This window comes from Cupriavidus sp. 2KB_3, from assembly GCF_052115685.1.
GTDB classification, from domain to species: Bacteria; Pseudomonadota; Gammaproteobacteria; order Burkholderiales; family Burkholderiaceae; genus Cupriavidus; species Cupriavidus campinensis.
Genome location: NZ_JBFRHD010000028.1, coordinates 1 through 56,883, shown reverse-complemented (window position 1 = coordinate 56,883; position 56,883 = coordinate 1). Strand labels below are relative to the sequence as shown.

General features: G+C 66.7%; 51 protein-coding genes (1 of these 51 only partly in view). 28 read left to right on the top strand and 23 right to left on the bottom strand.

Annotated elements, in window-relative coordinates; all coding sequences use genetic code 11:
• From eutC to AB4120_RS24860, 13 genes are all read left to right on the top strand, one after another.
• Window positions 1–45: the 3' end of an ethanolamine ammonia-lyase subunit EutC gene (eutC, locus tag AB4120_RS24920; protein WP_149138601.1), read on the top strand. Its footprint begins 720 nt before the window's first position; the window shows 45 of its 765 coding nt (coding positions 721–765); its start codon lies off the left edge, out of view; its stop codon occupies window positions 43–45.
• 122 nt (window positions 46–167) lie between these two features.
• On the top strand, window positions 168–2,513 hold the full coding sequence (locus AB4120_RS24915; RefSeq protein WP_441642980.1) for a type VI secretion system Vgr family protein: 2,346 nt from the start codon (window positions 168–170) through the stop codon (window positions 2,511–2,513).
• A gap of 12 nt (window positions 2,514–2,525) precedes the next feature.
• Window positions 2,526–3,314 (top strand): DUF4123 domain-containing protein, encoded by a 789-nt coding sequence (locus AB4120_RS24910; RefSeq protein WP_149138605.1) that lies wholly within the window; start codon window positions 2,526–2,528, stop codon window positions 3,312–3,314.
• The gene (locus tag AB4120_RS24905; protein ID WP_441642979.1) at window positions 3,311–3,763 is read left to right on the top strand and encodes a DUF3304 domain-containing protein; all 453 of its coding nucleotides are present in this window, start codon (window positions 3,311–3,313) and stop codon (window positions 3,761–3,763) included. The genes AB4120_RS24910 and AB4120_RS24905 overlap by 4 nt, the downstream gene beginning before the upstream one ends.
• Window positions 3,764–3,785: 22 nt before the next feature.
• On the top strand, window positions 3,786–4,226 hold the full coding sequence (locus AB4120_RS24900) for a DUF3304 domain-containing protein (RefSeq protein ID WP_149138607.1): 441 nt from the start codon (window positions 3,786–3,788) through the stop codon (window positions 4,224–4,226).
• A gap of 23 nt (window positions 4,227–4,249) precedes the next feature.
• Window positions 4,250–4,729: a DUF3304 domain-containing protein gene (locus AB4120_RS24895; protein WP_246119052.1), complete on the top strand. Its 480-nt coding sequence runs from the start codon at window positions 4,250–4,252 to the stop codon at window positions 4,727–4,729.
• Window positions 4,730–4,853: 124 nt separating this feature from the next.
• Window positions 4,854–5,192, top strand: a complete 339-nt coding sequence (locus tag AB4120_RS24890; RefSeq protein ID WP_441642985.1) for a DUF3304 domain-containing protein — start codon at window positions 4,854–4,856, stop codon at window positions 5,190–5,192.
• 22 nt (window positions 5,193–5,214) lie between these two features.
• Window positions 5,215–5,655: a DUF3304 domain-containing protein gene (locus AB4120_RS24885; protein WP_149138609.1), complete on the top strand. Its 441-nt coding sequence runs from the start codon at window positions 5,215–5,217 to the stop codon at window positions 5,653–5,655.
• A 23-nt stretch (window positions 5,656–5,678) separates the two neighbouring features.
• Window positions 5,679–5,909 carry a hypothetical protein gene (locus tag AB4120_RS24880; RefSeq protein WP_441642978.1) on the top strand — a complete coding sequence of 77 codons (231 nt, stop codon included), beginning with the start codon at window positions 5,679–5,681 and terminating at the stop codon, window positions 5,907–5,909.
• Window positions 5,910–6,201: 292 nt separating this feature from the next.
• Window positions 6,202–7,341 (top strand): T6SS phospholipase effector Tle1-like catalytic domain-containing protein, encoded by a 1,140-nt coding sequence (locus AB4120_RS24875; RefSeq protein ID WP_441642977.1) that lies wholly within the window; start codon window positions 6,202–6,204, stop codon window positions 7,339–7,341.
• A 15-nt stretch (window positions 7,342–7,356) separates the two neighbouring features.
• Entirely contained in the window at window positions 7,357–7,608 is a 252-nt protein-coding gene (locus AB4120_RS24870) for a PAAR domain-containing protein (protein ID WP_149138611.1), read from the top strand.
• Window positions 7,609–7,618: 10 nt separating this feature from the next.
• Window positions 7,619–8,851: a hypothetical protein gene (locus AB4120_RS24865; RefSeq protein ID WP_149138612.1), complete on the top strand. Its 1,233-nt coding sequence runs from the start codon at window positions 7,619–7,621 to the stop codon at window positions 8,849–8,851.
• A complete protein-coding gene (locus AB4120_RS24860) occupies window positions 8,851–12,249 on the top strand; it encodes an ImcF-related family protein (RefSeq protein WP_441642976.1) in 3,399 nt (1,132 codons plus the stop codon). Before AB4120_RS24865 ends, AB4120_RS24860 begins: the two co-directional genes overlap by 1 nt.
• A gap of 10 nt (window positions 12,250–12,259) precedes the next feature.
• Here the strand turns inward: AB4120_RS24860 and AB4120_RS24855 are convergent, their stop codons facing one another.
• The 3 genes from AB4120_RS24855 to AB4120_RS24845 form a co-directional block, all read right to left on the bottom strand.
• The gene (locus tag AB4120_RS24855) at window positions 12,260–12,733 is read right to left on the bottom strand and encodes an aminoacyl-tRNA deacylase (protein ID WP_144203239.1); all 474 of its coding nucleotides are present in this window, start codon (window positions 12,731–12,733) and stop codon (window positions 12,260–12,262) included.
• 37 nt (window positions 12,734–12,770) lie between these two features.
• Complete coding sequence (locus tag AB4120_RS24850; protein ID WP_149138613.1) at window positions 12,771–13,709, bottom strand: LysR family transcriptional regulator; 939 nt, start codon at window positions 13,707–13,709, stop codon at window positions 12,771–12,773.
• A 107-nt stretch (window positions 13,710–13,816) separates the two neighbouring features.
• On the bottom strand, window positions 13,817–15,130 hold the full coding sequence (locus AB4120_RS24845) for an MFS family transporter (protein ID WP_149138614.1): 1,314 nt from the start codon (window positions 15,128–15,130) through the stop codon (window positions 13,817–13,819).
• A 415-nt stretch (window positions 15,131–15,545) separates the two neighbouring features.
• On the opposite strand from AB4120_RS24845, the gene AB4120_RS24840 reads away from it, so the two are divergent.
• Together AB4120_RS24840 and AB4120_RS24835 are read left to right on the top strand one after the other, a co-directional pair.
• Window positions 15,546–16,703, top strand: coding sequence for an acyl-CoA dehydrogenase family protein (locus AB4120_RS24840; RefSeq protein ID WP_144203245.1), 1,158 nt, complete (start codon window positions 15,546–15,548; stop codon window positions 16,701–16,703).
• Between the two features lie 78 nt (window positions 16,704–16,781).
• Window positions 16,782–17,360: a hypothetical protein gene (locus AB4120_RS24835; protein WP_392388524.1), complete on the top strand. Its 579-nt coding sequence runs from the start codon at window positions 16,782–16,784 to the stop codon at window positions 17,358–17,360.
• Between the two features lie 99 nt (window positions 17,361–17,459).
• On the opposite strand, the gene AB4120_RS24830 is transcribed toward AB4120_RS24835, so the two are convergent.
• Window positions 17,460–17,831 carry a PHA-granule associated protein 4 gene (locus AB4120_RS24830; protein WP_149138615.1) on the bottom strand — a complete coding sequence of 124 codons (372 nt, stop codon included), beginning with the start codon at window positions 17,829–17,831 and terminating at the stop codon, window positions 17,460–17,462.
• A 153-nt stretch (window positions 17,832–17,984) separates the two neighbouring features.
• Entirely contained in the window at window positions 17,985–20,912 is a 2,928-nt protein-coding gene (locus tag AB4120_RS24825) for a M16 family metallopeptidase (RefSeq protein ID WP_441642975.1), read from the bottom strand.
• 154 nt (window positions 20,913–21,066) lie between these two features.
• Here AB4120_RS24825 and AB4120_RS24820 point away from each other — a divergent pair, with 154 nt between their 5' ends.
• The 3 genes from AB4120_RS24820 to thpR are packed head-to-tail and all read left to right on the top strand — an operon-like array spanning window position 21,067 to window position 23,720.
• The gene (locus AB4120_RS24820; RefSeq protein ID WP_149138616.1) at window positions 21,067–22,605 is read left to right on the top strand and encodes a DNA-3-methyladenine glycosylase 2 family protein; all 1,539 of its coding nucleotides are present in this window, start codon (window positions 21,067–21,069) and stop codon (window positions 22,603–22,605) included.
• Complete coding sequence (locus tag AB4120_RS24815; protein ID WP_149138617.1) at window positions 22,602–23,153, top strand: methylated-DNA--[protein]-cysteine S-methyltransferase; 552 nt, start codon at window positions 22,602–22,604, stop codon at window positions 23,151–23,153. Before AB4120_RS24820 ends, AB4120_RS24815 begins: the two co-directional genes overlap by 4 nt.
• A 21-nt stretch (window positions 23,154–23,174) precedes the next feature.
• On the top strand, window positions 23,175–23,720 hold the full coding sequence (thpR, locus tag AB4120_RS24810; protein WP_441642974.1) for an RNA 2',3'-cyclic phosphodiesterase: 546 nt from the start codon (window positions 23,175–23,177) through the stop codon (window positions 23,718–23,720).
• Window positions 23,721–23,744: 24 nt separating this feature from the next.
• On the opposite strand, the gene AB4120_RS24805 is transcribed toward thpR, so the two are convergent.
• A complete protein-coding gene (locus AB4120_RS24805) occupies window positions 23,745–24,371 on the bottom strand; it encodes a LysE family translocator (protein ID WP_149138619.1) in 627 nt (208 codons plus the stop codon).
• Window positions 24,372–24,501: 130 nt separating this feature from the next.
• Between AB4120_RS24805 and AB4120_RS24800 the strand changes: the two genes are divergently transcribed.
• Window positions 24,502–25,371, top strand: coding sequence for a LysR substrate-binding domain-containing protein (locus AB4120_RS24800; RefSeq protein WP_149139353.1), 870 nt, complete (start codon window positions 24,502–24,504; stop codon window positions 25,369–25,371).
• A 193-nt stretch (window positions 25,372–25,564) separates the two neighbouring features.
• Entirely contained in the window at window positions 25,565–26,359 is a 795-nt protein-coding gene (locus AB4120_RS24795; protein WP_144203261.1) for a flagellar brake protein, read from the top strand.
• Window positions 26,360–26,403: 44 nt separating this feature from the next.
• Here AB4120_RS24795 and AB4120_RS24790 read toward each other — a convergent pair whose 3' ends face one another.
• Both AB4120_RS24790 and AB4120_RS24785 read right to left on the bottom strand, forming a co-directional pair.
• The gene (locus AB4120_RS24790) at window positions 26,404–27,252 is read right to left on the bottom strand and encodes an IclR family transcriptional regulator domain-containing protein (protein WP_144203263.1); all 849 of its coding nucleotides are present in this window, start codon (window positions 27,250–27,252) and stop codon (window positions 26,404–26,406) included.
• A 273-nt stretch (window positions 27,253–27,525) separates the two neighbouring features.
• Entirely contained in the window at window positions 27,526–29,898 is a 2,373-nt protein-coding gene (locus AB4120_RS24785) for a patatin-like phospholipase family protein (protein WP_262389719.1), read from the bottom strand.
• A gap of 238 nt (window positions 29,899–30,136) precedes the next feature.
• On the opposite strand from AB4120_RS24785, the gene AB4120_RS24780 reads away from it, so the two are divergent.
• Window positions 30,137–30,343: an oxidoreductase-like domain-containing protein gene (locus AB4120_RS24780; protein ID WP_149138620.1), complete on the top strand. Its 207-nt coding sequence runs from the start codon at window positions 30,137–30,139 to the stop codon at window positions 30,341–30,343.
• Window positions 30,344–30,353: 10 nt separating this feature from the next.
• The gene (locus tag AB4120_RS24775) at window positions 30,354–31,184 is read left to right on the top strand and encodes an NAD-dependent protein deacetylase (protein WP_441642973.1); all 831 of its coding nucleotides are present in this window, start codon (window positions 30,354–30,356) and stop codon (window positions 31,182–31,184) included.
• A 6-nt stretch (window positions 31,185–31,190) separates the two neighbouring features.
• Here the strand turns inward: AB4120_RS24775 and AB4120_RS24770 are convergent, their stop codons facing one another.
• The 3 genes from AB4120_RS24770 to AB4120_RS24760 form a co-directional block, all read right to left on the bottom strand.
• On the bottom strand, window positions 31,191–31,787 hold the full coding sequence (locus AB4120_RS24770) for a DUF1439 domain-containing protein (protein ID WP_441642972.1): 597 nt from the start codon (window positions 31,785–31,787) through the stop codon (window positions 31,191–31,193).
• A gap of 91 nt (window positions 31,788–31,878) precedes the next feature.
• Entirely contained in the window at window positions 31,879–32,082 is a 204-nt protein-coding gene (locus tag AB4120_RS24765) for a SlyX family protein (RefSeq protein ID WP_144203271.1), read from the bottom strand.
• Between the two features lie 63 nt (window positions 32,083–32,145).
• The gene (locus AB4120_RS24760; protein WP_149138622.1) at window positions 32,146–32,577 is read right to left on the bottom strand and encodes a VOC family protein; all 432 of its coding nucleotides are present in this window, start codon (window positions 32,575–32,577) and stop codon (window positions 32,146–32,148) included.
• Window positions 32,578–33,042: 465 nt separating this feature from the next.
• Here AB4120_RS24760 and argG point away from each other — a divergent pair, with 465 nt between their 5' ends.
• Window positions 33,043–34,368, top strand: coding sequence for an argininosuccinate synthase (argG, locus tag AB4120_RS24755; protein ID WP_144203275.1), 1,326 nt, complete (start codon window positions 33,043–33,045; stop codon window positions 34,366–34,368).
• Between the two features lie 53 nt (window positions 34,369–34,421).
• On the opposite strand, the gene AB4120_RS24750 is transcribed toward argG, so the two are convergent.
• A complete protein-coding gene (locus AB4120_RS24750; protein WP_149138623.1) occupies window positions 34,422–35,684 on the bottom strand; it encodes an SGNH/GDSL hydrolase family protein in 1,263 nt (420 codons plus the stop codon).
• Window positions 35,685–35,786: 102 nt separating this feature from the next.
• On the opposite strand from AB4120_RS24750, the gene AB4120_RS24745 reads away from it, so the two are divergent.
• The 3 genes from AB4120_RS24745 to AB4120_RS24735 all read left to right on the top strand — a co-directional run bounded on the left by AB4120_RS24745 (window position 35,787) and on the right by AB4120_RS24735 (window position 41,274).
• Window positions 35,787–36,701 (top strand): LysR family transcriptional regulator, encoded by a 915-nt coding sequence (locus AB4120_RS24745; RefSeq protein WP_149138624.1) that lies wholly within the window; start codon window positions 35,787–35,789, stop codon window positions 36,699–36,701.
• Between the two features lie 160 nt (window positions 36,702–36,861).
• On the top strand, window positions 36,862–37,887 hold the full coding sequence (locus AB4120_RS24740) for an aldo/keto reductase (protein WP_149138625.1): 1,026 nt from the start codon (window positions 36,862–36,864) through the stop codon (window positions 37,885–37,887).
• 288 nt (window positions 37,888–38,175) lie between these two features.
• The gene (locus tag AB4120_RS24735) at window positions 38,176–41,274 is read left to right on the top strand and encodes a transglycosylase domain-containing protein (protein WP_149138626.1); all 3,099 of its coding nucleotides are present in this window, start codon (window positions 38,176–38,178) and stop codon (window positions 41,272–41,274) included.
• Here the strand turns inward: AB4120_RS24735 and AB4120_RS24730 are convergent.
• The 3 genes from AB4120_RS24730 to AB4120_RS24720 all read right to left on the bottom strand — a co-directional run bounded on the left by AB4120_RS24730 (window position 41,236) and on the right by AB4120_RS24720 (window position 44,755).
• Window positions 41,236–41,487 carry a GlsB/YeaQ/YmgE family stress response membrane protein gene (locus tag AB4120_RS24730; protein ID WP_149138627.1) on the bottom strand — a complete coding sequence of 84 codons (252 nt, stop codon included), beginning with the start codon at window positions 41,485–41,487 and terminating at the stop codon, window positions 41,236–41,238. The genes AB4120_RS24735 and AB4120_RS24730 overlap by 39 nt on opposite strands.
• 179 nt (window positions 41,488–41,666) lie before the next feature.
• Window positions 41,667–43,772, bottom strand: coding sequence for an elongation factor G (gene fusA, locus AB4120_RS24725; RefSeq protein ID WP_149138628.1), 2,106 nt, complete (start codon window positions 43,770–43,772; stop codon window positions 41,667–41,669).
• 104 nt (window positions 43,773–43,876) lie between these two features.
• Entirely contained in the window at window positions 43,877–44,755 is an 879-nt protein-coding gene (locus AB4120_RS24720; RefSeq protein ID WP_262389720.1) for a polysaccharide deacetylase family protein, read from the bottom strand.
• A 396-nt stretch (window positions 44,756–45,151) separates the two neighbouring features.
• On the opposite strand from AB4120_RS24720, the gene AB4120_RS24715 reads away from it, so the two are divergent.
• Window positions 45,152–45,862, top strand: a complete 711-nt coding sequence (locus AB4120_RS24715) for a DUF3047 domain-containing protein (RefSeq protein WP_262389721.1) — start codon at window positions 45,152–45,154, stop codon at window positions 45,860–45,862.
• Here AB4120_RS24715 and AB4120_RS24710 read toward each other — a convergent pair.
• Window positions 45,859–46,638, bottom strand: coding sequence for a lipoyl protein ligase domain-containing protein (locus AB4120_RS24710; RefSeq protein ID WP_441642971.1), 780 nt, complete (start codon window positions 46,636–46,638; stop codon window positions 45,859–45,861). The two genes, AB4120_RS24715 and AB4120_RS24710, sit on opposite strands and share 4 nt — an antisense overlap.
• A 136-nt stretch (window positions 46,639–46,774) precedes the next feature.
• Here AB4120_RS24710 and AB4120_RS24705 point away from each other — a divergent pair, with 136 nt between their 5' ends.
• Window positions 46,775–48,337: a methyl-accepting chemotaxis protein gene (locus AB4120_RS24705; RefSeq protein WP_149138630.1), complete on the top strand. Its 1,563-nt coding sequence runs from the start codon at window positions 46,775–46,777 to the stop codon at window positions 48,335–48,337.
• A gap of 69 nt (window positions 48,338–48,406) precedes the next feature.
• Here AB4120_RS24705 and AB4120_RS24700 read toward each other — a convergent pair whose 3' ends face one another.
• The 7 genes from AB4120_RS24700 to AB4120_RS24670 all read right to left on the bottom strand — a co-directional run bounded on the left by AB4120_RS24700 (window position 48,407) and on the right by AB4120_RS24670 (window position 56,561).
• Complete coding sequence (locus tag AB4120_RS24700; RefSeq protein WP_149138631.1) at window positions 48,407–49,423, bottom strand: LLM class flavin-dependent oxidoreductase; 1,017 nt, start codon at window positions 49,421–49,423, stop codon at window positions 48,407–48,409.
• 159 nt (window positions 49,424–49,582) lie between these two features.
• Window positions 49,583–52,318 carry a hypothetical protein gene (locus AB4120_RS24695; protein WP_149138632.1) on the bottom strand — a complete coding sequence of 912 codons (2,736 nt, stop codon included), beginning with the start codon at window positions 52,316–52,318 and terminating at the stop codon, window positions 49,583–49,585.
• A 72-nt stretch (window positions 52,319–52,390) separates the two neighbouring features.
• Window positions 52,391–53,368, bottom strand: coding sequence for a DedA family protein/thiosulfate sulfurtransferase GlpE (locus AB4120_RS24690; protein WP_149138633.1), 978 nt, complete (start codon window positions 53,366–53,368; stop codon window positions 52,391–52,393).
• A gap of 115 nt (window positions 53,369–53,483) precedes the next feature.
• Complete coding sequence (locus AB4120_RS24685) at window positions 53,484–53,951, bottom strand: Hpt domain-containing protein (RefSeq protein WP_262389722.1); 468 nt, start codon at window positions 53,949–53,951, stop codon at window positions 53,484–53,486.
• Entirely contained in the window at window positions 53,948–54,607 is a 660-nt protein-coding gene (locus tag AB4120_RS24680) for a response regulator transcription factor (RefSeq protein ID WP_149138634.1), read from the bottom strand. Before AB4120_RS24680 ends, AB4120_RS24685 begins: the two co-directional genes overlap by 4 nt.
• Window positions 54,608–54,945: 338 nt before the next feature.
• Window positions 54,946–55,767 carry a hypothetical protein gene (locus AB4120_RS24675; protein WP_149138635.1) on the bottom strand — a complete coding sequence of 274 codons (822 nt, stop codon included), beginning with the start codon at window positions 55,765–55,767 and terminating at the stop codon, window positions 54,946–54,948.
• Between the two features lie 404 nt (window positions 55,768–56,171).
• Complete coding sequence (locus AB4120_RS24670; protein ID WP_149138636.1) at window positions 56,172–56,561, bottom strand: OsmC family protein; 390 nt, start codon at window positions 56,559–56,561, stop codon at window positions 56,172–56,174.
• Window positions 56,562–56,883 lie beyond the last annotated feature (322 nt).

The following is a 56,883-nucleotide window of genomic DNA, read 5'->3' as shown; positions in this document are numbered from 1 at the left end:
TTGAAGGATGACAGCGAAAATTCCGAGGCGTTGCCGAAGGCCTGAAGGGACGGGGAAATTCTCGCTCCGCAGTTTAGGAGTAATACGATTGTAGTGCCCAGTTCGCCGCTTCTAGTATGCCGGATGCGCAGCTTTTCGATGCTGCGCCGGCAACGGAGCGAGGACACATGGGCGGCTTTTCTGACGGCGTTGAGACACGTGGCAATCAGCTGCTGGCGCAGCTTCACGGACAACAATCGTATTTCCTGAGCGTTCCGGGCGCGGCGAACGGGCTGTCGGTGGTGTCGTTCAAGGCAGTGGAGCGGCTGGGTGACCCCTACGAGATCACCATCCAACTGACGCATCCTGTTGAACTGGACCGTGCCGACTACCTCGGCAAGCCGGCCACTTTCATCATCGACCCTGGCGATGAATCCACGCCGCGCACCTTCGCCGGCTTTATTTCCTGTTTCTCGAAGACGGCCCAGACGCGGGACTTCCATGGCTACGAGATGGTGGTGGAGCCACTCGTCGCCCGGCTTCGGCTCACCCGCTCCACCCGCATCTACCAGCAAAAGACCGCACCGGAGATTATCGAGGCGATCCTGCGGCGCCATGAACTGGTCGGGCATCAGTTTTCCTTCCGGCTTCGACGCCAATATCCCCAGCACAAGCTTCGCTTCCAGTATCAGATGTCCGATTGGGATTACATCCGCCTGCTGATGGAGCAGGAAGGGCTGTATTCCTATTTCCTGCCCGGCAAGTTCGGCGAAATGGTGGTGTTTGGGGATGACATCGACCATTACCTCTATCAGCCCGAACTGCGGGTGCCATATCGGGAGACGGCCGGGCTTGAGGCGGGTATCGAAGCGGTCTTCGGCCTTCGTACTATTGCGAAAACGATCCCCCGATCGTTCCTCGTAGCGGACTACAACCCCGATCTGGCCTGGGAGCCGCTGAAGGGCGAAGCCAATGTCGCGCGGAAGGACAAGACCACCTACGGCCAGGCTTATGTCTTCGGCACCCATCATCTGGATTTCGAAGGCGCCAAATGGGAGGCCCAGCTTCGGCATGAGGCAGCGGTGGCCGGGCAGGTGGTCTATGAGGGCGAGAGCAATGTGCTGGAACTGCGTCCGGCGCGGATTCTGCGGATGGATCTTGCGCTGGCCGATGCGCCGAATGGGCAGGTCATCACCGAGGTCATCCACACCGGCGCGCGCGATGCCGCGTATCGCAATACCTTCAAATCGATCCCTTCAGATCGACGTTTCCGGCTACCGCTGGATGAAGCCAACTGGCCGAAGATTCAGGGCACGCTCAGCGCGCGCATTACCTCCCCGAGCCAGTATCCCTACGCCTACCTGACCCAGCAGGGTTATTACACCGTCCGTTTTGACTTCGATTTCGAAGACTGGCCCGGCGGTGGGGAATGCGTGCCGCTGCGGCTGGCCAAGCCATTCGCCGGGGCCTTTCAGACGGGCTTTCACTTTCCGCTGATCGACGGCACCGAAGCGGCTATCGCGTTTCGGGATGGGAATCCGAATAAGCCGTATATCGCCCACGTCCACCATAACAGCCGCCAGACGGATCTGATTACCAACCAGGATCGGTGGCTGTCCCGCAACGTTATCCGCACGCAGAGCGACAACAAGCTTGAGTTCGAGGACTGGGAGGGGCAGGAGCATGTGAAGCTGTCCACCGAGCATTCCGGAAAATCCCAGCTGACGCTCGGCCATATGGTGGATGGGAAGTGGAAGCGGCGGGGGGAGGGGTTCGAACTCAGAACGTCCGGTCGGGGGGCCATACGGGGCGGCAAGGGATTGTTCATTTCGGCGGATGACCAGCCAAAGGCCAGAGGACACCAACTCGACATGGCCCCGGCCGAACGCCTGCTCGAGCAAGCGCTCCAACAGAGCCAGGCCTTGGCCGAGACGGCCAAGGCCGCCCAGGCGCTCGCCGCCGACTGCGAACGCCAGCAGGCACTGCTCAATGACAGCCTCAAGCAACTGCGCGCCGCCGGCCTGCTCGCCAGCGCGCCGGACGGCATCGCGCTGGTTTCGGGCGCGGACCTGCAAACCAGCGCGGCGAACCACCTTATCGCCACCGCCGGGGGCAGCGCGGACGTCAGCGTGATGAAGCGCTTCACCGTCGCCGCCGGCGAAGCGGTGTCCCTGTTCGCGCAGAAGCTCGGCATGAAGCTGTTCGCGGCGCGCGGCAAGGTCGAGATCCAGGCGCAGAGCGATGAATTGCAGTTGACGGCGCTCAAGGACATCACGATTACCAGTACCGACGGGAAGCTGGTGCTTACCGCTGACAAAGAGGTCTGGATTGGCGCGGGCGGTTCCTACATCCGCATCACTGGCGAGCGCATCGAGAACGTCACGCTGGGCGACATCGCCGAGAAGTGCGCATCGTGGGACAAGCACGCGCCGGCGGCCAAGTTGATGCCGCCGCAGCAATTGCCCCGCACGGCTTGCAAGAGCTGCCTGATCGACGCCATGCGCAGCGGCCAGTTCGGCATCTACATCAAATAGAGGCACTTCCACATGGACTACCGATTCGCCCTGATCGACTCAAGCCATCAAATGCGCTTCCACCTTCGGCTGGACCGTTGTGGCGCCGCATACCAGTCGCTGTTCGAAGGCTATCCCGAGGCATCTCTGCTGGACATCGCCCCGTTGCTGATCGACCTGAGCCATGACGATCAGACTGGCCGGAACGTCCTTGCCGATGCGATGCGCCTCGGCGCGTTGAAGCCGTGCGTCAGCCTCATCGCCGCGTCGCGTCCGCTGGCAGACATCGCCGGGCATCTGCGGCAGTTTCATCAGGTCAAGGTGCCGAACAATCGCGAAATGATCATCCGCTGGTACGACGGCCGCATCGACCGTTTCGGTAAGTGCCAGCAGGCCACGCTGCCTGCCGACGACGCTCACCATGACGGGGCGTTTCCCCTGCCCGTCCACCTCGACGAAAAGCAAATCGCCGCCCTGGAGGCCGCCACCGAAGCGGACGGCATGATCGGCGGCCTGCAGGCAATCATGCCAAAGCTGCGGCACGTGCCATACCGCGTAGTTCATCCATTTATCGAAGCGCATTTGCGTGCCGCGCGCCAGCATGGGTTGTCCGACGTGGAAGATTTGGTGGAGTACCTGATATTGGCCTTCCAGACGTCAGGGCGCTTTATCGATCATCCGCAAGCCGCGCAACGGTTGTCGATGCCGGCGAATGCGCACGGCGATACGTTTGCGAGGTGGGCAGGCGGACTTGGGGGTGAGGTCGCCGCCGCCGGCACGCCTTTATGGGAAGCGCCTGACGAGCAGGAGGATGCACGATGAACCATCGTCTGGCATCGGCGGCGAGCCTGAGGCGTTGCGGCCGGCTGGCCATGCTTGCGGCACTGTCGCTGGCAATGTCCGGATGTGGCGAAGAGCCAATCTCCGTGTCGATGGTTGGCTACAACCACACCGATGTAGGCATCTACGCGTTCGAGGTCAATGGCCGTGGTGGCCCGAATATCTGGCCGCACGAGGGCGGTGGCAGTTTTACATGCTGCGTCACGGTGCCACGGGTCTACAAGCCTGGCACGACGGCGAAGGTCAGATGGCTCCATCGCATCGACGATGTGCCGCAGGAGCGGATCGTCCCTGTGCCCCCCTACCGCCCTGAAGACGTGGGGCTTCTGACTCTCCATTTTCTTCGAGACGGCAGTGTCAAGGTGTTCGTGACCATGACGCTGCTTGGTCATCCGGCGTATCCCCTGAAAGGGGACGAGGCGCGCAAGTAACCACAGTTCCACGAGGAGAGTCATGCCTTACACAGTAGCGCGCCCACGGGCGTGGATAGCCGGCCTGCTAGCAGCATTGCCACTGGCCATGTCCGGTTGCGGCGACAAGCCCATCGCGGTGTCAATGGTTGGCTACAACCACACCGATGTGGGCATCTACGCGTTCGAGGTCAACGGTCATGGCGGACCGAATATCGGGGCGCACAAGGGCGGTGGGAAACGTACGTGTTGCGTCATGGTGCCATTGGTCCACGAGCCTGGTATGACGGTAAAGGTCAGATGGGTCAATCGCATTGACGATGTGCCACAGGTGCGATTCGTCTCCGTGCCTCCCTATCGGCCAGACGAATTGGGAAGGTTTGCCGTGCATTTTCTGCGCGACGGCAATGTCAAGGTGTTCGTGACGATGATGAATCTTCACCATCCTGACTATCCCTTGAAGGGCGATGAAGCTCGGCTGTAACGACATCGATTGGAGAAAGAACCATGCCTTACAGCACTGCACCACCGACTTCAGGCAGCAAGAATCGATTCAACGCTATGCGCCCACGGGCGTGGGCAGGCAGTCTGCTAGCCGCACTGTCGCTAGCGATTTCCGGTTGCGGCGACGAGCCAATCTCGGTGGAAATGGTTGGCTATAACCACACCGATGAAGGGATTTACGCCTTCGAGGTAGACGGGCACGGCGGTCCATACATCGGCCCGCACGAGGGCGGCGGAAAATTTACTTGTTGCGTCACGGTGCCACGGGCCCACAAACCTGGCATGACGGTGAAAGTCAGATGGGTCAACCACATCAAGGATGTTCCCCAGATGCGAGTCGTCTCCGTCCCGCCCTATCGGCCGGAAGAATTGGGAAGGTTTGCCGTCCATTTTCTGCGCGACGGCAACGTCAAGGTGTTCGTGACCATGATGGCTCTGCGTCATCCTGACTATCCCTTGAAGGGCGATGAGGCGCGCAAGTAACCACAGTTCCACGAGGAGAGTCATGCCTTACACAGTAGCGCGCCCACGGGCGTGGATAGCCGGCCTGCTAGCAGCATTGCCACTGGCAATGTCCGGTTGCGGCGAGGAGCCAATCTCCGTGTCAATGGTTGGCTACAACCACACCGATGTGGGCATCTACGCGTTCGAGGTCAATGGCCGGGGTGGCCCGAATATCTGGCCGCACGAGGGCGGTGGCAGTTTTACGTGCTGCGTCACGGTGCCACGGGTCTACAAGCCTGGCATGACGGCGAAGGTCAGATGGGTCAATCGCATCGACGATGTGCCGCAGGAGCGGATCGTGCCGGTACCTCCTTATGGACCAAGGGATGGCGGAATGTTCGCCGTCCACTTCCTGCGCGACGGCAATGTCAAGGTGTTCGTGACCATGATGGGTCTTGGACATCCCGACTATCCCTTGAAGGGCGACGAGGCGCGCAAGTAACCACAGTTCCACGAGGAGAGTCATGCCTTACACAGTAGCGCGCCCACGGGCGTGGTTAGCCGGCCTGCTAGCAGCATTGTCACTGGCAGTGTCCGGTTGCGGCGACAAGCCCATCGCGGTGTCAATGGTTGGCTACAACCACACGGACGTGGGGATCTACGCGTTTGAGGTCAACGGTCATGGCGGACCGAATATCTGGCCGCACGAGGGCGGTGGCAATCGCACGTGTTGTGTCATGGTGCCCTTGGTCCACGAGCCCGGTATGACGGTAAAGGTCAGATGGGTCAATCGCATCGACGATGTTCCACAGGTGCGATTCGTCTCCGTGCCTCCCTATCGGCCAGACGAACTGGGACGGTTTGCCGTGCATTTTCTGCGCGACGGCAATGTCAAGGTGTTCGTGACGATGATGAGTCTCCACCACCCCGACTATCCCTTGAAGGGCGATGAAGCTCGATTGTAGCCAAACCTATTGGAGAGAACGACATGCCTTACAGCATCACGCCGCCGCCGAACATGCCCGCAAGTGGCGTGCGCGACCTTACACCACGGGAGACTATACAGCGAGCCAGGGCAATGGCCTGCATCCGAAAAAAAGATCCTGCCCAGTGCGGTGGCCAGATATATGTGAGCCTCTTCTTCGACGGCACGGGCAACAATATGGACTGGGAAGAGCCAGGCCTCGGCACCACTCAGATGGCCGCCGGAAAAACATAGCAACATCGCTCGCTTGTACAAGGCCCGGATCGATAATCCAAGAAGTGGATTTTTCTCCCAGTACATACCAGGAGTCGGCACCCCTTTCCCTGAGATTCGCGACACTGGTGGCTCGCTTGGCCTTGCGGCGGGGTATATGGGAGCGGACAGGATTAACTGGGCGATACTGAGTATCCTGGATTCGGTACACGAGTACCTGACGGAAACTACCTTGTTCGGCACCGGTCAAGTTGGAACCGTCGCTAACCTAGCGAGCAAGACTGGCTTCGAAACTCGATATCGCCGTAGGGTGATGGACACCTGGGAGAAGCGACTGGAAGCGGTCGTAAAGGACCGCGAGCGCAAGGTCACGCACATCAACATCGCCGTGTTTGGCTTCTCTCGTGGCGCGGCCACAGCGCGCGTGTTCGCCAACTGGCTTCTCCAGTGGCTGGAGCAGGAGGATGGCGGCTACCGCCTCGCCGGCATCCCGTTGCGCATCTATTTCATGGGCTTGTTCGATACCGTGGCGTCGGTCGGCGTGGCCGACATGCTGCCCGGCTTCGACGGCCGCATGGACTGGGCGACGCCCGCGAATCTGGATATCCATCCCGCCGTGGAGCAGTGCGTCCACTTCGTGGCGCTGCATGAGCAGCGCGCGAGCTTTCCGCTCGAGCTTGCGGCACGTGCCACGCAGGTGGCCTATCCAGGCATGCACTCCGACGTGGGTGGCGGCTATCGTCCCGGCGAACAGGGCAAGGCGATGCCCGGCGGCGGTCTGTCGTCGCCACATTTGTCCCAGGTTCCGCTAATCGACATGCATCATGCCGCGCTCGTAGGTGGCGTACCACTCAGGAGCATGGAGGAAATCAAAGCCGCTCCCCTCATTGCCCCAGACTTCGATTGCCCGCCGGCACTGGCGGCCGCAGTGAACAACTTCTTCGACCATTGCGGGATCAAGACGTCGGCGAAGGGCAAGGATGGCGTGGTGGCCGTCCTTCGATCCCACACGCTGCAATACCTGCAATGGCGAGACGGCCTTCTCCGGCCAGGTCGTCTAATGGAGAACCGACGTTTCTTCAGAGAAGCACACCTGAGGACCGACCGGGCGCAACTACGGGAAGCCCTCAAGGATTTCACCGCGCAGCTTGTCGATCTCCGCGTCTGGGCCCAGGACACCGGGGCTGCAGCAGTGGCGCTCGATGGCGTGGCGAGATTGAATCCCATTGCCGGCGCCGTGCTTCGCACTACGCGAGGCCGGCGCGCCGGACCCGTGGATGCCGAGACGCTCCGCATGCTCGAAGCGGTCAGCCTTGGCGCCACATTGCCCCCCGCCGTGCAGCACCTGATGGATGACTACATCCACGACTCGCGGGCCGGCTTCCGGATTGGCGGAATGATGGAGCCGAGGGAGCTGACCGACGGCTACTTCCGCTATCGCCGTGTTTTCTGAATCGGGAGGACGGACATGAGTGATCTCATCCGATTGGGCGACGCCAACGATCACGGCGGCAAGGTGGTCAGCGCCTCCGCCACCATGCGCTACGACGGCCGCGCGGTGGCACGCATGGGCGACAGCGTGTCGTGCCCCCGGCATCCGGAAGTGCGTCCCAACCTGATCATCGAGGGCGATGCTTCCATGCAGGATCATGGTGTGCCCATCGCGCGGCACGGCCATCGCGCCACGTGCGGGTGCAAGCTGATTTCAAGTCTTCTGTGAGGCCCGGGCGATGACAGTGGAATTGCCGCGTTCAACGCTCGACGCCGAGCCACCGGTGCGGCCAGCAACAGCCGTGTGGCTGTGCTTGCTGGCCGCGTTTCTGGCGGCTGGCGCCCTCTTGACCTTGCTGGCGTGGCCCAAGGACGCACCGACAGGAACACCGTGGTTCTGGATGTGCCTGGTCGGCTTTCCGTTGCTCGGGTGGTGCGTGCTATTCGGCTTTCGGCTCCACTTCTACGAAGATGAGATGAACCGTCTGACCGCCACGGCGGACGCCCGACAGCGCGAATTCGAAGCTGCCGTGGCATTCGGCGCCGAGCCGCTAGCGGTGCTCCACGCCGCGTATCTTTGCGCGATGCGGACCGGTTGCGCATCCGGTCTGATCCTGGAGCGGGATTCGGTTCTCGTTGCCCACTCGCCGCGCCCGCATCTGCCGCCGGTTCGCCATTCCAGGCTGCCGCTGGCCGAGGAAGTGGAGCCGGGTGGCCGCTATGCGGAAGTGTTCGAAGCCATTCTCGGACAACTGGAAATGCCGCTACGCGCGTTGCCCCCGAGCGTGCCGCTGGATGTCACGTTGCAGGTGTCCGATGGCGTCGATCCGGCGCCGCTTCGCCACGCCTGGCAGACATGCTGGACAGCCACGGGCCTCCATCACGTTGAAGCCTCGGTCCTCCCAGCCACTGATGGGCTGATGGCGCTCGATGCCTGGCTAGACGAGACGGGTGGCCCGGCGCTGGAACGATTCCGCCTCTTCGTTGCCGTCCAATTGCACGAGACGCCGCCACAGAACAGCGCCGAGGCGGCCGTCGCGCTGCTATTGGGCTGGGCGCCATTGGCGGAGCGGCTTGAGCTGTCCGCCATTGCCACGCTACATCGGCCTGTGGCCGCCGCCCATGGCCTCGCCGACACCATCCGGACAGCCGCGCTGTTCGGCCAGATAACGCCGGATGCCTTGACACACCTCTGGCAATCCGGCCTGCAGAAGGCCGAGAAGGCGGCCATGCTGACCGAGGGCTCGGATATCGCCTTGGGCGCGGTGCAGACCGATGCATTCGCCGGCGTGCATGACATTGATGCGGCGCTGGGCAACCCTGGCGTGGCCACCCCATGGCTTGCCGCTGCACTGGCTGTAGAGAATGCCCGGCAGCGTGGCGAGCCGCAATTGATTGCGTGCAGGGAAAGCACGCTTTGCCTGGCAGTCGTACGCCCCCCGGCTGGCCCCAAGGAACAGGAAACAACGTGATGACACATCCAAAGAGCCGGGGGTACACCATCGTGGTCTCCGCCATGACGGCGGCGGTCGCAGCCACGGCATACCTGATGGGCGATGGCAGCGAGGCCGCCCGGCGGCAAGCGGTCATTGCGATGATCGTGGGCGCCGCAGTGCTCCTGATGCGTGGTCCGGTCGCCACGGCGTGGAAGGTGCTGGCCGCCCGATCGGCCCGAGACACGCCGCACCAGCGCGATCCGGCAGCGCGCCGGGGCAGGCGGGAGCCCGGCGATGTGGCACTGAAATCGACGGAATATGACAGGCTCAAGCAAGCGTTGCAGGACCCGGGCGCCCGTCATCTGCCTCGTCTGCTGCTGACGGGCGATGACGCCGTCATTGCCGAGTTGCTGCCGGGCGTCGTCAACGACCGCTGGCAGGTCACCGACGAAGCGGTGCTGCTGTGGAGTCCACTCGGGCCGGATGGCCAACCGGATCGCGCCTGGCTTGGTCAACTCCGCAAGCTGCGGGCCGCGCCGGTGAGCGCCGTCGTGCTGGTGACACATGGGGAGACCGACCTCCGGCCCCAGCGTCGGGGAGGTGTCGCGCTCGGCATGGGTCTGGACCGCATTGCGAAGTCGCTGCGCTGGGCTGCGCCGGTTTTTGTGCTCGATGTCGCTCGCATCCATGACCTCGCTGGCGACGGCCCCACCCCTGTGATCGGTTGCGAGTTGCCGCCGCGCGGCGATGCAGCGGCCGTTTCCGGTGCCTTGGACGAATTGCGCGGCCGCCTGGCGATGCTCGGAACAGAAGCGTTGATCGGGAACTGCCACGACCGCTTCCTTGCACAGCTATCCCAACGCCTCGACATCCGTGGCAAGGCGTTGGCCGACTGGATCTTCGGTGTGAACAGCCGCCCTGGTATGGCCATGCCAATTCGGGGCGTCGTTTTTACGCCGTCGCCGGGCCCACTGTCCGGCGGGGCGGGCTGGCAGCCTGCGGCGGACCTGCCGCTTTGGCGCTATGTTGGCGAGCACGCCCGCCGTATGGGAGGTCGCCGGATCGGCCTCCATCCGGTCACCGTCTTTTCCAGCATCGCGCTGACTGCCATCGGCCTTTGGAGCGCCGGGATGTTGCTGTCTGGCTTTCAGAATGCCCACAGCATTCACGCTGCGCAGCAGGCCGCGGATGCGACTGCCGCCGCCCCCAATACCGCAGCGCGCCTTCGTGCGCTGCTTGCCTTGCAACATGAGATTGCGCGCTACGCGCCGGATCGGGACCATCTGGCCTCGATCACTTCCCGCTTCGGTCTCAATCGCGACGCCGCCATCGCTGCCGCGCTGTGGGACCGATACGGCAAACACAGCCGGGAGTTGATCGTCACACCGATTCAGCAGGATCTGGAAGACGGCCTGGCGGACCTGGCGCAAGTGCAGGCGGGCGGCCTTGACACACAAGCCAGCGAATGGGCGCTCGGCGGACGAGACAACATCAAGACCTATCTCATGCTCGCCAATCCGGATCGCATCGAGCCGGATTTCCTGAAGGCCCAACTCGTCCGGCACTGGCGGACCGAAGCCCGCATCACACCGGGCGAGCGCGAAGATCTGGCGGAGCGTCTGCTCGCGTTCCATGCCGACCACTTCAAGTCTCATCCCGACTGGCGCATCACCGCACAGCCGGAGTTGGTGGCGGGCGCTCGCCGGACCGTGCTGGCGGTGATCGACCAGCGCAACGCGCAGGACACGCTTTACCGGCAGGTGATCGACGGAATCGGCAACCGGTATCCCGACCAAACCTTGGCCTCGCTGACAACCGGGACGGACGCGCGCGGGCTGATCCGCGCGAACACGCTGGTGCCGGGCGCCTACACCCGGCAAGCCTATGAGGGCGATGTGGCCGAAGCGATCGAAAGGGTCGCCAAGCGTACGCAGGTCACAAGCGATTGGGTGCTCTCGGACGCCGGCGCGCCACAGGCCACGCCACCCGCCGACCTCCGTGCCGCATTGACGGCCCGGTACTTCGCTGATTACGCCGACCACTGGCAGCGCTTCATGAACACCGTGCAATGGGAGCCGGCGCCCACGCTGCCGGCCGCCATCGACCAGTTGAAGCTGATGGCGGACGCTCGCCAGTCGCCGGTCATCGCGCTGATGACATCACTCGAATATCAGGGCGGGGCCGGCATGCGGGCCGATTCGCTGTCCGACACGCTGGTAGCGAAGGCCCAGGACATGCTCGGCAAGAAGCCGGCCGGGCCGAAGCGGGCCAAGCCCGACACCTCCGGCCCGCTGGGACCAGCCTTCGGGCCAATCAGCCGACTCCTGGCGCAGGATCAGGCCGGTACCGGCGACATGAGTTTGCAACGCTTTCTCGAGCGCGCCACGGCATTGCGGCTGCGGCTGCAGCAAGTGAGCAACAGCCCGGACGCCGACGCCCAGGCTCGTCAGATGGCGCAGGCGCTGTTCCAGGGCAAGGCGTCCGAGTTGGCCGATACCCAGGCATATGCCCGGCTGATCGCCGCCAGTCTGGGCGCAGAGTGGGCTGGCATGGGCGAGGCGTTGTTCGTCCGCCCCATCGCCCAGGCGACGCACGCGGCGCTTCAGCCCGCCCAAACGAGCCTCAACGCAGCGTGGCGCGAGAGCATCGCGATGGCATGGGGACGCTCGTTCACCGGTCGCTATCCGTTTGCAGATACTGCCAACGACGCCTCGCTGCCCGAACTGGCGCGCTTCCTCAGGCCGGACGGCGGCCTGATCCAGGGTTTCCTCGCCGCGCAGTTGGCCGGCGTGCTGGAACTGCAGGGCGATCAATGGAAGCCTGCTGCGACGGGCGGACAGGCAGTGGCATTCGATCCGGCCTTCCTGGACGCGATCAACCGCCTCCAGCGGATAGGCGTGCGCCTGCTCGCACAGGGCGAGCCGCGCTACCAGTTCGAACTCAAGCCGATTCCCGTGTCTGGTCTGACCGATACGATACTGACGCTCGACGGCCAGCAACTTCACTACTACAACCAGCGCGAGACATGGCATGCCATGACCTGGCCCGCCAGCAGGCCAGACAGCCCAGGCACCCGGCTGCAATGGCGGACGGAAGCGGCCGGCACCAACAAGCACTATGAGTTCACCGGACGATGGGGGCTGGTGCGAATGCTCGAGCGTGCCAACGTCGAGGCGATCGACAGCGCGACGTTCCAGATCACATGGCACGGCTCACCGGACAACCTGGCTTCGAACCTTCCGCCAGAGCCCGGTAGCCTGATGCCCCGCGCCGCGATGCAGCCTGCTCCGAAGGACATCGCCTATCCGATCCGCTACCTGATGCGCACCGAACTCGGCCAAGGGCCGCTGGAGTTGCTGGCATTGCGCGGTTTTGTGTTGCCGTCGCGCATCTTCGCCGATCGCGCGCAGACCGCAGCGCCGCGCGGTTCGTGAAAGCAACCCCTCACATCATCCGATGCGAGAACCTGCCGCGTTGTGCATCCGACATCAGCGCCATGAACTGGTCGCGCTGCATGTGCACCAGTTCCTCGTGGTCGCCCGCTTCGAACCAGATTTCGGGTTCTTCCATCAGGCATTCGTCCACATAGGTCGGCATGCCGTAGGACATGGCCACGGGCGGGATGGCGCCGAGGTCGCAATCCTTGAAAACCTCGCGGATCTCGTCTTCGTGGGCCAGTACCAGGTCGCGGCCGGTTTGCTCGCAGATTTCCGAAAGGCGGAGATGGTGGTTGGAAGGAATCACGGCGGCCACGTAGCCGGCCTGATCCTCGAGCAGGACGGTTTTGGCCAGCCGGTTGCCGGGTACATGGGCGGCCTGCGCAGTGGCCATGCTGCTCAGGCTGTAGGGGTGACGGATGATTTCGAACTGGCTGTTCATGCGGCTGAGCCGGCCAGCCAGGGTGTTTGCGATTGCCATGATTGCCTGCCTCCTGCGCCAGCACGCGCCGGTTGTTCTAGGTCTTTTCAATATAGGCTCTGGCGTCGCGCATGCGGGGCCAGATCGCCTGGAGTTCGGTCTTCAGGAAGGTCAGCAGGTAGCGCGTGGCCATGGTCTGGTAGCGGTTCGGCATGGTCAGCAGGTACAGCTTGCTGCCGAAGACGCTGATGCGGTACCCGTCCAGCAGCGGCACGAGGGTGCCCTGCGACAGTTCGTCACCGATGGCGTACATCGGAAAAATGCCAATACCGAGCCCGCCGACCACGGCGTCCTTGAGAAACGCGAAGTTCTCGGAACTTAGTGTCGGGGCGAGCACCACCTGCTCCCGGGCGCTGTCCTCGCCGCGCGTGCCGGAGGCCTTGAGTTTCTGGCCGATCGGGGAGGCGCACACGATGGCGTGCGCGGTCAGGTCGCCCAGTGTCGCCGGCGCCGCGCGGCCCGCCAGGTAGGACGGCGCGGCGCACACCACCCAGTCCACCTCGCCGATCTCGGTGGCCACCACGGAGTCTGGCGGCGTGGAAATGATCCGCAGCGCCACTTCCACGTCTTCGGACACAAGGTTGTGGATGCGGTTGTCGAACACCACGTCGAGCGTGATGTCCGGGTAACGTTGCTTGAACTGCACCAGCAGCGGTGACAGCAGGCTGTGGCCCAGGCCAGTGGGCACCGACAGCCGCACATGGCCCTGCAGGCTCTTGCCCATGCTGCTGATGAGTGCGTTGGCGGCGGCCACCTCGCCCAGGATATTGCGCCCGTGCTCGTACAGGCCGGCGCCCACGGGCGTGGGTTCCACGTGCCGCGTGGTGCGCCGCAGCAGTTGCACGCCGAGTTCCTCTTCGAGCGCCTTCAGGTGGTAGCTGACGTTGGCGCGCGTCATCTTGAGCTTGCGCGCGGCGGCGCTGAGGTTGCCGGCATCGACGATGTCGACGAACAGGCGCAAGGCGTTGAGATCCATGGCGGCGGGGTGGCGGAAATGAGAAAGGGGCCCGGAGGCCCGCCAATAAAAAAGGGGCCCGGAGGCCCCTTAGTTTGCCATGCCCACCCCCGGAGGGGCGGAAACGGTCAGTGCTCGTGATGCAGGTACTTGGCCTGGCGCGGCAGGCGCAGGCTGACGAAGAACGCCAGCACCATCATGCCCGTGACGTACCAGTAGAACGTGGTCTCATGGCCCATCGACTTCAGGCCCAGCGCCACATACTCGGCCGAGCCGCCGAAGATGGCGTTGGCCACGGCGTAGGCCAGGCCCACGCCCAGCGCGCGCACTTCGGGCGGGAACATTTCGGCCTTCACAATGCCGCTGATCGAGGTGTAGAAACTGACGATCGCCAGCGCCACGGAGATCAGTACAAGAGCGAGTTCCGGGCTCGACACGGTGCGCAGCGCGGTCAGGATCGGCACCGTGGCCAGCGCGCCCAGCGCGCCGAACATCAGCATGTTGTTGCGGCGGCCGATGCGGTCAGACAAGGCGCCGAAGATCGGCTGCATGCACATGTACAGGAACAGGCAGCCCGTCATGACATAGCTGGCGGTCTTGATCGACATGCCGGCCGAGTTGACCAGGTACTTCTGCATATACGTGGTGAACGTATAGAAAATCAGCGAACCGCCGGCGGTATAGCCCAGCACGGTGAAGAACGCCGCCTTGTGGTTGCGGAACAGTTCCGCCACGCTGCCGGCTTCCTTGCTGTTGCGGCTTTGCGCCGACGAGGTCTCGTGCAGCGTGCGGCGCAGCAGCAGCGCCACCACGGCGGTAATCGCGCCAATCACGAACGGAATGCGCCAGCCCCAGGCCCGGAGTTCGGCTTCGTCGAGTAATTGCTGAAGCACCACCACCACCAGCACCGCCAGCAACTGGCCGCCGATCAGCGTCACGTATTGGAAGGACGAGAAGAACCCGCGCCGGCCCTTGAGCGCCACTTCACTCATATAAGTGGCCGTTGTGCCGTATTCGCCACCTACGGACAGGCCTTGCAGCAGTCGCGCCAGCAGCAGCAGCGCCGGGGCGAGGGTGCCGATGGTGGCGTAGGTCGGCAGGCAGGCAATCAGCAGAGAGCCGAAGCACATCATCACCACCGAGATCAGCATCGAGTTCTTGCGCCCGTTGCGGTCCGCGATGCGGCCGAACAGCCAGCCGCCGATCGGTCGCATCAGGAAGCCAGCGGCAAACACGCCCGCCGTGTTCAGCAGCTGGGCGGTCGGGTCGGCTTTCGGGAAAAACGCCGGCGCGAAATAGATGGCGCAGAACGCGTAGATGTAGAAATCGAACCATTCGACGAGGTTGCCGGACGAAGCGGCAACAATTGCGAAGACGCGTTTCCTGGTCTCCTCTGGGGAGGGCGCCGTGGAGGTATCGGCGGTTGAGGCGATTTGAGTCATGAACCTTCTCTTTCTTGGCGGCGAGGGGCGCCGCTGGGAACGGGGCGCGGGCGGAGCCGGGCGGCAGGCTGGCAAGCGGGGCCAGACGCGCGGGACCCACCCGTGGGTTGTGCCCGGCAAGCGTACTCCGAACGCGGAGAGCTTGCCCAGTCGTTAGCGCCGAATAAGTCACGTGGCGAATGCGTCACCACTTGCCGGCATTGGGTTTCCGGCCGATTGTTCTGCAGGGTGGATTGTTTGTTCTGCATACCGCACTAGGCGTGGCATAAAAATGGCCGGCATGGTGGCCACTAATTGTCAAATTGTTTTATCCCTTCTGTACAAGCCTGCGTGGATTGTCAAATCGGTCAGGCGGCGTACCATTGACGCCCATTGTGTTTGTACTGTCTGTACTGGATTGACCCGGAGATTTGCCATGGCCCTCGACGCCGAATCGTTTTCCCTGCTGCGCGCCTCGGTGCAGCGTTTTATCGACGAACGGCTGAAGCCGGCGGAAGACACGCTGGAAGAACTGGACGAAGTGCCAGCCGAGATCGTCTCCGACATGAAGGAGATGGGCCTGTTCGGCATCTCCATTCCCGAGAACTACGGTGGTATTGGCCTGGCGATGTCGCAGGAATGCGATGTGGTCTATGACCTCGGCCATACGGCGTTTGCGTTCCGCTCGGTGTTTGGCACCAACGTGGGCATCGGCTCGCAGGGCATCCTGATGGACGGCACCGAGGCGCAGAAGCAGGAATACCTGCCGAAGATCGCCAGCGGCGAGCTGATCATCTCGTTCGCGCTGACCGAGCCGAACGCCGGCTCCGACGCCGCCTCGCTGCAAACGCGCGCCGAGCTGGATGGTGACCACTACGTCATCAACGGCACCAAGCGCTTCATCACCAACGCGCCGCGCGCCGGCGCCTTCACGCTGATGGCGCGCACCGGCGGCCCGGGCGCGTCGGGCATCTCGTCGTTCATCGTGCCCGCCGATACGCCGGGGATCTCGCTCGGCAAGCCGGACAAGAAGATGGGTCAGCGCGGCACCAAGACCTGCGACGTGGTGCTGGAAAACGTGCGCGTACCGGCGGCCAATATCATCGGCGGCGTACCGGGTGTGGGCTTCAAGACCGCGATGAAGGTGCTCGACCGCGGCCGCCTGCACATCTCGGCGCTGGCCTGCGGCATGGCGCACCGGCTGATTACCGACGCCGTGGCCTATGCGAAGGAGCGCAAGCAGTTCGGCAAGCCCATCGGCGATTTCCAGTTGATTCAGGGCATGCTGGCCGACAGCCAGGCCGAGCTGTATGCGGGCCTGTCGATGGTGCGCGACTGCGCGCAGCGCTACGACGCCAAGCCCGCCGGCAAGAGCGACCCCGAAGTCAGCATGCTGGCCTCGTGCACGAAGATGTTCTGTACCGAGATGGTGGGCCGCGTGGCGGACCGCGCCGTGCAGATCCACGGCGGCGCCGGCTACATCGCCGAATACAAGGCCGAACGTTTCTACCGCGACGTGCGTCTGCTGCGCCTGTATGAAGGCACCACGCAGATCCAGCAGCTGATCATCGCCAAGCAACTGCTGCGCGACTGATGGCCAGCGCCCGGCCTCCGGGCCGGGTGCTATGCAACCCGCGACAGAAACGCGCGACGACAAGCAGGGGGAGGCAGGATGAGCAAGTTCCAGGCAACGGTGCCGATGGCACCGGGATTGTCCGTAACGGCTGCGCCGTCAGTGGCGGCCACCCAATCGGCCGATATGCACCGGCTGCGTGCCGTGGTGGCTACCTACCGCACGGCATTGCAGGCGTACACGCTGATGGTGTCGCCCGACGACCTCATGGCTTTGAGCAACGGCCCCGCGCCCGCGCACTCGGCCCGTGACTACCGCGCGCAGGCGCATCTGGACCGCCTGCGCGATACCGTGCGCGAGAGCGGACTGGCGCTGCCGAATGCCATCGTGGTGGCGGTATCGGGCGGCCGCATGCAATGTGAATGTGATCATCTCTACACGCTGGAGCTGCGTCCAAAGGCCGGAGACGGCCTGATCGTGCTCGACGGGCATGCGCACCTCGCCGCCCTGGCGGGTGGCCCACGCGGTCATATCAAGACGCTCGTCACGGCAGTGCTGTGCCGGACCTCGATCGACACGGCGCAGCCGGGGCTCGCACCGGACGCCGAAGCCGATCACGCCGTGATGCACGCCTCCGCAGCCGCGCGCTGGGCTGGCGCAACTCGCGTCTGGCAGTAGCTTCCCGCCAGGTTTCCACGTCGATTCAATGCAATGACGGCCCATGAGGCCGTCATTTGCCATGTGCGGCCGTGGGGCCGTTTGGCCCTCAGCTGCCCGTCACGGCCAGACGCCGTCCACGTCGCGCAGCAAATGGCCGGCGAGAATGTAGTCGCCCAGGCGGGTCGCCTTGGCTTCCAGATCCAGCAATTCATTGTCGGCAAGCGTGCCGAGGTCGAACTGGCAATAGAGGTTCCGTTGCCGGAACGTGCCTTTGGGTTTGGCGAGCCCTTCGATCAGGGCCTCGCGGGAGCGGACAGCGATGCTTTCCTGTCCGCGGTATTGCACTTTGATGCCGCGTTTTTCTCCGAGCCGGCCCAACTCGACGGCGTCCTGCCATCCGGTTTCGTAATCCAGCTCAAGCGCCAGCACCTGCTCGGAGGCCAGAAGCCGAAGCGCTTCCGACTTGCTGCCAGCTCGCACGATTGACATCCACACCTCTTGTATCAACGAATACTGTACGAATATACAGTGATTGACCGGCCGTCACAAGGACACGGAAGGGGTAGTCGCGGGCGTTTCCGTCCACAACCCCGGCCCCGGGCCAGTCTCGCCAGAATTGGCGTTCTTCCTTATACCAGCTTCCTAGGGCTTTGATGCGTCTGGCGGCTCGATTGCCGCCCCCGGAGGCGGCATGCCGGCCGGTGCCGTCGCCGCCGTGGTGGCGCCAAAGTCGCCCGCGAAGGCCTGCGTCAGCCCGGCTGGCGTCAGGTAGCGGCGAATGGCATCGTTCACGGCGGCAGGCGTGGCGGCGCGAATGCGAGCCTCCACTTCGGCGGTATGGGCCATGGTACGGTCCAGGAACAGCAGGTTGGCCAGCGCACCGGCCAGCGCGCCGTCGCGCGTGCGGCTCATCATGCCCTGCTGGAGCAGGCCGCTGACCGCCTCCGCCAGTTCGGCGTCGGAAATGCCGTCACGCGCAAAGCGTGCCATTTCCTCGTCGATGGCCTTGCGCAGCCGGGCCTGGTTCTGGGGGGCGTAGGCCGCCCACAGGCCGAAGCGCCCGGCCCGGTCCAGCGCACCCACCGAGATCGAACTCGACGCCCCGTAGCTGATGCCTTCCTGCTGGCGCAGGCGGTCCGCCAGCCGGCTGCGCATGCCGGTGCCGCCCAGCACCCGGCTGGCAATCAGCAGCAGCGGGTAGTCGGGGGAATCATTGACGAGGTCGATCGGCAGGGAGGCCAGATAGACCGCGTTGGCCTTCCCCGGCGTGTCCAGCGTGAAGCTGGCGGCAGGAATCGCATAGAAGGGGCGGTCCACGCGTTCGTACGGCACCTGCGCCCGCCAGTCGCCGAACAGGTAGGTGGCTTGCCGCACGGCCTCATCCGCGTCGAAATCCCCGACCAGCGCCAACTGCGCGTGTTCGGCGCCGTAGAAGCGCGCGTGGAACGTGCGGATCTGCGCCGGCGTGACGGCGCGCAGCGCGGCCACGCTTTCGTCGAATGTGGGGGTGTAGCGCGGATCGTCGGGTGGGTAGGGATTGCCATGGCGGCCCAGCGCGTTCGGCGCGAGCGCATTGGGCTGGCGTTGCTGGCTCTCGATGCCGGCGACGCTGCTCGCGCGTAGTGTCTCGAACTCGCTGGCCGGGAACGTCGGCATGCGCAGCACCGTGCGGAGCAGCGCCATCAGGTCAGGCAGGTACTGGCGGCGCGTCACGAAGCTCACCGTCAGCCGCTCGGCATTGCCCGAGATCGACACATTGGCCTTGAGCGCCTCGAAGCGGTCGGCAATGCGCTGGCGGTCGAACGCGCCCGCGCCACGGTCGAGCATGCCCGCCGCGAGCGACCCCACCGAGCTCTGGCCCTGCAGCGCCTGGGTGTTGCCAAAGCGCAGGATCAGCGTGCCGTTGACGGCTTCCCCGCGCGTGGGCTTGGACAGCAGCGCCAGCTGCATGCCGTTGGGCAGTGTCTGGCGCACCGTGTGGGCGTCGATATTGGCCGGGCTCGGGTCGAACGTCGGCACCGGCGCGGCGGCTGGGCGGCCGGCGTAGTCGCGCACCAGCGCGGCCACGTCGGGCGCCTTGGGCACGTTGGCAAGCTGTGGCTTGTCGCCGGGCAGAAACTGTCCGACCGTGCGATTGGTCGGCCGCAGGTAGAGATCGGCCACGCGCTGCACGTCGGCCAGCGTGGCGGCCTCCACGCGGTCACGGTCGAGCAGGAACAGCCGCCAGTCGCCCTTGGCGATGGCCTCGGACAACAGCACGCCGTACTGCGCCGGATTGTTCAGCACCTGCTCGTAGCCGTTGCGCACCCGCGTGCGTGCCCGGTCGAGTTCCTCCTGGGTGACCGGCCGCGTCGCCAGCCCCTCCACCTCGGCCAGCAGGGCCGCCCGCACGGCGTCGAGCGGGCGGTCCTTGCTCGTGCCCGCCGCGAACACGATCAGCCCGGGGTCTTTCATTCCTTCGAACCGGCTCGATTGCCACGCGGCCTTGTGGGTGTCCACCAGCGCGCGATGCAGCCGCCCGCCGGGCGTATCGGAGAGGACCAGGGACAGCAGGGTCAGCGCGGCGGTGTCCGGGTGGGCGCCGGGCGCCACGTGGTACTGCACGGCGACGATGCTGCTGTCGCCGGGGCGCGTCAGTGTCAGTTCGCGCGCGCCCTCCTGCGGCGGTTCCACCGTGTACTCGGAAGGCAACACGCGCGTGGGGCGCGGAATCGGCCCGAAAGCCTGTTCGATGCGCGCCAGCGTGGTGGTGGGGTCAAACTGCCCCGTTACCACCAGCACGGCGTTGTCCGGCTGGTAGTAGCGGCGGTAGAACGCCTGCAGGTTCTCGATGCCCACATGCTCCACGTCGCTGCGCGCGCCGATCGGCGCCTTGCTGTAGTTGTGCCACCGGTAGGACGCCGCGTTCATCTGCTGGAGCAGCATCCGCATCGGATTGTTCTCGCCGATCTCCATCTCGTTGCGCACCACGGACATCTCGCTGTCCAGGTCCGCGCGCGAGACGAAGCTGTTGACCATGCGGTCCGCCTCCATCTTCAGCGCCCAGTCGAGGTTGTCCTCGCTGGCGGCAAAGGTCTGGAAGTAATTGGTACGGTCCTGCGACGTGGTGCCGTTGTACTGCATGCCGCGCCGCGCGAATTCCGTGGGAATGGTCCGCCCCGGCAGCGACGGCGTGCCCTTGAACAGCATGTGCTCCAGCAGGTGCGCCATGCCGGTTTCGCCGTAGTTCTCGTGCCGGCTGCCCACCAGATAGGTCATGCTGACCGTGGTGGTGGGCTGCGCGGCGTCCGGCGCCAGCAGGATGCGCAGGCCGTTCGGCAGCCGGTATTCGGTGATGCCCTCCACGGTGGCCACGCGCGTAGCCTGGATCAGGGGGGAGGCACCCGGCACGGTGGCGGGTGCAGGCGACTGCGCACGCGCGGCGCTGCGGGCAGGCGCGGCAAGGGCTGGCGGGGCCGGCAGGGCGGCGGCCAGCGAGACAGCAACCGCGGTGCAGGCTGCAAAGGCGGGAAAGGCGGCAAAGGGGGCAAAGGGGGCAAAGGCGGCAAAGGCGGCACGACGGCGAAGCATGACGTCCTCGGACGATAAAGAGTGATGCGATTCTAGCCCCGTCGCACCGTCCCGGAACGCGCGGGGCCGCACTTTCAGAATCGGGGACATTTGTCTCAGGCGAATGTCCGATTCCAGCGCATTTCCCGGCGCCGGAAGCGGTAGGATGCTTCCCATGAACCTCGATCCCGACACCTGCTACAAGGCAGTCGCCTCGCACGACCGGCGCTTCGACGGACGCTTTTTCGTTGGCGTGTCGTCCACGGGTATCTATTGCCGGCCGATCTGCGCGGTGCGCACGCCCCGGCGCGAGAACTGCACGTTCTACGACACCGCCGCCTCGGCCGAGAAGCATGGCTTCCGCCCCTGCCTGCGCTGCCGGCCGGAACTGGCGCCCGGGCACGGGCTGGCCGATATTTCCGGGCGGCTCGCGCAGGCGGCGGCCACGCTGATCGACGAAGGGTTCATGGCCGAGGCTGGCGTAGCGCAACTCGCCAGGCGCATCGGGGTGACGGAGCGTCACTTGCGGCGCCTGTTCGATGCCCAGTTCGGCGTCTCGGTGCTCGAGTACGCGCAGACGCAGAAACTGCTGCTGGCCAAGCGGCTGCTGACCGACACCACGCTGCCCGTCACGCAGGTGGCGCTGGCGGCGGGTTTTGGCAGTGTGCGGCGCTTCAACGACGTGCTGCGCCAGCGCTACGGCCTGACCCCGCTCGCCATGCGCCGCCGCGCGGCCGAAGGCATGGCCGACCAGCTCGTGTTCGAGTTGGGCTACCGCCCGCCGCTGGCGTGGTCCGCGCTGCTGGCCTTCCTCGGCGTGCGGGTCGTGGATGGCATCGAACAAGTACGAGCCGATGTCTACCTCCGCACGCTGGCCGTTGACGTGGGCGCGCAGCGCCACCTCGGCTGGGTACGGCTGGAGCACGTGCCGAAGCGCACCGTGCTGCGCGTAACGCTCTCCGGCACGCTGGCCCACGCGATTCCGCAATCGCTGGGTAAGGTGCGGCGGCTGTGCGACCTGGGCTGCCGGCCGGACGTGGTGGACCGCCATCTTGGCGACCTCGCCGCCGATGTGCCGGGCATGCGCCTGCCGGGCACGTTCGATGGTTTCGAGATTGCGGTGCGGGCGATCGTCGGCCAGGTGATTTCCGTGATCCAGGCGCGGCGGATTCTCACGCGGCTGGTCTCGCTGGCCGGCGAGCCCCTGCCGCCGCAGGCGCTCACCGGGCTGCCCGCCATGGCCGGCCAGCCGCCGCTGACCCACGTGTTCCCGACCGCGCAGGCGCTGGCCGACCTGCCCGATGCGGTGTACCACGAGGCCGGCGTGACGCCGGGCAAGCTGCGCACGATCCGCGCGCTGGCGTTAAGAATTGTCTCGGGCGAGATCGCGCTCGATCCGCTCGCGCCGCCCGAGGAGACCGTGGCCCGGCTGCGCGAGGTCGATGGCATCGGCGACTGGACCGCGCAGTACATCGCCATGCGCGCGCTGGGCTGGCCGGACGCCTTTCCGGCCACCGACTACGCGCTGCGCAAGGTGCTCGCCGTGAGCACGGTGCGCGCGATGCACGACCGCACCGCGCAGTGGGCGCCGTGGCGCGCCTATGCGGCCATACATCTCTGGCATCGCTATGGCACGCCGCCGGCGTCCGGCGAGCCGATGGAGGATCCATCAGAAGATCGATCCGAAGATCACAGCAAGGAGCAGGCAGCATGACCAGCTATCAGATCATCGACAGTCCTCTCGGGGAAATGCTATTGCGGGCCGACGAAGGCGCGCTGACCGGCATGTTCTTCTCCGGGCAGAAGTATTACCCCGCCGGCGCGCCGGCGACCCGCCTCGCATCGGCGGCCGACCAGCGCGTGCTGGACCAGGCGGCGCAAGAGCTGGCCGCCTATTTCGATGGGGCGTTGCAGACTTTCGCGGTGCCCATCCGCTTCGTCGGCAGCGCCTTTCAGCAGCGCATCTGGCAGGCGCTGTGCGACATCGAATTTGGCGAAACTTCGACCTACGGGCAGCTTGGCGCCGGTCTCGGCCTGCCCCCTGCGCACTCGCGCGCGGTGGGGGGCGCCGTCGGGCGCAATCCGCTTTCGGTCATCGTGCCTTGCCATCGCGTGCTCGGCGCGTCTGGCGCGCTGACCGGCTACGCCGGCGGCGTGGACCGCAAGCGGGCGCTGCTGCGGCTGGAGGGGGTCCGGGGCGTGGATCTCGACGTCCCGGCGCCGCGCGCGCAGGGGTTGCAGTCGGCGCTGGCGTTCGGCTGACCTGTCGGCCGATTCCTCGCTTTGCCCCGGCTGTTCATCGCCATCGACACGCCGCCCGCCGTGGCGGCGGGCCTGCTGCATACGCTGCCGGTGCATCGCGGCGTGCGGCCCGTGCCGGCCGCGCAGTTGCACCTGACGCTGCGTTTCCTTGGCGATCAGGACGAAGACAGCGCCGCGCGCATCGGCAAGGCGCTGGCGGGCATCCAGGCGCCGCCGTTGACGATGCAGGTTCAGGGCGTCGGACGCTTCCGGGGCGGTCAGGGCGCCGTGCTGTGGGCCGGTCTGGCCCACGATGACCGCCTGACCGCGCTGTTCGACGCCATCGAGGCTGCGTTGGCCGACATCGGCATCGCGCGCGAGCGCCGTCGCTTTCATCCGCACCTGACCGTGGCGCGTTGCCGTCCGGGCTTGCCGGAGGCGGTGATGCGCGACTGGCTCGCCGCGCAGCACGACCTGACCCTGCCGGCGTGGACCGCCGAGCGCTTCGTCCTTTTTGAGAGTTTTCTGAGCCCGGAGGGCGCGCGCCACATGCCGCGTGCTGTCTATCCGCTAGTCGCTAGTCGCTAGCCGCTAGCCGCTAGCCGCTAGCCGCTAGCGCCCCAGGTTGCTGAGCCCCAGCGCCACCCCGAGCCCGCACAGCGCCGCGCCGAGCGTCTTGTCGATCAAACCCTGCCGGCGCAGCATGGCAGCGCGCAGCGGCGCCGCGCCGAACCCCCACGCCACGAGGCTGAACCACGCCCAGTGCGCCACGGACATGAACAGCCCGTAGCCCAGTTGCACCGCCCACGGCGTATGGGCATCCACCACCTGCGTGTAGGTGCTGACCACGAACAGCGTGGTCTTGGGATTGAGCGCATTGGTCAGGAATCCCATTCGCAGCGAGGCCCAGTTGGATGATGCCGGCGCCTCGCGTGTATCCACCGTCAGCGGCGTGCGGTTGCTCAGCGTCTTGATGCCGATCCAGATCAGATAGGCCGCGCCGAGCAGCTTCACCGCCGTCAGCCAGCCGTGCGCATGCTCGATCAGCATCGCCACGCCGAACATGGTGTAGCACACGTGCACCTGCACCCCGAGCGCGATGCCCAGCGCGCACAACAGCCCCGTGCGGCGGCCGAACAGATAGCTGTTGCGCGTGACCATGGCGAAGTCGGGGCCGGGGCTGATCACGGCGAGGAGGGTGATGCTGGCGACGGCCAGCGCTTCGGCAAGGGGCGACATATCAGTGAGTTTTCCGGTTCGATAGAGGAGGACGGCGCCGCCATTTTCGCCAGATTGAATCGGGCCAGACAACCGATATATACTCGCCGAAAACTGTGAGGAAACCTGACAGATGAGCGATTTGCCGCCGATGCACTGGCTGGGCGCAATCCGGTTCTTCGAGGCCGCCGCACGGCTTGGCAGCTTTGTGCGCGCGGCCGACGAACTCCACCTGACCCACGGCGCCATCAGCCGTCAGATCCGCCAACTGGAAGAGGCGCTCGGTGTGCCACTCTTCGAGCGCCGTAACCGCGCCGTCTTCCTGACCGAGGCGGGCCGCACGCTCCACGCCGCCGCCACGCAGTCTCTGGCGGGGCTGGCCGAGGCGGTCGCCCGGATCCGCGCGCCGGCGCCGCGTGCCGCGCTGGTGCTGTCGTGCGAGCCGACCATCGCCATGCGCTGGCTGATTCCACGGCTGTCGCGCTTTGCCGCCGCCCATCCGGACATCGCGCTGCACCTGATGGCGGCGGGCGGGCCGATCGATTTCCGGAAAAGCGGGGTGGACGTGGCGCTGCGCCGCAACGATTTCCCGTTCGATACACGCTGGCATACGCGCGAACTGGCGCAGGAGTGCGTCGGGCCAGTCTGCCGGCCGGATTTGGCCACGGCGGACCCGGCGGCGGTCACGCGCCTCCACACGCGCACCCGGCCCGATGCCTGGCAGCGCTGGCAGCAGCTTGCCGGGGAGGGGAAAGGGGATTCCGCGGTCCAGATCGGCCGGTCAGACCAGTGGTATGAACACTTCTACCTGAGCCTGCAGGCGGCTGCGGCGGGCCTGGGCTGGGCCATGGCGTCGCGGCTGATGGCGGCCGATGAACTGGCCGATGGCCGGCTGGCCGCGCCGCTGGGGTTTGTGGCGGACGGGTCGTCCTACCACCTGATTGCTTCGGCGCCGTTCGCCCAGGATGCCCGGCTGGAGGCCCTGCACGGCTGGCTTCGCACGGAGATGGAATCCGGCTGAAAAGGCGCTGCAACCGCTACCCCCCGGAAGTCGGTTGCTAAAGTTACGTCGTATTTTGCCGAAGGCCAAGGCATGACCTTGCGCCATCCCCGGGCGGCGCTTACCATGCGGCGCTGGCCGCAGCCAGATCCACAAAGCGTTGCCCGCCCCAGGCAAGACGGCGAGTAACCACTTTCGACGTAGCGTATTCCCCATGAGTGTCCAAGATTCCCGAGGGTCCGAGCAGGCCCAAAACCGGTCCCAGATCGAGGGCGAACCTGACGAGCAGGAAGGCGCGCAGTCGGATGAACGCTACCGCCTGACCCACAGCTCGCAGATCGGCACAGTCCTGCGCGACCTGGCCTGGCAGAAGTGCCTGCTGAACGTGCGTTCGGCGCGCGGCTCGGAGATCGTGACGTCGATCCTGCACGTGGATCCGGCCAACCGCACCTTTATCTTCGACTGGTGCCGCGCGGATGCAGAGCGCCAGGCGCTGATGGCTTCGGACAAGAATGCGTTCTCGGGGCTGCTGCGCGGCGTGCCGGTGAACTTCGTGGTCGGCGTGCCCGGCGCCACGCGCTTCGAGGGCGGGCCGGCCTTCATCGCCGATTTCCCGGACAAGCTCTACCACTTCCAGCGCCGCCGCCATTTCCGCGCGCGCACGCTGCTGACCAAGGGTTACCGCTGCCAGATCCATCTGCCGGAGACACCCGACAAGCGCACGCTGCACCTTGATATCGCCGATCTGTCGCTGTCCGGCGCGGGCCTGCGCTCGCGCACGGTGGGCGCTGACCAGCTGCCGGTGGGCACGGTCATCAAGAAGTGTGTGCTGGATTTTGCCGAACTGGGCCGGCTGGAACTGGACATGCAGGTGGTGGGCCACTGGCTGGTCGGCTTCGACGACAACACCGTGCACCACTATGGCTGCGCCTTCCTGAACCCGGATGGCCGGATGGAGAACTTCCTCCAGCGGCTGGTGTTCCAGCTCGAACTGGCACACCGGGGCTGATTTTTCGGAATTGAGCCCCCTGATCGGGACCGCTCAGGGACCGCTCAGGTCCCAATCAGCTTCCCGATGGCAGCGGCGGCCTCCCGCATGGGGGTCAACAGCCGCGCCACCATCTCCGCCTCGGACACCCGGGTGGCCTTCACGCTGACGCTGATGGCCGCCACCACGGTGCCCGAGAGCGACCGCACCGGCACGGCAATCGCCCGCAAACCCGGTTCCAGTTCCTCGTCGATCAGCACATATTCCAGCTCCCGCGCGCGCCGGAAGGCCGCTTCCAGCTCCGGGCGCGAGATCTTGGTCTGCAAGGTGCGCGGGCGCAGTTCGGCATGTTCGAAGAAGGCCTCGAGCACCGCCTCGGGCTGGTGGGCCAGCAGCAGCCGGCCCGTGGACGTGCAATAGGCCGGCAGCCGGCTCCCCATTCCAAGTGCGTGGGTCAGCACACGCTGCACTTCCGAGCGCACCAGGTAAAGAATGTCCGTGCCGTCGAGAATGGCCAGGGCCGAGGTCTCGTGGATGCGCGTGCTGAGGTTGTCGAGGATGGGTTGCGCCGCCGAGACCAGCGACGTCGAGGAGAAGTACGCGTGGCCCAGATGCAGCACGCGCGGCCGCAGCGCGAAGTGCCCGTCCTGCTGGCTCACATAGCCCAACTGCTCCAGCGTATAGAGACAGCGCCGCACCGAGGCGCGCGACAGCTGCGTGCGCTGTGCCACCTGCGAGATAGTGAGTGGGCGCTTGCGCTCGGAGAAAGCCTCGAGCACCGTCAGGCCGCGTGCCAGCGACAGCATGAAATTCGGATCGCCGGCAAAGCTGGACAGGATGTCGGCCGGCGGCCGGGCGGCGCGGACGGAGTCGGCCTGTGCGGGCTTGAGACTGATGGGAGCGGGGGCGTCCATATGGGAATCGGCAGGAAATGCGATGCGGGGGGCGTTCGATAATCGCGCATCTTAACGTCCCACGGCGGGGCCTGCCGGGATTCGCCCAAAAAAAATGTCGCCGATTGGGGCGGCGACTGGGTAAGGGGTGTCGCCCGGGACGGGGGTCCCAACGACGAGGCCAGTATAGGCAGCAGCACTTCCTGCCGACATGCCACCTCGGTGGGGGTTGGCCGTAGCGCACTTTGCGCTAGTGGCATCACATCGGCCGCGCCGGAATTCGTCCGATGCGTCCTAAGGCTTGCCCAGGAACAGGTAGAACGCGTAATGGCCGCCCGCCGCGCGCCCATAGGCGAGGTAGAACGGCCCGATCGGGCTGTCCAGGCCGAGGAAGGCGGACCCCGACTTGAGCAGCCCGGTGGGGCTTCCCGGCACCAGCGGATCTCCCACGCGGCCGGCCTCCAGCGAGAACCCGGCGTAGACCCCTTCGAGGAAGGTCTGCCGCACGAGCTTGTTGTAATAGACCATCCGCGCGAACTGGATATTGCCGCCGATCAGTTGCCCGGTGGAGTAGCCGGATTGCTGCAGGAAGCCCCCCCACTGGAACATCGCATACGGCGGCAGTGCCGGCCCGCCCAGGTTGGAGCCGGCCCGCACTCCCACGTTGATGGTGTTGTTGCCGAAGGAGTGGGCATAGGTGGCGGTCAGGTCGCCCTTGGTATAGGTGTCGGTGGCGCCCAGAACGCCTTGCGACGAGTAGACGTTCATCGTCGCCCCATAGCCGGAGCGCGGGAAGTTGATGCTGTCGATCTGATCCACCAGCACCCGGGCCGTGAAGGCGCGGCGCTCGATGCTTTCCTGGCGCGGCGCGAGGAAGGCCGGCCCGGTGGAGAGCGACGCGTTCTGGTGGCCGAGCACGAAGCCCAGGCGTCCCTCGCCATATTTGGTGATCTGCGTGCCCACGTCCAGCGCCAGGTCCGTGCGGCGCAGGTCGTACTGGGCGATCCGCTGGGTGCCGCTGAAGACATTGACGGGGCGGCGTTCGAGTTCGAAGCGCGGGGCGATGAAGAACCGCTGGCGGGTATCCAGCGGCTGGTAGAACTCGCTGGTCAGGCTCGAGGTCTGGCCCGCCTGGGCGTCCGTGCGCCATTCGGCGCCGAGCGAGTTGATCCACGTGCGGCGGTAGCTGGCCAGCAGGTTGAAATAGGCGTCGCCCCGGAAGTCGGAACTGAGGCCGAGCCCGAAGCGCAGGTAGTTGGGCCCGTACGATTTCTCGATGGCCTCCACGCCGAGCACCCGCTTGCCGGGTTCCTCGAGGAAGCGGTAGTTCACGTGCTCGAAATCGCCGGTGCCGAACAGCCGGCGCATGTCGCGGTCCAGCGTGGCCTGCGAGATCGGCTCGCCGGGGTGGGTTTCCATCGTCGCGGCGGCAAATGCGGGGCTCACGCGCTCCATCGGCGCGAAGCGGATTTCGTCCACGGGTCGCAGGTCCGGCGGTGACAGATTGTGCTGCGCGGCGCGCAGGGTGGCGTATTCGTCAGGCGGAATCGACAGCGCGGCGAGCCGGGTATGCTGGCGCCGGGCGGCTTCCTCGCCAATCGGAATGGTCTTGGGCAGGTGGTCGAAGTCGCCGGCCGAGAACTCGCCGAGTTCGGGCAGGATCAGGATGTCCGAGGGCCGCAGCGACGCCAGCGAGGCGCGCACGTTCTGCTCGGTCAGGATGTTCAGCATCTGGCTGGTCACGCCGATCAGCGAGGTCAGGTCCTCGCGCTTCATCAGCGGCGTGCCGAGGTTGACCGCGATCACGATGTCGGCGCCCATGGCGCGCGCCACATCCACGGGCAGGTTGTCGGTCAGGCCGCCATCGACGAGCAGCTTGCCCTGGTATTCGGTGGGCGCCACGGCGCCGGGTACGGACATGCTGGCGCGCATCACGTTCGCCAGCTCGCCCTCGGTGAAGACCACGGCGGTGCCGGCGACGAGGTCGGTGGCCACGGCGCGGTAAGGAATCGGCAGGGTATCGAAGTTCCGATAGCCGGGGGTGTTGGCCAGCTTGCGCAGCACCGTCTCCAGTTGCACGCCGGACACCGCGCCCTTGGGCAGCAGCAGCCCGTCCGAGCGCACGCCAATCTCGGGCGTGAACAGGTTGGTGTGGTCATCGAGCTTGCGGCGGATGGCCAGGTCCTGGCGCGGCGGCCGTTCCTTGAAGATGGCGCTGGTGGACAGCCCGCCGACCAGTTCCTCCATGTCCGGGATGCTCATGCCGCTGGCATACGCGCCGCCGACCAGCGAGCCCATGCTGGTGCCGGCGATGCAGTCCACGGGCACGCGCAGTTCCTCGAGCACCTTCAGCACGCCGATATGGGCCGCACCGCGCGCGCCGCCGCCGGACAATACCAGGCAGATCTTGGGGCGGCCCACCGGGTGAGCCTTGGCCGCGGCCCCTTCGACCGTGCCGCCGGGCGTGGCCGGGGCGAGGAGGGCGGGCGCGGGGAAGGGCGGATTCGGCGCCGGGACGATGTTGCTGGGGGTGTAGGAGGGCAGGCGGAAGGTGCCGCCCTGCGGCGGCGGCTCCTCGGCCATGGCCGGGCCCGGCGCGACCGCCAGCGTCGCCAGCATCGCGGCAAGCAGGCTGCACAGGGAAAGGAGTCGCGTCGCAACGCGCATGGCAGCGTATCCGATCATCCACGCCTCAGAGGTGGCCGACGGCAACCTTGCCACAAGGCTAGCAGCCTGCCGCAGCAAACGTGTGCGCGATGGGACACCTTCGAAACAATTCAATATCGGATTCGAACGATGCAGATCAGGGCGGCGCCGGGTGGGCGGCTGTCCGCCTGCCGCCGCCGGCCCGAACCTGGCAGGCGGCATATACTGGCGCCGTAACATTTCCTTCAGGTCTTGAGCCGTGTCTTCCCCAGTTTCCGACGATCCGCGTCCGCTCCCGCCCGAGCGCCCTGGCGACAACGAGTGCTGCCAGAGCGGCTGCGATCCGTGCATCTTTGACTATTACAACGACGAAATGGAACGCTACCGGCAGGAGCTGAGGGCGTGGGAGTCTCGCCAGGCGGCGCACGCAGAGGTGCCATCCGCCTCCACATCGTCCACTTCGTAGCCTGCAGCCGGTGGAAGACCTTCTCGACTTCGTGCGGCGTCATCCGCGCCTGTTCGTGCTGACCGGTGCGGGCATCAGCACGGATTCCGGCATTCCGGGCTACCGCGACGAGCAGGGCCGGTGGCAGCGCTCCGCGCCGATGACCATCACCGCCTTCCTGAGCGGCCACGCGGCGCGCCAGCGCTACTGGGCGCGCAGCATGGTGGGCTGGCCCGTGGCGGCCGGCGCCCAGCCGAATGTGAGCCATCGCGTGGTGGCGGAGCTGGGCGATGCCGGGCGCGTGACCGGGCTGGTCACGCAGAACGTGGATGGCCTGCACCAGCGCGCCGGCAGCCGGGGGGTGATCGAACTGCACGGCAGTATCGGCCAGGTCATCTGCCTGTCCTGCGCCACGCGCTACCCGCGCGCGGACATCCAGCGCTGGCTGTGGCAGCACAATCCCGAATTCCGCGATGTGTCGGCGCTGCCGGCGGCCGATGGCGACGCCCATCTGGAGTCGCCGCTGTTCGACAACTTCGCGGTACCGGTGTGCGAGCGCTGCGAAGGGCTGCTCAAGCCCGATGTGGTGTTCTTCGGCGAATCGGTGCCGCGCGAGCGCGTGGCGGCCGGGCGGCTGGCGCTCGATGCAGCGGACGCCGTGCTGGTGATCGGCTCGTCGCTGACGGTGTTTTCGGGGTATCGCTTCTGCGTCTGGGCGCACGAGCATGGCTTGCCGATTGCCGCCCTGAACCTTGGCACCACGCGTGCCGATCCGTTGCTGACGCTCAAGGTGCTCGCCCCGATCGGGCCGACGCTGGCGGGGCTTGCCGCCGCGCTGGGGCTGGCACCCGGCGCGGGTTAGGTCGGATCAGCGAAGATCCAGCTTCACGCGGATGCCGTCCGCCGCCACGGTGATCGCGCCCGGCTGCACGTCCTTGCCGTTGAAGCGCAACTCCTCGGGCTTGAACGTATAAAGCGGATAGTCCTTCAGCAGCTGCTGCGCCACCACCGCGCCGATGGCATTGAGCTGCTCGTTGTACTGGCTCATGCCCTGCACCTGGACCTGCTGGACCGCGGGATTGTCCAGCAGCACGGCGCGCTGCGTGGCGTCGTAGCGCACGCCGCTGTTCAGTGCCAGCGTGCCGTTGACCGGCGGCGACGGCAGGATGGTGTTGCTGACGGCCGCATCCATCTGCGTGGTGATGCGGTTGGTGGCCTCGTCCAGCACCAGGCGCGGGTGCGACAACTGCACGCTCACCAGTTCGCCATAGCGCAGCGTGGCGGGAAAACGCTTCTCGACGGCATGCTGCAACTCGGCCTTGGTGAAGGTGTATTCGCCAGTCCAGACGTTATAGGCGGCATGGGCGAGGGCGAAGCTGCCCAGCGCGGCGGCTGCGGCGGTGGCCAGCAGCGCGCGCCGGGCGGGGAAGACGCGATTCGTGAGATTTGTCAGGGGACGGGCCATGGGCTCGGTTCGGTTGGCATCGTTGCCGGTCAGACCGGGCCCCGGGGGCATCGTTCCTGTGTGATGTTTGCACCGCACGGCGGGCGCAGCATCAATAATGCGGCGGAATCTCATGCTGCGGATTGCTCTCGGCGGCGGTCGAGGCACTCGTCCGGACCTGCTGGTACAGCGCCCGGAACTGGGCCTGGAGCAGGTCCAGCTGCTGCTGCTGGCGCGCGACGGCCAGGTTCAGCGTCTCGATCAGGTCTTCCTGGAAGGCGACCTTGATCTCGAGGTCGGTCAGGCGGGATTCCATGGCATGTCTCCGGTTGGCCGCGCATTTTACGGCACGGCCAGGCCGGGACCCTGCCATCGGCGTTTATTCGCCCGGCACCAGGACCATCCAGGTCACACCAAACTTGTCCGCCACCATGCCGAAGCGCTCGGAGAAGAAGGTCTTCATCGCCGGCATGACCACGTTGCCGCCTGCGCCCAGCGCGGCGATCGTCTTGTCGACCGTTGCTGCGTCCGGCACGGTGATGGACAGCGCAAAGCCCTGGAGGGCGGCCTGGCCCTTGCAGTCGCCATCGGACGCCATGATCGTGGTGTCCCCGATCTGCAGCGCCATGTGCATGACCTTGTCGTCATGGCCGGCACCGGGCCCGCAACCGGGGCTCGCATCCTGCGGCTGGGGATTGTCACGGAAGCGCAGCAGCATTTCCACCTTGGCGCCGAGCGCGGTCTTGTAGAACTCGGCCGCTTCCTCTGCGCGACCATCGAAGAACAGATAGGACTGGACTTTCTTGGACATCGACATCTCCTGGTTTGGCGTTGGCCGGCGAGTTGTGTACGCCGTCCACAAGAGACTAGCAAATAAAATGGACAACGTCCACATTGTTACTTTTCGTGTCCGTCACAGACCGACACGTTTTCACGGGGAGCACCGGGCTAGGATAGGCGCTCCTTGCCAGGGCGACCCGATATCTTCCAGTCCACAAACCGCCCTCTTCCCTGGCGTTCGTCAATTCATGTCTCTGATGAGGATGCAGCTATGCTGGGTATTCAGTCGACGACGGAGCCCGATTCTCTGCCGCAGAGGTGGATTTGGAATTACGCGCAGGGGCGCTGAACAAGCCGTAAGCGCCCCGCAGTTTGGCGCTACCGCCCGGGCGTGTCACAATTCAAGGTTACGAGTTCGGGCGCCGCATCGGCTGCCGCGTGGTGATTTCACGCGGGAGCGCCCCAAGAGCCGACAAATTCACCTAGATTTCTGGCGATGACTACCATCCTGCAGCACATTCCTTCCGGCCAGCGCGTCGGAATCGCCTTCTCGGGCGGACTCGACACCAGCGCCGCGCTCCTCTGGATGCGCCAGAAGGGCGCCATTCCCTACGCCTACACAGCCAACCTGGGTCAGCCCGACGAGCCGGACTACGACGACATTCCCCGCCGCGCCAAGGCGTATGGCGCCGAGGAAGCCCGTCTGGTGGATTGCCGCGCGCAACTGGTGTCGGAAGGCATCGCCGCGCTGCAGTGCGGTGCATTCCACATTTCCACGGCCGGTGTGACGTACTTCAACACCACGCCGATCGGCCGCGCCGTGACCGGCACGATGCTGGTGGCCGCGATGAAGGACGATGGCGTCAATATCTGGGGCGATGGCAGCACGTTCAAGGGCAACGACATCGAGCGTTTCTACCGCTACGGCCTGCTGACCAACCCGGGCCTGCAGATCTACAAGCCGTGGCTGGACCAGCAGTTCATCGACGAACTGGGCGGGCGTGCCGAAATGTCCGAGTTCATGCGCCAGAGCGGCCATGACTACAAGATGTCGGCCGAGAAGGCGTATTCGACGGACTCGAACATGCTTGGCGCCACGCACGAGGCCAAGGATCTCGAGCACCTGGACTCGGGCATTCGCATCGTCCAGCCGATCATGGGCGTGCAGTTCTGGCGCGATGAAGTGGAAGTGAAGCGCGAGGAAGTGACCGTGCGCTTCGAGGAAGGCCAGCCCGTGGCGCTGAACGGCAAGACCTTTGCCAACAGCGTGGACCTGTTCATGGAAGCCAATGCCATCGGCGGCCGCCACGGCCTGGGCATGAGCGACCAGATCGAGAACCGGATCATCGAGGCCAAGAGCCGCGGCATCTACGAAGCCCCGGGCCTCGCGCTGCTGTTCATCGCCTACGAGCGCCTGATCACCGGCATCCACAACGAAGACACCATCGAGCAGTACCGTGACAATGGCCGCCGCCTGGGCCGCCTGCTGTACCAGGGCCGCTGGTTCGACCCGCAGGCCATCATGCTGCGCGAAACGGCCCAGCGCTGGGTGGCGGGCGCCGTGACCGGCGAGGTGACCATCGAACTGCGCCGTGGCAACGATTACTCGATCCTGAACACCACGTCGCCGAACCTGACCTACAAGCCGGAACGGCTGACGATGGAAAAGGGCGAATCGATGTTCACGCCGCTGGACCGCATCGGCCAGCTGACGATGCGCACGCTGGACATCGTGGACACCCGCGAGAAGCTCCAGACGTACGCGAAGAGCGGCCTGCTGTCGACCAAGACCAGCGCCGCGCTGCCGAAGCTCGAAGACTGAGCGCGGGCAGGCATCGCCTGAAGAGCCGGCAAGGGCAACCTTGCCGGCTTTTTTCATGGCTGGCGCGCAGGTAGCAGCGTGGCGGGGTCGATGGCACCGGCCATCGCCGCGTAGCCGCGGTTGCCCGGGTGGAGGTGGTCGCCGCTGTCAAAGGCGGGGTGCAGGGCGTCCGGGTGGGCGGGGTCGCGCAGGGCGGTGTCGAAGTCCGCCACGGCATCGAAGGCGCCGCTGGTGCGGACCCAGTGGTTCACCTGCTGGCGCAGCGCATCCTTCTCCGGGCTGGCGTAGCCGTGGATCGGCGATCCCTCCACGGCCAGCGCGCCCGCGAACGGCGTGATCGTGGCGCCGATCACGCGCACACCGCGCCGGTGCGCACGGTCGATCAGGGACTGGTAGCCGGCGATCAGGTCGGCGGCGGCGGGCAGGCGGGTCGTCGGCAGGAAGGTCGAGCCGGGCCAGCCGATGTCGTTGATGCCCAGCGCCACGATCACCGTCTGCACGCCGGGCACATCGAGCACGTCGCGCTCGAAGCGCGCCCGGCCCGCCTCGCCCATGCCGGCGCGCAGCAGTTGCCCGCCCGAGATCCCCGCGTTGAGCACTGCGATGCCGTCCCCGGCCAGCCGGGCGGCGAGCACATCGGGCCAGCGCCGGTTGGCGTCGGGCGTGGCGCCATTGCCTTCGGTGATCGAATCGCCGAGTGCCACAACCACCGGCGCCGGCTGGCGGGCTTCCACCTCGATGGCGGACAACAGCAGCCTGGTCTGGAAGGTCTCGGGCCGGGGCAGGGCGGTATCCGCCACGTGGTTTCCATCGACGATATAGGCCGTCTGCCGGCCATCCCAGTGAAAGGTGTCGATCCGCGTCGGCCCGGGCAGGTGGAGGCTGATCGCCACCTCGGCCAGCGCCGGCAACGGTGACGACAGCGGCACCGGGTCGCTGGTTGCCGTGGCGCCGGGCGGGATGCTGACGGCGGGTTGCCCGGCGAAGGTCACCGCATGGTTGGAGGCGGGATCGATCCTGCCGCCGCCGGCATGGCGGGCGAGCTGGACGGCCCCCACAGTCAGCGGCACCCGGCCGTACTGGTTGGACAGCACCACGCGCACCCGACTTCCGCCGATGCTGACGCGAGCAACCTGCCGCACGGTGCGGTCTTCGAGCCGGGCTGGCAGGCCGGTAGGCAAAGGCAGTTCGTCGGGTCGCCAGACCGGTTGCTGGCTGACCACCCAGGTCGGCACCCATTGCGGGGCGGCCACGGCGGGGGCGGCGGCGATCCAGCCCGCCAGGGCAATCATGCGAAGCAGCGAGTAGGCAGACATCAGAAATCTCTCATCAACGTCGGAAGGGCCTGACTGTCGCCCATTCCTCTTTGCGTGGGAATGCGGCAAAATCGCCTATCACTCATTCCATTAAAGAATGATATGGACACCCTCAAGGCGATGCGCGTCTTCACCCGCGCGGTAGAGCTGGGCAGCCTCTCCGCCGTGGCGCGTGAGCTGGAAAGCACCCAGCCGACCATCAGCAAGACCGTGGCGGCGCTGGAGGCGGACCTTGGCGTGCGGCTGCTCGAGCGCAGTACCACCCACCTGCAACCGACCGAGGCCGGCCGTCGCTTCTACGCCCATGCGCTGACCGTGCTCGATGCCTATGCCGAAGCCGCCGCCGATGCGCGCGGCCGGACGGACCGACCCGTGGGCAAGGTGCGCATCAGCGCGCCGGTCAGCTTTGGCGTGCTGCGGCTCAATGCGCTGATCCTCGATTTCCTTGCCCGGTATCCGGAGGTGGATGTCGAACTGGTCTTCGACGACCGTTTTGTCGATCTGGTGGAGGCGGGCGTGGACGTGGCGTTGCGGCTCGGTGCGTCGCTGCCGCCCAATGTGGTGGCGCGGCGCATTGCGGTGTCGCCGCGCGGGCTCGTGGCCGCCCCGGACTACCTCGCGCGCCATGCCCCGGTGCGGCAGCCGGCCGACCTTGCCGGCCTCGACCTGCTCCGTTTCACCTGGCTCGCCGCCGGGGATGAAATCGTGCTGACCGATGCCCACGGCAACGTCGCGAGCGTGGACGCGCCGTGCCGCTATCGCGCCAACAATTCGCTGGCCATGCGCGAGAGCTTCCTCTGCGGCGCCGGGTTTGGCCTGACGCCGGCCTGGCTTGTGCAGGACCTGCTCGACACCGGCGCGCTGACCCCGGTGCTGCCCGGCTGGCAGGGCCCGGCGCAGGACGCCTACCTGGTCTATCCGTCGCGCCGCCACCAGCCGGCGCGCACACGGGCGCTGCTGGCCTTCCTGGCCGAGCGCGTGCCGGCCTTGCCTGGATTCCACCCCGTGGAAGCCTGACTCGACGGCGAAGTCACCCGAAGTCACCCGAAGTACCCGTAAGCGCCGCAAGCGCCGCGTCGCCTGCAAGCCGCGCCACATCGGCGCACAATGCGCGCTGGCGGTCGCGCAGGCGCCGCCAGACCCCTTGCTTCGGCCTCGACTACCCTGGGAATTCGCCATGCCAGATTTCACCATGCAGTACCGCCGCCTCGGCGCCAGCAACCTGAACGTTTCCGCCCTATGCCTGGGCACCATGATGTTCGCGGACCAGACCGATGAGGCCGAGGCCGCCCGCATCGTGGCCAGCGCCCGTGACCACGGCGTCAATTTCATCGACACTGCCGATGTCTACAGCAAGGGCGGCTCCGAGCAGATGGTGGGCCGCCTGCTGATTGCCGACCGCCACGACTGGGTGCTCGCCACCAAGCTCGGCAACCCGATGGGCAGCGGTCCGAACCAGTCGAACTATTCGCGCACGTGGATCCTGCGCGAGGTGGAAGACAGCCTGCGCCGGCTGGCCACCGACTATGTGGACATCCTCTACCTGCACCGCGACTTCACCGGTGCCAACCTTGAGGAACCGGTGCGCGCCATGGGCGACCTGATCCGCGCCGGCAAGATCCGCTACTGGGCCGTGTCGAATTTCCGTGGCTGGCGCATCGCCGAGATCGCCAGCCTGTGCGACCGCCTGGGCGTGCCGCGCCCGGTGGCCTGCCAGCCGTACTACAACCTGCTGAACCGGATGCCGGAAGTGGAAATCCTGCCCGCCTGCGAGCATTTCGGCCTGGGCGTGGTGCCCTACAGCCCGATCGCGCGCGGCGTGCTGACCGGCAAGTACCTGCCGGGCCAGAAGCCGGATGCGGACAGCCGCGCCGGCCGGGCCGACCGCCGCATGATGGAAACCGAGTTCCGCGAGGCGTCGCTGGTCATCGCCCAGCAGCTCAAGGCGCATGCCGAAGGGCGGGGGCTCACGCCGGGCCAGTTCGCCACGGCCTGGGTGCTGGCCAACCCGATCATCAGCAGCGTGATTGCCGGGCCGCGCACACTGGCGCAGTTCGAGGACTACTTCGGCGCGGTGAACGTTGCGATCTCGGCGCAGGAAGAGGCACTGGTCGATGGGCTCGTGCCGCGCGGCCATGCCTCCACGCATGGCTATACCGATCCGAACTATCCGTTCGGCGGCCGTCCGGTGGCATCCGCATAAGCGGTCAGCGCAAGAAGTACAAGCCCGCACCGCCCGCGTGTGACGCGCGGGCGGCTCGCGGCGCCGTTGTGGCACGCTGGTGCGCCACGTGTTGCGCGCCGGGCACGGCACCACAAGAAATACCGCGTTTGAAAGCGTGCGCCAGCCCACTTCGGCATGCCACACCACGCTGGTTGCTAGTAATATCAATACAGACTGCTGCTGTCCGATGCTGGCGCGGCAGCCTGGAATGTATAAGCTGGTGGCGCCCCGGAACGGGTGGGCGCAAGCGCAACCGGATGCCGAAACGTGTCACGTCGTCGCTGGATTCTCGCTGGCTTGGCGGTTGCCGCATGTGGCGGCGCCTACTTGGTTGTGACCCTCGTCACGCACGAGGTTCGCACGTCGCAATGGCAGGCTCGGTACATGAGCCGGCTGGGCAAGTCGTTGACCTACGAACTCCAGCCCGGCGCGAGCGACAGCATCCGTTATCCCCATTCCGGTCCGTACGACGAGCGCCTGGGCTACGAGCGCCTGCCCGAGTTCGGCGAGCGCCTGCTGCGGCACGGGTTTGCCACCACCGCGCAGGTACGCATGTCGCCCGAGCTGGTGCGGCTGATGGACGAGGGCATCTTCCCGCCCTACCGCGAGAAGAACCAGGCGGGCCTGATCGTGCGCGACTGCAATGCGCTGACGCTGGCCTTCGAACGCTATCCCCAACGCCAGTACGATAGTTTCGACGGGGTGCCGAAGGTGCTGGTGGCGTCGCTGCTCTACGTCGAAAACCAGAACCTGCTCAATCCCGAGTATCCGATGATGAATCCGGCCGTGGATTGGCGCCGGTTCTCGCGCGCGGTGCTCGACCAGGCCGTGAAGCTGGCCGACCGTCGCCACGACTCCGCCGGCGGCAGTACGCTGGCCACCCAGATCGAGAAATTCCGTCATTCGCCCGAGGGGCGGACCCAGTCGATTCCGGACAAGTTCCGCCAGATGACCTCGGCCTCGCTGCGCGCCTACGTCAATGGCCCCGATACCCAGCGCGCCCGCGAAAACATCGTGCTCGACTACCTGAACACGGTGCCGCTCTCCGCGCGCGTGGGGCATGGCGAGATCAACGGCATCGGCGACGGTCTGTACGTCTGGTACGGCGAGGACTTCGGCGAGGTCAATGCGCTGATCCGCAGCATGGACCCGCGCCGTCCCACGCCGCGCGAGGCCCAGGCATACAAGCGCGCGCTGTCGCTGATCGTCTCGCAGCGGCGGCCGTCGTATCACCTGCGGCGCGACGATACCAACCTGGACGCACTGACCGGCAGCTACCTGCGGCTGCTGGCGGCGGCCAACACCATCACGCCGGAGTTGCGCGACGCGGCGCTGGCGCAGTCGCTGGACAAGGCAGCCCCGCCGCAGCGGCCCGATCCCCCGCCCTGGGTGACGCGCAAGGCGGTCAACCAGGTGCGCAACGATGTGTCGCACCTGCTCGGCGTGGACAGCCGCTACGCGCTGGACCGCCTCGACCTGACCGTGGACAGCACCATCAACCGCGAAGTGCAACGCATGGTCACGGATACGCTGCTGCGCATCCGCAACAAGGCCGATGCCCGCGAGATGGGCCTGTACGGCAAGAACCTGCTGCGCGAGGGCGACGACCCGTCGCGGCTGGTGGCCAGTTTCACGCTGTTCGAACGCGTGGGCAACGCCAGCCTGGTGCGGGTGCAGGCGGACAACGTCGACCAGCCGTTCGATATCAACGCCGGGGCGCGGCTGAACCTGGGCTCCACCGCCAAGCTGCGCACGCTGGTCACCTATCTGGAAGTCATCAACGAGATCTACGACCGCCACGCCAGCCTGGGCCGGACCGAGCTGGCCGCGATCCAGGTGCCGCGCCAGGACGCGCTGACCCGCTGGGTGATCGACACCCTGATCAAGGCCAGGACGCCGGCCGAGCGGTCGCGCGGGGCCATCCTCGAAGCCGCGATGGAGCGCAAGTACTCGGGCAATGCCGGCGAGGCGTTCTACACCGGCGGCGGCATGCAGAGCTTCACGAACTTCGAGAAATGGGAGGGCGAGCGCCAGATGACGGTGCGCATGGCCTTCCAGCATTCGGTGAATCTCGTCTTCATCCGCATGATGCGCGACATCGTGAAGTACGAAGTCCACCAGGCCCACCCGGAAGCCACCGCGCTGATGGAAGACCGCAACGACCCGGGCCGCCGCCCGTACCTGGAGCGCTTTGCCGACGAGGAAGGCAGTTCCTATATGACGGCGTTCTGGCAGCGCTATCGCGGCAAGACCTCGGATGAGCGATTGAACATCCTGCTAGGCCGCGTGAAGCAGCCGACGTCCTACGTGGGGGCGGTGCGCCTCTCGGTGACGCTGCTGAGTGCCCGGCCGGCCACCGACTTCGACACCTACGCCGCCCTGGTGCGCGCGCGGCTGCCCAAGCAGAAGCAGCCGTCCGAGGAGGACCTGCGCAAGCTCTACGAAAAGTATGGGAAGGACAAGTTCGACCTGAACGACCGGGGCTACCTGTCGCGCATCCATCCGCTGGAACTGTGGATGGTGGAATACCTGGGCGACCACCCCGACGCCACGCTGAGCGAGGTGCTCAAGGCCAGCGCGGACGAGCGGCAATACGTCTACAAGTGGCTGTTCAAGACCCGCAGCAAGCTGGGGCAGGACGCCCGCATCCGCACGCTGCTGGAGAAAGAGGCGTTCGACAAGGTGGCCAAGCGCTGGCAGCGGCTCGGCTATCCGTTCGATTCGCTGACGCCGTCGTACGCCACGGCCATCGGCGCCTCGGGCGACCGCCCGGCGGCGCTGGCGGAGCTGGCCGGCATCATCCTTGGCAATGGCGTGGATGCCCAGCCATCGACGATCCGCACGTTCGCCTTTGCCGCCGACACCCCCTACGCCACCACGTACGCCCTGCACCCCGGGCCGGGCAAGGTGCTGATTGCGCCGGAGATTGCTGCGCTGGTGCGGCGCTCGATGTTCGATGTGGTGGAGAGTGGCACGGCCAAGTCGATCCGGGGGGCCTTCACGCCGGTCAGCCGGCCGGGGCAGCCCGGCGCGCCGCTGATGATTGGCGGCAAGACCGGCACGGGCGACCAGCGCTTCCAGACCTATGGCCCGGGCGGGCGGGTGATTTCGTCGCGCTCGGTCAATCGGTCGGCCACCTTCGTGTTCCTGCTGGGAGACCGCTATTTCGGCACGGTGACGATCCACGTGCGCGAACCGTACGCGGCGCGCTACGCGTTCACGAGCGCGCTGGCCGTGCGCGTGCTGCGCTCGGTGGCGCCGCAGGTCGCGGCGATGGCCGCTCCGGGCAGCACCACCGCGCTGCAGCGTTGCGGCAAGGAGGAGGGTTCAGTTCTTACGGCGAACCAGGTCGTATATCACCAGTAGCACGATGGCACCGATGACCGAGGCGATCCATCCGGCGGCCTCGCCCGGCTGGTAGTACCCCATCGACCGGCCGAGGTAGCCAGCCGCCAGCGCGCCAAGCACGCCGAGCAGGATGGTCATGATCCAGCCCATCTTGTCGTCGCCAGGCTTGATGGCGCGGGCGATGAGCCCTACGACAAGTCCAACCAGCACAGTACCGAGGAATGCCATCATGGTGCGCTCCCGTAGCAGTGGATGAAGCGGCGGGTGGCCGCCGGAGCATCATGCCATGAATCGATGGCGGGTGGCGGATGGTGTTCTCCCCTCGCCCTTGCGGGGAAGGGAGAAGGGAGAAGGGAGAAGGGCGAGGGGCGAGGGGCGAGGGGCGAGGGGGAGGGGAGAACTCGCCGTGCTCAGTGCTTGCGCGAGCTGATCACCGCCTCGGCCACGTTGGCCGGGGCTTCGGCGTAGTGCTTGAACTCCATCGTGAAGGTGGCGCGGCCCTGGGTGAGAGAGCGCAGCGAGGTGGAGTAGCCGAACATCGTCGCCAGCGGCACCTCGGCGCGCACGATCTTGCCGCCGCCGCCCGCGATATCTTCCATGCCGTGCACCATGCCGCGCCGCGAGGAGAGGTCGCCCATCACGTTGCCGGTGAATTCCTCGGGCGTTTCCACCTCCACGGACATCATCGGCTCCAGCAGCACCGGCTTGGCGCGGCGCATGCCTTCCTTGAACGCCATGGAGCCCGCCATGCGGAACGCGTTTTCGTTCGAATCCACATCGTGGTACGAACCGAACACCAGCGTCGCCTTGACGTCCACCACCGGGTAGCCGGCCAGCACGCCAGCCTCCAGCGTCTCCTTGATGCCCTTGTCCACCGCCGGGATGAACTCGCGCGGCACCACGCCGCCCTTGATGGCGTCGACGAAAGCATAGCCGCCGCCCTGCGGCATCGGCTCGAGGTTCAGCACCACGTGGCCGTACTGGCCGCGCCCGCCCGACTGTTTGATGAACTTGCCTTCCACATCCTTGGCCGAGCCCTTGATGGTCTCGCGGTAGGCCACCTGCGGCTTGCCGACCGAGGCTTCCACGCCAAACTCGCGCTTCATCCGGTCCACCAGGATTTCCAGGTGCAGCTCGCCCATGCCCGAGATGATGGTCTGGCCGGACTCCTCGTCGGTCGCCACGCGGAACGACGGGTCTTCCTGGGCCAGCCGGTTCAGGGCGATGCCCATCTTCTCCTGGTCGGCCTTGGTCTTCGGCTCCACGGCCTGCGAGATCACCGGTTCCGGGAAGGTCATGCGTTCGAGGATGATGACCTTGTCGGGGTCGCACAGGGTGTCGCCCGTGGTGGCCTCCTTGAGGCCCACGGCCGCGGCGATATCGCCGGCGCGCACTTCCTTGATCTCGTTGCGGACGTTGGCGTGCATCTGCAGGATGCGCCCCAGCCGCTCGCGCTTGGACTTGACCGGGTTGTAGACCGTGTCGCCCGAATTCACCACGCCCGAATACACGCGGAAGAAGATCAGCTGGCCGACGAACGGGTCGGTCATGATCTTGAAGGCGAGCGCAGAGAACGGCTCCTCGTCGTTCGGGTGGCGCTCGGCCTCCTTGTCGTCCTCGGTGTGGCCGAGGATGGCGGGCACGTCCGCCGGCGACGGCAGGTAGTCGATCACGGCGTCCAGCATCGCCTGCACGCCCTTGTTCTTGAACGCGCTGCCGCATAGCATCGGTACGATTTCACCGGCGATGGTGCGCTTGCGCAGCCCGGCCTTGATCTCTTCCTCGGTCAGCGGCTCGCCGCTCAGGTAGCGCTCCAGCAGGTCCTCGCTGGCTTCGGCGGCGGCCTCGACCATCTTCTCGCGCCATGTCTGCGCGGTGGCCTGCAGCGCGGCCGGGATCTCGGTGTACTCGAAGCGCACGCCCTGGCTCGCATCGTCCCAGACGATGGCTCGCATTTTCACGAGATCGACCACGCCCTGGAAATGATCCTCGGCGCCAACCGGAATCTGGATCAGCACGGCGTTGCCCTTCAGGCGGTCGGCGATCTGGGACTGCACGCGGAAGAAGTCGGCGCCCACGCGGTCCATCTTGTTGACGAACGCGATGCGCGGCACCTTGTACTTGTTGGCCTGGCGCCAGACGGTTTCCGACTGCGGCTGCACGCCGCCCACGGCGTCATAGACCATGCAGGCGCCGTCGAGCACGCGCATGGAGCGTTCCACCTCGATGGTGAAGTCCACGTGGCCGGGGGTGTCGATGATGTTGATGCGATGCTCGGGATAATTCCCGGCCATCCCCTTCCAGAAGGCCGTGGTGGCGGCCGACGTGATGGTGATGCCGCGCTCCTGCTCCTGCTCCATCCAATCCATGGTGGCGGCCCCGTCGTGCACCTCGCCCAGCTTGTGGTTCACGCCGGTGTAGAACAGGATGCGCTCGGTCGTCGTCGTCTTGCCGGCGTCGATATGCGCGCTGATGCCGATGTTGCGATAGCGTTCGATGGGGGTCTTGCGGGGCACGGTGATTCTCCGGTTAGGGCACCACGGGCCGTTAGCGTAGCACTTCTACGAATTCCTCGTGCAGTGCCGCATGGCCGACCGGGCCCGGCCGGATCAGGCGCCGGTCAGGGCCAGCTTTGCCGCGCGTAGTCGCCGTCCCTGGCACGCACCAAAGCGGCGCGTTCTGCGGCGCGCGCATCGGTATAGAACGGCGGATCGGCCAGCGGCAGGCCGTTCTCGCGCGCGGCGTCGACGAGGATCTGGAGGTACTCGGTCATGTGCGACGCCGTGTAGTCGTTGGTGTCATGAAAGCTCACCACCACCGGCACCACGCCGTTCACCGGCTGGAGCCGCCGCGCGCCGATGGCCGCGCGCACCTGCTCCAGCTCGCTCACCATGTGGGAGCGCCGCCGCAGGCTGATGTGCCAGCCGTAGATCTTGCCGTCGCGCGCGTTGGCGTCGGCCATGAGCATGCCCAGGCCCAGTCCCTGGTAGACGCCCCGCGTCTCATCGTTATAGGCCCAGTTGGGCGGCCGTACCAGTTGCGCCACGTGGCGGCACTGGGCGGCGATGTCCGCCTCGCCCGCGCGCAGCGACGCCGCCAGCTCGGTCGGCGCCAGCTTGGTATGGGAGACATGACCCTCCACCAGGCCGCTATGCACGGCGAGCAGGTGGCCGGCGGCGCAGGTCTCGCGCATCTGGGCGCGCCCGGCCGGGCCGCCACCCCGGCGCGGATGCGCGGTCTGGACGAAGAAGATGGCCTTGATGCCGGGCGTGATCGGGTTGTCGGCCAGCTGGCGCAGGATCAGCGGCGTGCTGCCGTCCGGGCCGGCGTCGGGGCCATCGTCGAACGTCAGCAGGAAGCGCAGCGGCGGCAGCTTGGCGGCCGGCTTGGCGAACGCCACCGGCGTGGCGCTAGCGGGCGGCTCCGGGGCCTCGGTCACGGGGAAAGTCCCATCGGCAAACCCGGACACGGGCGCGCCCAGAAACAGGGCGGCGGACAACAAGAATCGAACGACAGCAGCACGCATGCGGAAATCAGGGGAGCGGAGACGACAGCGCGCAGTCAGACCCGCACCGCGCGAGGCAGCACGATACCACCGGCCTGCGGCCCCGCCGTGGCCCACTTTGTAAGCAGGTATGTGAAGTGGTGAATGCAGTACTTATGGCGATGGCGGACCAAGCGGCCATCCGCGCCTCCCCGTTTCCCTGTGCCCCGCCTTGTCAGCGTCCGTCCGAAGCCGATTTCGGCGGACGCCGCACGGTGCGGGCCGGCGGCGCTTTCTACAATGAACTGAGCAGTCCATGCGATTAGTCTGAATTTCACCCGTTACAACGACAAAAAGGCGGTCACGATGCTGCGCGCCCCAGCCCTTCCTCTTACTCGTCCGACATGGCTGATGCTGGCCGCCATGGTCGCGTCCACGGCCATGACCCTAGCCACGGCGGCTCGTGCCGACGGCCCCGGCGTTGCCTTCTCCGCCAGCCGGCCCGGCGGCGCGCTGCCGGAGGGCTGGCAGAACAAGCCCGTGGTCAGCGGCAAAACCCTCACGCGCTACACGCTGGTGGCCGAGCAAGGTACGACGGTGCTCGAGGCCGACGCCACCGGCGCCGCCTCCGGCCTGATCCACGCGGGCGACTTCGACCTCGCCGCCACGCCGGTGGTGCAATGGCGCTGGAAGGTGGCCGGCCCGATCCCGAATGCCGACAACCGCGAGGCCAAGCGCGAGGACGCCCCCGCGCGGCTGGTGTTCTTCTTCGACGGCGAAAGCAGCAACCTGTCGATAGGCGAGCGCGCCGGCATGGCCATCTCGGGCGCGGTCGGCGACAAGCTGCCCTACGCCACGCTGATGTATATCTGGACCAACAGCGCCCCGGTCGGCACGGTCATCGCCAATCCGCATACCAACCGGGTGCAGATGATTGTGGTGGGCGGGGCGGCCGATGCCGGCAAATGGCAGAAGCTGCGCCGCAATGTGAGTGCGGACTTCCAGAAGGTTTTTAGCGAGACACCCGGAAAGCTGCTGGGTTATGGCCTGATGACCGATACCGACAACACCGGTGCCAACGCGCGCGCCTGGTACGGCGACATCCGCTTTACCGCGCGCTAGATGCCGGGCGGCGGGGTGCGGGCGATGGCGGCGCGGATCGCCTCCGCCACGCGCAAGGTCAGTTGCGGGGCCAACTGCGGATCATCCTCGATGCCGGCGGCCTCGCGCACGCTGACCACCTTGGCCGGGTCGTAGTGCCGGCCGCTCCCGATGGCCGCCTCGAACGCATTGGCGCGGGCATTGATCTCGACCGGGTCCGCGCTCACCAGCAGGATGGCGTGCGCCAGCACCAGGTGGCGCTGGCCGTCGGCCGACTGCGCCGCGGCCGGCGCGCGGCGCCAGTACTGCGCGGTGCCGGCGATCTTGCGCGCGAGAACGCTCGTCCCCCCGTCCGGCGCCCAGGCCAGGTTGTAACGCCCGTCGCAGAACGACCCCTCCACCGCCTGCCAGTGGGTCTCCACGCCCAGCTGGCGTAGCCCGTGGCCCAGCACCTCGCACAGGTGGATATAAACCGGCTCCATCCACGTGGCCGCGCCCTTCGGCACCGCATAGGCCAGGCTCACGTTCAGGATGCCCGGCCCCTGCGGCACCAGCCCGCCCCCAGACATGCGCAACCAGACCGGGCAGCCCTGGGCGGCAAACGCCGCGCGGGCGGCCTCGATGCCGGGCTGGCGCAGGTAGCTGCGCGGAATCACCAGCGACAGCGGCGCCTCCCACAACTGCGCCACCGGGCCGCGCAGGGCGGCGTGGTCCAGCAGCGCCAGTTCGCCCTGCAGCGGATCGGCCTCGGCCGGGTCTGGATCGATGAAGGAGAAGGCGGACGGCTGAGCGGTCATGGCAGGGGCTCCAGGTGGACAGTGCTGCGCAATTTTCCCGATCATCGCGCATATTGGCCACCCGTTGCTAACGGAAGCTAAGGGAATGGGGCTGCGGCGTCGTTAATCCCAGGGAATTCCCAACAGACTCCCGACCATGAACCGTCTCACACTGAACACCAAACTCTGGGCGGCGCTTGCCGTCATGTGGCTGCTGCTGCTCGCGCTCGGTACCTGGAACGCCTTCCACGCCAAGTCCGTGATGATGGGCGAGCGGCGCGAGAGCCTGCAGTCGCTGGTCGCCACCGGCGAAGGCATTGTCAAGATGTACGCGGCACGTGCGGCCAAGGGCCAGATGTCGAAGGAAGACGCCCAGACTGCCGCCAAGGACGCGCTGCGCGCGATGCGCTTCGGCCAGAACGGCTACCTGTTCATCATCGATTCCAAGCCGCAGGTGATCCTGAACCCGGGCCTGCCGCAGACCGAGGGCAACATGGTCGGCGAGTTCAAGGACCCGGATGGCGTCTACGTTTACCGCGCCATCCTGGAAGGCGCGCGCCGCACCACCGGCCCCGAGGCCGGTTTCTCGACCTACCGTGGCCGCCTGCCCGGCACCGAGAACCCGCAGCGCAAGCTGACCTACGGCCGCCACGTGGCGGACTGGGACTGGTTCGTGGCCACCGGCGTGTTCCTGGTCGATGTGGAAGACGCGTTCCGCGCCAACCTGATCAACGCCCTCGTCAGCACGCTGCTGATTGGTGCGCTGATCGCGGTGGTGATGCTCTGGCTGATGCGCACCGTCAAGCACAGCCTTGGCGGCGAGCCAGCCTACGCGGTGGAAGCGGTTACGCGCATTGCCGGCGGCGACCTGACCGTGCCGGTGGTTGTGCGCGCCGGTGACGAGCACAGCGTGCTGGCCGCCATGCAGCGCATGCAGACCCGCCTGGCGGGCACGCTGGGCGAGATTCGCGGCGCGGCGGGCTCCATCGCCACGGCCACGGACCAGATCTCGGCGGGCAATACCGATCTCTCCCAGCGCACCGAAGAGCAGGCTTCGGCACTTGAGCAGACCGCGTCGAGCATGGAAGAGCTGACCGGCATCGTGCGCCAGAACGCGGACAACGCGCGGCAGGCCAGCGCGCTGGCCGTGAACGCCTCGGATATCGCCAACCGGGGCGGCGACGTGGTCAGCGAGGTGGTGGCGACGATGGGCGAGATCAACAACGCCTCGCGCCAGATCGTCGACATCATCGGCGTGATCGAAGGCATCGCCTTCCAGACCAATATCCTGGCCCTGAACGCCGCTGTGGAAGCGGCCCGGGCCGGCGAGCAGGGCCGGGGGTTTGCCGTGGTGGCGGGCGAGGTGCGCAGCCTGGCCCAGCGCAGCGCCAACGCCGCGAAGGAGATCAAGACGCTGATCGACAACTCGGTGGCGCAGGTAGACAACGGCTCGGTGCTGGTAGCCAAGGCCGGCGAGACCATGCACGAGGTGGTGGGCGCGGTGCGCCGCGTGACCGACATCATGGGCGAGATCAGCGCGGCTTCCGCCGAGCAGAGCACCGGCATCGAGCAGGTGGGCCAGGCCGTGACGCAGATGGATTCGGTGACGCAGCAGAACGCGGCACTGGTGGAGGAAGCGGCCGCCGCCGCCCATTCGCTGGCCGAGCAGGCCCAGTCGATGATGCGCGCGGTGTCGGCGTTCCGGCTGGCGACGGCCTGATCGATCCGGCGCGTACTGAAGCAAAAACCGCGGCCTCAGCCGCGGTTTTTGCTTTGTGGCGCTGGCGGTTCAGGCCAGCTGCGTCGGCGAGAGCGAGAGGGCGCGCGCCGCCTTCGCGGCAATCTCGAACGACTTGAGCCGCGCCGCGTGGTCGTAGATCTGGCCGGTCAGCATCAGTTCGTCCGGGCGCAGGTCGTCCACGAAGCGTTGCAGGCCCTCGCGCACGGCAGCGGGGTCGCCCACCACCGAGACCGCCAGCGAGCGGCGGATGTGGTCGGCCTCGCTGGCGTCCCAGAGCAGGTCCATGTTGTCCACCGGCGGCTTGAGCTGGCCCGGCGTGCCGCGCACCAGCGCCAGGAACTGCTGCTGGAGCGACGAGAACAGCCGGCGCGCCTCGTCGCCGGTATCGGCGGCGAACACGTTGACGCCGAGCATCACGTGCGGGCGGTCCAGCTGTTCGGACGGGCGGAAGGTGCGCCGGTACAGGTCCACGGCCTGGCGCATGAAGCCGGGCGCAAAGTGCGACGCGAACGCGAACGGCAGCCCCATCGCGGCGGACAGTTGCGCGCTGAACAGGCTCGATCCGAGTAGCCACAGCGGCACCTTCAGGCCCGCGCCTGGCACCGCGCGCAGGCGCTGGCCCGGGCGCACATCGTCGAAATAGGCCTGCAGCTCTTCTACATCCTGCGGGAAGGTGTCGGCGCTGTCGTGGCTCAGCTGGCGGCGCAGCGCGCGCGCCGTGGCCTGGTCGGAGCCGGGCGCGCGGCCCAGCCCGAGGTCGATGCGGCCCGGATACAGCGCGGCCAGCGTGCCGAACTGCTCGGCAATCACCAGCGGCGAGTGGTTCGGCAGCATCACGCCGCCCGAGCCGACGCGGATGGTGGACGTGCCATTCGCCACGTAGCCGATCAGCACGGACGTAGCCGCGCTGGCAATGCCGGGCATGTTGTGATGCTCGGCCAGCCAGAAGCGGCGATAGCCAAGGCGTTCGGCGTGCTGCGCCAGGTCCAGCGTGTTGCGCATGGCCTGGCCGGCATCGCTGCCTTCCACGATCGGTGAAAGGTCGAGCAGGGAATACGGAATCATGGATGCGGGACGCGGCCGGGGTGGACCGGTGCGCCATGTGGAGACGGAAACGGGGCTATGGTAGTCACGCGCGCCGAATCGTGCTGGCGCCCGCCAAGTAGCCCTGCTAACCGTGGGGGCTAGGCGAACCCCCGCGGCGCTACCCGAACAGGCGCTGCGCTAGGTGAACAGGCGCTGCGCTATGGGCCCCTGTGCAATGCGCCGGCCGATGTCGAACCCGAGCGCGCGGTAGCTTTCCCACTGCGCTTCGTCGAAGAACTGGTCGGCGGTGCCCTGCTGCGGGAAGTCGCGATGGACCGCGCCGTACTGGCGCACATCGGCCGGCGCGGTGGGCGTGAGGCGCGGCTTGAGCAGGACGATGCGGGTGACCGGCGGGGCGTCCGGCGCGCCACCCTGGCCGGCCACATAGGCATTGAGCAGCAGCCCGACCTTCGTCCGGCTTTCCGGGCTGGCGTCGGCGGCAAAGTCGTCCAGGGTGCCGAACACGGTCTTGAGCACCGGATCGGTCGCGGCGGCGGTATCCACGACGATCTCGAGCCCGAAGTCGATGCGGGCCAGCCGGATCAGGTTGGCAAGATCCTTGAAGCGGTAGTCGGCGTCGCAGCCGCAGTCGCACAGCACGATCAGCGCCACGCGCCGCTCCGGGCGCAGTAGCTCATAGACGGCGGTGTTCTCGAAGTGGCCGCCATCGGACAGGTACTGCCAGCCCCGGCGCGTGCCGTGGAAGCGCGCGGCGAGTTCGCACCCCAGGTAGTACTGCGTGCGGAACAGGCCGGTCAGCACGCCGAGCGTGGGCCGCGCGCGCCCCGCCGTGCCGCGCCGGCGCATCGGGGCGTGCGCGCCGCCGCTATCCAGCCGCGATGGCCACCAGACGCCGAGCCGCAGGTTGGCGAACCCCATCAGCAGCGAGGTGCCCAGCGTGGAGGCGCGGCCGAGGCCGGTGGAGATGGCGGCGCCCGAGATCGCCACCCAGTCGCCCACGGTGCGCGCATGGGCCATCTCGCCGGGATGGCGGCGGAAGGTGTGTTCCTGCGACATCGCGCAGCAAGGCCGCCCATCGACGCTGAATCGCACGTACGTATCGGCGGGCAGGTGCTGCGGGGCGCCCGGCTGGGCCAGCGCCGGGCCCGGCGAGACGCAGAGCGGCTTGCCCTTGCGGTCGCGCTGGACGAGCTGCTCGGCCGGATCGACGGTCAAGTTCAGCGTGACGTTGATCAGGTGCAACGGCGCCAGCACGCGGGGATCGTAATAGTCGTTGAGGCTCAGGGCGTCGTCCGGCGCGGGCTCAGCCACGCTGAAGCGCTGGCGCGCCTCCCGGCTGTCCGCCGCGGCGGTGAAGCGGTTGCCGTTGGAGGCACCCAGGTACGCGCGCGTGAGCCGGGAGGCGTAGAACGACTGGAGCGTGGACAGGTTCAGGAAGCCCGCGAAGCGCCCCACCACCATCGCCATGACCAGCGCGAGCCCCGTCAGCACGGCCAGTGCGGGCGTGGTCCAGGCCTTGCCGAAGACGAGCCAGTCGACCGGCTCGCCGCCGTCCCACCGCACCCAGAGCACGATCCACGACCAGAGCACGAAGACGAGCAGCGCCATCACCGCCGCCAGCGCCCCGGCCAGCAGCGAGACGGGCAGGCGGCCCAGGATCGCGCGCCAGGACGAATCGCCGGCGCCCTTGTGGCCGTTGTCGAGCAGATTGGCGCCATAGCGGACCAGCCAGACCAGCACGCCCAGCGAGCCGGCCGGGCCGAGCGCGCCCCACGGGTGCTCGGCCAGATAGCTATAGAGATAGCCGGTGCGCGCGGCGGTATCGGCAAGGCCCAGCGCGGCCAGCGCGCCGGTGACGCCCATCGCCGTGCGCAGCGCCCGCGTGGCGCGCACGCGGAACATGGTCACAGAGCGCGGGGCCGGCATCACCATGACCAGGCAGGACGCCACGCCCAGCCAGGCCAGGATGCCGATGGCGAAGCAGGCGTAGGCCAGCCGGGGCGCCGGCTGCAGGCGCTGGAACCACCACGCGGTGGCCAGGAAGGCCGCGCCGATCAGCGCCGCGAGCAGCACGGCATTGTTCAGCACCCGCACAGGCTGGCGCGGGTCGTCCGAACGCGGGTAGACCAGCCAGAACGCGATGCCGGGCGGCACGGCGAACAGCAGCGCCGACGCCACCGGCAGCCACAGCAGGGGACTCCACCAGATGGCCAGCCGCTCGTCGTAGAACGCCAGGCGCGCGGCGTGGAGCAGGTCCATCTCGTTGCGGGCCAGTCCGTGCCACGCGCCCGTGGCCAGATGCAGGCCCAGCGCCAGCGCGGCCAGCAACACCAGTAGTGCGCTGCCAATCACATATTGCATGGCCAGCCAGTTGCGCACCACCACGGCGGCGGCGTAGAGGTTGTCGCCAGCACCGGTGGGGGTGAGGTAGCGGCCGTTCTCGCGCAGCCACGCCACGGCGGCCCGGCCCGGTGTCTCGGCATAGGAGACCGAGGTGTGGATGCGGCCCGGCGGTTCGTATTGCATCGTCCGGTAGGCGTCCTGTGCGGCCTGCACGGCGCCGGTGCCGCGCCGCAGCCGGCCGGGCACGAACAGGCTGACGAAGAACGCGCCAACGTAGCCGCCGCCGCTGACGGTGGAGAGGTAGTCGAACTGGGCCAGCAGCGATTGGGTGCCGACGACGGTGGGGGAGGGCGGGGTGTCGAGGGGTGTTCGGGCGGGAGTCTGGGCAGGATTCGGCGCTTCGGCCAGCGCCTGCATGACGCCGAGGCAGAACGTGGCGCTGCGGATGCCGCCGCCGGAGAGGGCGAGCGCGTAGGTCTGGCCGGCGTTGTGCCGGGGAATCTCGAGCATGCGCCGGCGGTGCGCCACGCGCGCGGCTTCATCGTCCCAACCTGGGTCTTCGCCTGGCATGCCGCCCTCCCTGCACAATGGCCTGGGCCAAGTATAGGAAGCGGCGGTTGATCCCGGGGGACTGCGGGTGGATTAGTGCGCGGCGGCTTGCTTGGTGGGGTCGTTGCTGGCCTCGTCGGACTGGGTCGACAAGGCACCCTGCAGGCGCTTCCATTCGTCGAACCCGCCCGCCAGCGCCCAGGTGCGGCGGTATCCCGCCACGCGCAGCCGCTCCGCCAGCACGGCGGCGGACATCTCATGGGGGCAGGCGCAATAGACCACGATGTCATGTTCGGGCGAATGTTCGCCCAGGGTTTCCAGCGGCGCGTGCAGCTCCATGACCAGCGCGCCGGGAATGCGCTCGATGGGGGCCACGCCGTGCGCGCGCACGTCCACCACCAGTGGCGCCGCGCCCGCCGAGCGGCGCGACTCCAGCTCCATCACCGTCATCCGCGGAATCCGGCCGGTGCGGCGCAGCAGGCGCCAGCGCAGCCAGAAGCGCCAGGCAATGAACAGCGCGAACGCGCCGCCGGCGACCAGCACGGCGATATGGCCATAGGTGCTGAACGCGGCCAGGATCGTATCGACGAAATCACTGAATACCACGCCTGCCAGCAGCGCGCCGCCGGCCCAGACCAGCGCGCCGAGGGCGTCGTAGAACAGGAAGGTCATGAACGGCGTGGAGGTCATGCCGGCCATGGCCGTGGAGAGCGCCCCGGCGCCGGGCAGCAGCTTGGCGAAGACCAGCGAGCGGGGCCCCACCCGCAGGTAGAGCGACTGGGTCTGCCGGATGCAGGTGTCGGGGGAGAGGGAGACGCGGCAGATCGTGCGCAGCATCGGCTGGCCCAGCCGCTTGCCGGCGAAGTACCACGCCGTATCGGCAATCAGGCAGGCGGAGATCACCGCGAACAGCACGGCGCCAATCGACGGACCGGACTCCTGCATCGACAGCGCACCCGCCACGAACATCATCGGATAGGCCGGCACCGGCAGGCCGGCCTGCTCGGCCAGCACGCTCAGGAATACCAGGGACAGCCCATGGCTGTCCAGCAAGGCCTGCAAATCACCCACGACATGTCTCCCGCCAGAAAAGGGGTCCGGCGCGATAACAAGGGGGGCGGCCGGATGGACCCACAGTGTGCCAGCGCCACCGGCGGCGTGCACTGCCATGATGCGGACAGGGTCATCAAATTACTGGATTGTGGCTGGACGGCGACGTGCCATCGCCCGGATCCGGGCCGCTGGCGCGGGTGGGGGCGCCGGGTGCGGCCGCTTGCAGGGCGATCAGCGCGTGGTTGAATTCGGTCACGATGGCGACATAGCGCGGCAGTAGCGCGTCGATCACGGCGCGTTTGCCCTGGCGCGCGGCGGACTCCAGCGACTTGCCCGCCGCCACGAGCGTCGGGCAGCGGGCCAGCGCGGCGCTCCCTTTGGTGCGGTGCACGGTGCGTTGCACGCCGGTCCAGTCGCCCGTCGCCACCGTCCTCTGCAGGTTGGCCATGTCTGCCTCGTTGGTCTCGATCAGCCGCGCGAGCAGCATCCGGTAGAGCGCGGGGTCGTCCCGCGCCGCGTTGGCCACCGCCGTGCCCATGGCCTCGCGTTCGGCGCGGGGCAGTACCCGGCGGGCCCCGGCGCGGGTTATGGCGCGGGTCAAGGTGTCAGGTGGCAACGGCGGGCGAAGTCGACCAGATCGACCAAGGATTCGGCGCGCAGCTTGGCCATGATGCGCGCCTTGTAGCTGCTGACGGTCTTGTTGCTGATGAACAGCGCGTTGCCGATGATCTTGTTGCTCATGCCGCGCGCGAGCATGCGCAGGATGACCACTTCCTTGTCCGACAACTTGCGCAGGCCCTCGTCGTCGCTGACCATGCGGGACTCGCGCGAGGTGTCGCTGAACGAGATGGCCGTGGCGGGATTGGCGCTCGCGCCGTTCGGGAACACGGTGAAGCCGCCGAGCACGCTTTCCACGCAGCGGACGATGGCGTCCATGTCCTGCGTCTTGCTGATGAAGCCCTGCGCGCCCGCCTGGTAGGCGCGTGCGGCGAACGGCGTGGGGTTCTGGGCGGTCAGGATCAGGATGCGCACGCCCGGGTGGAGCGCGCGCATGCGCGGCGTGGCATCTAGCCCGCTCATGCGGGGGATGTCGAGATCCAGCACAACGAGGTCGGGTTTGTGTCGACGCACTGCCTCGATGGCGCTCTGGCCGTTGTCAGCTTCCAGCAGCACATTCACGCCCAGCAGCTGCGAGAGATGGGCGCGCATGGCAAGCCGCAGCGCGGGGTGATCGTCGACGATCAGGATGGTGGTCATGCGTTACTGCCTTGCGGCCGCGCCACGTGGGCGGGCCAGGGGTCATCACTGACTGGGCAGTATATGGAGATAACGCCGCTCCGTTTGTGGGAAGTTTCCGCAATCGCTGTGTGAAATTTCCCCAATTGGGCCGCACTAGATCCAGATCATGTTCGCGTCACATTTTTTGTCACGCATAGGCTACGGGCTATCCCAAAAAAAATAGCGGCCCTCCACCAACATGGGGGGCCGCAAATCGGGAATGCGAGGAGGTCAGAATCCTCAAGAAGTGTTATCGGCACTTGGGTGCGACGCTGATCCCTACTTAGGTGGGGCCAGCATCACACTGCCCGCCTCTGTCAGGCGATGAGCCGATCCGGATGGTTGGCCGGCCCCGTTGCGGCCCGCACGCGCCGCACGCCGGCTTCCATCTCCGCGTGCGCGGCGTCCAGCCACGCGATGCGGTGGCGCACGGGGTCGTTGGGCGAGAGGTCGTGGGCGGAAATCTCGCGCAGGAAATACCGGACCATGCTGCCGGCGCGCGCGGGCACCGGCATCATGCCCAGCATCTGGCCCCGGTCGATCAGACCCAGCCCGGCGGCATGCCGCAGCCCCGCCCACGCCGTACGCCCGAGTCCTATATAGAGTGCATGGCGATGGCACTGCCCGAGCCGCGCGAGGAAGAGTGACTCGAAGACGGTGCGGAGCATGGGCACATCGAGCAGTTCGTCGAGCGGGCCGTCGAACGCGAGGCCGCGCCGCGTGGTGGCGTGGGGCAGGAGGGCGAGCGGCTGGATGGCGTCGAAGCCATCGTTCCACAAGGCGGCCGCATGCGGTTGCCCGATCAGCTCGGGCACGCGGAAGTGGTCGAGCATGCGGATCAGGTTGGGCCGCACCAGCCGGCCGCCCAGTTCCACGCGCCGCTTGTTCTCGCGCTGGATGATTCGCCCGGGCGTATGCGCGAGCAGCAGTTCCTCCGTGACCGACGCGGCGAGCCGCACATGGGTGTGGCCCGGCGTGGTGCTCACCAGCACCAGGCGCGCATCGGCGTTCCGATGCTCGAACGGCACGTAAGCCATGGTGTACGTCCCGTCCTGATCCACCATCACGGGTTTGTCCGCAATGGCTCGCGCGCCGCCACGCCGGATGCGCACGCAATACTCTTCGATGTAGTTCGCCAAGATGTCCCCGCTCCAATGCTTCCCTGCTGCTTGCTGCCATGTCTTGTTTTGGCTTCATGTTAAGCCGCAGTACATGGCCACGAAAGCGCCCAAGTGGCGTCCGGATCGCGTTACAACACAGGCTTGGTTGGCGAGCGAACCAATGAGAGAAGGTAGCCCTACGTATGAGGGATGCGTTTCGCTCTTGGGATGTGGATCGCGCTGTAGGACAACGTTGCGCGACGGTTGGGTCAGGATGATGACGGGCGCGGGCGGGATCGGATCGGCCGCTGGGGCCGCCCGCAAAAAAGGCCGGACACGAAACGTGTCCGGTAACCCATTTGCTGACTCAGGTCGTGTCAGAAACCCGAGAGCTCAAATGATAACCATTATCATTTATCGCGTCAATGAATACGGCGTCGCCTTCAAGCGGTGAGCGTGGTCTCGATCGAAATCTGGGCGGACAGCGCTTTGTGCACCGGGCACTTGTTCGCCACGCGCAGCAGATCTTCGCGCACGTTCGGCGGTAGCTCGCCGTCGATCCTGACGGTGCGGATCATCTTGTAGGCGCCTGGTGCCTCCTCGTGCCGCACCGAGACGTGCACCTCGCGCAGGTCATAGCCCTTGCGCTTGGCGTAGATCTGGAGCGTGAGCGTGGTGCAGGCTGCCAGCGCGGAGTCGAGCAGATCGTGGGGGTTCGGCAGCGACGGGTCGCCTGCGGGGGCGTCCAGATCCGCGCGCCAGGTGGCGGTCTCATTGCGCAGGTCGCAGGCGCTTGCGCCCGAGGCGGCCAGCCAGGTTGCTTCGATCGTCATGGGTGATTGTCCTCAGGAGATGGGTTGGGCGGGAACCGGTCCCGGACTGGTGATTCTATATACAGGGGGCCTGACATCGCGCCGAGCAGGTGCCGTGATCGTCATTTCCAGAAAAATCTGAAGTTTTGATGACAAACCCCTTGCCAGCCTGCGCTGGCTCCCTTAATATTCGCCCCCTCGCAACACAAACCGCGCTGCAAACGCAGCAGCGACAAGGGTTGCGGGGTTGATGGGTGGTCGGGCTGAGCAGTTTCGCAGCGCTGACCGCAGCGAAAAAAACTTCGCTGACCTGTTGACGAAACGCAGATAGTTCTTCATAATC

Bases quoted from the DNA above. Each gene is read 5' to 3' on its own strand.
- AB4120_RS24790 (WP_144203263.1), bottom strand. From the start codon at position 27,252: ATGGACGCCCCCGCTCCCATCAGTCTCAAGCCCGCACAGGCCGACTCC.
- AB4120_RS24705 (WP_149138630.1), top strand. From the start codon at position 46,775: ATGAACCGTCTCACACTGAACACCAAACTCTGGGCGGCGCTTGCCGTC.
- argG (WP_144203275.1), top strand. From the start codon at position 33,043: ATGACTACCATCCTGCAGCACATTCCTTCCGGCCAGCGCGTCGGAATC.
- AB4120_RS24785 (WP_262389719.1), bottom strand. From the start codon at position 29,898: ATGCGCGTTGCGACGCGACTCCTTTCCCTGTGCAGCCTGCTTGCCGCG.
- AB4120_RS24740 (WP_149138625.1), top strand. From the start codon at position 36,862: ATGCCAGATTTCACCATGCAGTACCGCCGCCTCGGCGCCAGCAACCTG.
- AB4120_RS24820 (WP_149138616.1), top strand. From the start codon at position 21,067: ATGAACCTCGATCCCGACACCTGCTACAAGGCAGTCGCCTCGCACGAC.
- AB4120_RS24795 (WP_144203261.1), top strand. From the start codon at position 25,565: ATGAGTGTCCAAGATTCCCGAGGGTCCGAGCAGGCCCAAAACCGGTCC.
- AB4120_RS24825 (WP_441642975.1), bottom strand. From the start codon at position 20,912: ATGCTTCGCCGTCGTGCCGCCTTTGCCGCCTTTGCCCCCTTTGCCCCC.
- AB4120_RS24700 (WP_149138631.1), bottom strand. From the start codon at position 49,423: ATGATTCCGTATTCCCTGCTCGACCTTTCACCGATCGTGGAAGGCAGC.
- AB4120_RS24910 (WP_149138605.1), top strand. From the start codon at position 2,526: ATGGACTACCGATTCGCCCTGATCGACTCAAGCCATCAAATGCGCTTC.
- AB4120_RS24860 (WP_441642976.1), top strand. From the start codon at position 8,851: ATGACACATCCAAAGAGCCGGGGGTACACCATCGTGGTCTCCGCCATG.
- AB4120_RS24870 (WP_149138611.1), top strand. From the start codon at position 7,357: ATGAGTGATCTCATCCGATTGGGCGACGCCAACGATCACGGCGGCAAG.
- AB4120_RS24850 (WP_149138613.1), bottom strand. From the start codon at position 13,709: ATGGATCTCAACGCCTTGCGCCTGTTCGTCGACATCGTCGATGCCGGC.
- AB4120_RS24750 (WP_149138623.1), bottom strand. From the start codon at position 35,684: ATGTCTGCCTACTCGCTGCTTCGCATGATTGCCCTGGCGGGCTGGATC.
- AB4120_RS24830 (WP_149138615.1), bottom strand. From the start codon at position 17,831: ATGTCAATCGTGCGAGCTGGCAGCAAGTCGGAAGCGCTTCGGCTTCTG.
- AB4120_RS24915 (WP_441642980.1), top strand. From the start codon at position 168: ATGGGCGGCTTTTCTGACGGCGTTGAGACACGTGGCAATCAGCTGCTG.
- AB4120_RS24805 (WP_149138619.1), bottom strand. From the start codon at position 24,371: ATGTCGCCCCTTGCCGAAGCGCTGGCCGTCGCCAGCATCACCCTCCTC.
- AB4120_RS24905 (WP_441642979.1), top strand. From the start codon at position 3,311: ATGAACCATCGTCTGGCATCGGCGGCGAGCCTGAGGCGTTGCGGCCGG.
- AB4120_RS24900 (WP_149138607.1), top strand. From the start codon at position 3,786: ATGCCTTACACAGTAGCGCGCCCACGGGCGTGGATAGCCGGCCTGCTA.
- AB4120_RS24715 (WP_262389721.1), top strand. From the start codon at position 45,152: ATGCTGGCCGCCATGGTCGCGTCCACGGCCATGACCCTAGCCACGGCG.
- AB4120_RS24745 (WP_149138624.1), top strand. From the start codon at position 35,787: ATGGACACCCTCAAGGCGATGCGCGTCTTCACCCGCGCGGTAGAGCTG.
- AB4120_RS24880 (WP_441642978.1), top strand. From the start codon at position 5,679: ATGCCTTACAGCATCACGCCGCCGCCGAACATGCCCGCAAGTGGCGTG.
- AB4120_RS24855 (WP_144203239.1), bottom strand. From the start codon at position 12,733: ATGGCAATCGCAAACACCCTGGCTGGCCGGCTCAGCCGCATGAACAGC.
- AB4120_RS24760 (WP_149138622.1), bottom strand. From the start codon at position 32,577: ATGTCCAAGAAAGTCCAGTCCTATCTGTTCTTCGATGGTCGCGCAGAG.
- AB4120_RS24800 (WP_149139353.1), top strand. From the start codon at position 24,502: ATGCACTGGCTGGGCGCAATCCGGTTCTTCGAGGCCGCCGCACGGCTT.
- AB4120_RS24765 (WP_144203271.1), bottom strand. From the start codon at position 32,082: ATGGAATCCCGCCTGACCGACCTCGAGATCAAGGTCGCCTTCCAGGAA.
- AB4120_RS24875 (WP_441642977.1), top strand. From the start codon at position 6,202: ATGGACACCTGGGAGAAGCGACTGGAAGCGGTCGTAAAGGACCGCGAG.
- AB4120_RS24845 (WP_149138614.1), bottom strand. From the start codon at position 15,130: ATGACTCAAATCGCCTCAACCGCCGATACCTCCACGGCGCCCTCCCCA.
- AB4120_RS24840 (WP_144203245.1), top strand. From the start codon at position 15,546: ATGGCCCTCGACGCCGAATCGTTTTCCCTGCTGCGCGCCTCGGTGCAG.
- AB4120_RS24885 (WP_149138609.1), top strand. From the start codon at position 5,215: ATGCCTTACACAGTAGCGCGCCCACGGGCGTGGTTAGCCGGCCTGCTA.
- AB4120_RS24895 (WP_246119052.1), top strand. From the start codon at position 4,250: ATGCCTTACAGCACTGCACCACCGACTTCAGGCAGCAAGAATCGATTC.
- AB4120_RS24710 (WP_441642971.1), bottom strand. From the start codon at position 46,638: ATGACCGCTCAGCCGTCCGCCTTCTCCTTCATCGATCCAGACCCGGCC.
- AB4120_RS24865 (WP_149138612.1), top strand. From the start codon at position 7,619: ATGACAGTGGAATTGCCGCGTTCAACGCTCGACGCCGAGCCACCGGTG.
- AB4120_RS24890 (WP_441642985.1), top strand. From the start codon at position 4,854: ATGGTTGGCTACAACCACACCGATGTGGGCATCTACGCGTTCGAGGTC.
- AB4120_RS24680 (WP_149138634.1), bottom strand. From the start codon at position 54,607: ATGACCACCATCCTGATCGTCGACGATCACCCCGCGCTGCGGCTTGCC.
- AB4120_RS24815 (WP_149138617.1), top strand. From the start codon at position 22,602: ATGACCAGCTATCAGATCATCGACAGTCCTCTCGGGGAAATGCTATTG.
- AB4120_RS24730 (WP_149138627.1), bottom strand. From the start codon at position 41,487: ATGATGGCATTCCTCGGTACTGTGCTGGTTGGACTTGTCGTAGGGCTC.
- AB4120_RS24670 (WP_149138636.1), bottom strand. From the start codon at position 56,561: ATGACGATCGAAGCAACCTGGCTGGCCGCCTCGGGCGCAAGCGCCTGC.
- AB4120_RS24770 (WP_441642972.1), bottom strand. From the start codon at position 31,787: ATGGCCCGTCCCCTGACAAATCTCACGAATCGCGTCTTCCCCGCCCGG.
- AB4120_RS24695 (WP_149138632.1), bottom strand. From the start codon at position 52,318: ATGCCAGGCGAAGACCCAGGTTGGGACGATGAAGCCGCGCGCGTGGCG.
- AB4120_RS24835 (WP_392388524.1), top strand. From the start codon at position 16,782: ATGAGCAAGTTCCAGGCAACGGTGCCGATGGCACCGGGATTGTCCGTA.